Origin of the sequence: Sulfitobacter sp. M05, from assembly GCF_029285175.1 — a bacterium.
Classification (GTDB): domain Bacteria; phylum Pseudomonadota; class Alphaproteobacteria; order Rhodobacterales; family Rhodobacteraceae; genus Sulfitobacter.
In genome coordinates this window covers 1,081,727-1,139,397 of the sequence record NZ_JABEDH010000002.1, presented here as the reverse complement: position 1 = coordinate 1,139,397, position 57,671 = coordinate 1,081,727, and the positions used below count along the sequence as shown (strand labels likewise).

Here is a 57,671-nt window from a genome sequence, read left to right as displayed (position 1 = left end):
CGAGACCTTCAAGGCAGAGTATGGCCGTATTCCGTCGATCTATGCCCAGCAGGGTTTTGATACGGCATCCCTGATCGCTTCGGCTGCGGCCAAGGCGGATGTGAAAGACACGGATGCCTTCCGCGCGGCGCTGCGCGAAGCCGATTTTGTCTCTACCCGTGGCAAATTCAGCTTTGGCAACAACCAGCACCCAATTCAGGATTTCTGGGTGCGTAAGGTCGTCAAGGATGGTGACATCTTTACCAACACGGCTGTTGAGGTGGCGATTGCCGATCGGCAGGACGTTTATGCCGCTGACTGTCCTTTGAAGTGGTAAGAAAGTGGTTTTCCGGCGGGGGTGACCCTGCCGGAAAACATCGCGGGGATTTTCCATGAACATGCTGTTACTGATTGAGCAGATCCTGAATGGGCTGCAATTTGGCGTGATGCTGTTTCTGATGGCGGCAGGGCTGACCCTTATTTTCGGTGTGATGGGGTTGATCAACCTCGCGCATGGGTCGCTTTATATGATCGGTGCTTTTGCGGCGGCGGCGGTTGCCGGGTGGACCGGCAACTTCCTTCTGGCACTAATTGCCAGCATGGCAGCCGCGGCGATGATTGGTGCCCTGATCGAGCTGAGCGTGATCCGCCGTTTGTATGATCGTGATCACCTTGAACAGGTGTTGGCGACTTTTGCGATGATCCTGATTTTCTCGGAAGGGACCCGTTGGGTTTTCGGGTCGTTTCCACTTTTTCTGAATATTCCCGACTACCTCAAGGGGACGGTAACCTTGCCCGGTGGCATTGAATATTCGTTGTACCGTCTGACGATCATCGGCATCGGCTTGGCCGTTGCTGTGGGGTTGTTCCTGTTGATTTCGAAAACCCGTGTCGGGATGCGCATTCGGGCCGGTGAAAATGACCGCGAGATGATTGGTGCCCTGGGCGTGGATATTTCGGTGCTTTATACATTGGTCTTTGCTCTGGGGGCGGCGCTGGCCGGCCTGTCCGGTGCGTTGGTCGGGGCGATCCAGTCTGTTGAGGTTGGCATGGGGGAACCGGTGCTGATCCTTGCCTTTGTGGTGATTGTGATCGGCGGCATCGGGTCGATCAAAGGGGCGCTTGCCGGCGCTGTATTGGTCGGGCTGACCGATACTCTGGGCCGGACAATGTTGCCGGTTGTTTTCGGCAGTTTCATGGACCCGTCAAGTGCAACGACGGTGGGCTCGGCGTTGGCGTCGATGTTGATCTATATTCTGATGGCGGGGGTGTTGATTTTCAAACCGACCGGCCTTTTCGGGGGTTCCTGAGATGTTTCAAGAACGCACGCTGGATATATTTGTCCTGCTGATCCTTGTGATTGTTCCGGCCTCTGCGGTGGTAACGGACGAGCCGTTTACCATCACACTGGCCACCCGCGCGGTGATTTTTGCGTTGGCCGGTGTCGGGCTGAACCTGGCGCTGGGGCAGGGGGGGCTGGTCAGCTTTGGTCATGCCGCGTTTTTCGGGGTGGGGGGCTATGCCATGGGCATTCTGGCCAGTCATGCACAGAATTATACGCCAATAATGGAAACCCCGTTTTTGATCGAAGGGACCAATTCAATGCCGGTAATCTGGCTGGTCGCGATCGTATCAAGCGGGCTTGTCGCGCTGTTGGTGGGGGCCTTGTCGCTGCGCACCAGCGGCGTTTACTTTATCATGGTTACGCTCGCCTTTGGGCAGATGTTTTATTATTTTACAATATCTTGGCCGGCCTACGGGGGCGAAGACGGGCTGTCGATATACGTGCGTAACCAGTTTCCGGGGCTGAACACGCTGGACCCGATCCAGTTCTTCGGCATCTGTTTTGCGCTGCTTTGTATTGTGTTGTTTCTGGTCGACCGGTTGAACAAATCGCCGTTTGGTCTGGCGCTGAACGGGGCGCATCAGAATGAGGAACGTGCGTTAACCGTTGGCATTAATGTCTATCGGTTGCGGTTGGTGGCTTTTGTCATCTCGGGGGCGATCACCGGTCTGGCCGGGGCGTTGTTTGCCGATCTGAACCGCTTTGTCAGCCCGACAATGTTCAGCTGGCAGATTTCAGGTGAGATCATGATCTTTATCATACTGGGTGGCGTTGCGCGGTTGTTCGGTCCTGTGGTTGGCGCAGCCCTGTTTATCCTACTGGAACATGTGCTTGGCGGTTTGTCGGATTATTGGTTCATCTATCTGGGTGTGATCCTGCTGGCTGTCGTGCTGTTTGCCAAAGGCGGCATTATTGGCAAGCTGGCGAAACGGGAGGCCGGCCATGGGCAATAGTATTCTGAACGTCCGTGACATTCGCAAAAGTTTTGGAGCATTGGCCGCGAGTGACGGCATATCGCTGGACCTGCATGTGGGCGAAATTCATGCGCTGATTGGGCCGAACGGAGCGGGAAAATCGACGCTGATCAAACAGATTGCCGGCGGGTTGAAACCGGACAGTGGTACCGTGGAGTTTCTGGGACGCAATGTTACCGGCATGACAACCGCGGCGCGGGCCCGGATGGGGCTGGGGCGGACGTTCCAGATTTCGGCGCTGGCGATGGATTATACCGTGTTGGAAAACGCGGTATTGGGGGCGGTCGGCCAGAGCGGCGCCGTCTTTCGGTTTTTCAAGCCGGCGATGAAGGACGCGGCGCTGTTGGCACGGGCGCGGGCGGCTTTGACACGGGTCGGGCTTGAGGCGCAGGAAAACACCATCACGGCGGAATTGTCGCACGGTCAGCGCCGCCAGCTGGAGGTTGCCGTGGCGCTGACTTTGGCCCCCAAGGCCTTTCTGATGGATGAACCAATGGCGGGCATGGGTGCGGAGGGGTCAAAGCGGCTGACCGGATTTCTGCAAGAGTTAAAGCAGGAGGCTCCGATCCTGCTTGTGGAACATGACATGGATGCGGTGTTTGCCTGCGCAGACCGGATTTCGGTACTGGTTTATGGCAAGATTATCGCAACCGGCACTGTCGAAGAAATTCGCACAAACCCTGATGTGCGCGTCGCCTATCTGGGCGAGGAGGGTGCGGCATGAACCTTTTGGAAATGAAAGAAATTTCAGCGTCTTACGGTGCATCACAGGCGTTGTTCGGTGTTGATTTAAACATCGAAGACGGACAGGTTGTGGCACTGATGGGGCGCAATGGGATGGGGAAATCAACCACAATCAAGGTGATTTGCCGCTTGTTGAAACACAGTCAGGGTCAGGTGCAGTTTGCCGGTCATGACATTGCCGGTCTTGCCCCGCATAAGGCGGCGCAGCTTGGGTTAGGTCTGGTGCCTGAGGGGCGGCGGTGTTTCACCAACCTTAGCGTGTATGAAAACCTCTATGCGTCAGCCCGCGCTGGAGCGTGGGATTTTGCGGCGGTGCATGATCTTTTCCCACGTCTGGCAGAGCGGCGCGACCAACTTGCCGGTTCGCTGTCTGGGGGTGAACAGCAGATGTTGGCAATTGGCCGGGCGTTGATGACGAATCCGCGGTTGTTAATTCTGGACGAGGCCACCGAAGGACTGGCACCGGTGGTCCGGCAGGAAATCTGGGCGGCGATTGCGCGGCTGAAACAGACCGGCGATCTGGCCATTCTGGTGGTGGATAAGACCCTAAGAGAATTGCGGCAAGTCGCTGATAAGGTTGTGATTTTGGAACGCGGCGTGTCGGTATGGCATGGCGATATGGACACACTGACACCCGAGATACGCGACCAGTATCTGGGTGTTTGAACGAATATTCTAAAGGAGAATGACAATGGCACATGACGTAATCCAACCCGAAGGATGGGCAAAGGCCAAAGGCTATGCAAATGGCATGAAAACCGCCGATAATCAGCTGTTTATTGGCGGCCAAATCGGATGGAATGGGGATCAGGTTTTTGAGAGCCAGGATTTCATCGGGCAAATGGAACAGGCCCTGAATAATATCGTTGCCGTTTTGGACGCGGCAGGTGGCAAGATCGAAGATCTGGTCCGGTTGACCTGGTACGTCGTTGACAAGAAAGAGTACCTTGCACGGCAGGCCGAAGTTGGTGCCGTTTATCGCAAGGTTTTGGGGCGGCATTTTCCGGCGATGACGATGGTTGTGGTGGCTGGTCTGGTCGAGGATGAAGCGCTGTTGGAAATCGAAGCGACAGCGGTTCTTTGATCAAGGGCAGGCCTTGATCGCCTTCAAGGTCGCCTGCACCAGTTCCGCCTGCGGATCAGCAAGGGTGCCGGTGATGTCGAAATGGTTGTAATCGGCCATTTCGACCTGAACCACCGAATGCCCTTTTGCCGTCCAGGCGGCATTGAAACTCTCGGTTTCGCGCAGAAATCCAGCGCGTTCCTGCCCCCCGACAGACAGGATCAGCTGGGTCTGTGACTGTTCGGGGATGTGCCGGATCGGCGACAGGGCCGCAACGGTGCCCATGTCCATATCCATCCACGCATTCACCTGCGTCGACAGCAGGGGTTCCAGATCGTAAATACCGCTGAGCGCCAGCGCGGCACCGATGACTGTGTCGGGCAGACTGTAGTCGGCATGCCATCCCTCTGCGATGACCGCACCCGTCAGATGCCCGCCGGCTGAGGATCCTCCCACATGGATTTTGGGGGTATTAAGCCCCATCGCCGGCCCCTCGCGGTGCAGCCAAGCCACGGCGCTGCGTACTTCATGCACAATTTGTTCAAGGCTGGCAGCGGGGGCCAGTGAATAATCCATCACCGCGACGGCGACGCCGTTTGCCACCAGTCCGGGGGCGGCAAAAGCGTTGCCTTTCTTATCGCCAATCCGCCAATACCCGCCATGAATCCACAGGAAAACAGGGCGGCCCTTTTCAACGCCATAAAGATCGAGGGCGGCACCGCTTTCGGGATCAAAGACCAGATCGGCCCGCCGCGGCAGGGTAGCCATGGCGTGATCACTGAGCGTGATCAGCTTGCCATACTCATCGTCAAAAGACGCGACACTTTCGCGGGCGTTGAAGTCGTGATCAATCTGTGGGTCGAGCGGGAACTTCATTTGAATTTCGTCGCGTTAATCACCGGATGGCGGATTGTGCCGATGCCCTCGACATAGGCCTCGATTACGTCACCGGGCCACAGCCATTCCTGCGGATCACGTCCCGCGCCGACCCCTTCGGGGGTGCCGGATGCGATGATGTCACCGGGTTCCAAGGTGATGCCGCGCGACAGATCGGAAATCAATTCGTCTACTTTAAACAGCATCTTGGAGGTGTTCGAACTTTGTTTTTCCACGCCGTTCACTGTCAGCCAGAGGTCCAGCTGTTGCGGGTCGGGAATTTCATCAGCGGTGACGATGCAGGGGCCGAAGGGGGCATAGCTGTCCATCCCTTTGGAGAAAATCCACTGACCGGCGCGGCGGTTGTCGCGGGCAGAAATGTCGATCATCACCGAATAGCCGAACACATGTTTTAATGCGTTTTCGCGGGTGGCATGGCTGGCGGCGGTGCCGATGATCACGGCCAGTTCGACCTCCCAATCCAGCTGTTGGGTCATGTCCGCATCATGGCGTACCGGATCGTTGGGGCCGACAACCGAGGTGGGCGGTTTTGAGAACACAACCGGTTCTTTCGGCAAGGCATCATCGGTATCCAGCGCCTTGGCGCTTTCGGTGACGTGATCGAGATAGTTCAGCCCGATGCCAAAGACATTCTTGCGCGGGCGCGGGATCGGGGCCAGCAGGGTCACAGTTTCGACGGGCAGGGCAAGCGCGTTGCCCCAATCGCCATCCGCAATGTGCAGAGCCTCGCGCAGCTGGCGCACGGCAACCGGCCCAAGGTCGATGAAATCGAGCATACGGGAGGGCAGATCAAGGCCGGATGCCTCGCCAAAGCCTGCGACATCCACAACGATACCGTCTTCGATCACGCCAAGGCGTGCGGCGGCTTCGACATCGGTTTTATAGGTAACAAGTTTCATAATGGTCCTGACTTATGTGGGCTGGTGGCCGCCGTTCTCACCCAGTGCTTCTTCGCGGTAGAGGCCAAGGGCACGGATGACGGGCAGATCGTTAAGGCAAAAAAGAACAGCGTCGTCGCTGGTCGAGGCATTGGCATGTTCGTGCCAAGCCCATGAGGGCACACAGAAAATATCCCGTTCGGTCCAGTCGAACCGTTGGCCATTGATCACCGAATGACCGGACCCTTTTGCAACCTGATATAGATAGCTGCCGGTGTGGCGGTGGGCCTTGGTGCGCTCAGCAGGGGCGAGGCGTTGCATACTTGCCCCCAGTGTTTTCATCACCGGTCCGTTGGTGGTGGGGTTCACATATTCCATCAATGTGCCGTCAAACGGCGAGGGGTCGGAGACGCTGGCGTAGGCGTTGAGCGCCTCATAGGTGCGGTCCCATTCGTATTTGAACATCGGCGAATAGCCGTTGTTCCAGCTGCCACCACCCGGCGTCAGCCCCGCATGACCCCATGTTCTGGTCATGTCGTCCACAGGATAGGCCACGGGTTCGCTCAGGTCTGGATGCACCTCGAAAAAATTCGCCTCCATGGCGTTGACGAAAGGAATGTCTAGCCCGTCCTGCCAGATACAGGGGGTGCCGGTTTCCTCGACTGCGTGTTCGTGCCAGGTGCCGTTGGGCGTCAGGACAAAATCGTTCTGGCCCAATGTCATCTTGTGACCATCGACAACGGTATAGGCGCCGCTGCCTTCCATGATAAAGCGGATGGCGGAGGCGGAATGGCGGTGTGCGGTGGCTTTCTCGCCCGGGTGCATCACTTGCAGCCCGGCATAGATCCAGCCGACAGCGGCAGAGACATCGGTGCGGCCCGGATTGTTGAAATAGATCACCCGACGGCCAGCTTTTTCCGGCGTTACCAGATCGACCGAACGCAGCACTTTTTCGCGCAGATCGGCGTAGCGCCATAACACTGGCACCGAAGCTGATTTCGGCTCCCATGGTTCGATCTTGTTGGCAACCGTCCAAAGGGCACCGGCGTGATGCCCGCCCAGTTCGTCGTAATAGGCCAGCAACTCGGGCGTGTCTTCGACATTGGCGCGGCCGGCCACATCCTCGCGGTGGTTTTCACCTGTCTGTGTCATACGATCCCCCTATCTGTTTTAAGCTTAAAGGATATCGTAGCTATTGCGGCGCACAAGGCAACCCGTCGCGGCGGGTGTTGGCGCTTATTCGATCAAAACGTCCGGTTCAAACCCACCATTGCGCCATGTTTCAAGGGCCGCGGCAAAATTCGGGCCGCTGCGCCCGTCGATGGTGCTGGTGTAAAACCCGGCCGCTTTCAGGCGTTCCTGCACGGCTTTGACGGTGTCTCGCGACCAATCACCGGTATTCTCGGTCAGTTGCCGGATACTTTCACCGGTATCTTCGGCGGCACCGCGCAGCAACATATTGGCGGCGGCCTCCGGGTTGCGTGGGGCGATGCGGCCTTCGTCAAGGATGATGGCGCTGGCAATATACCCGCGCGGTTCGCCTGATGTGATTGCCCGTTTGAAATACCCCAGCGCCTCGGCAGGATCACCGGCAACGCCGTCGCGCGCCAGTACGCCAAGGTTAAAGGTGGCAATGGCAGAGCCAAGATCGGCGGCCTCTTTCAGCAATTCGACCGCGCGGGGCTCGTCCTTTTCCAACCCTTGCCCTTCGAACAGGGCAACCGCGAGATTAATCTTGGCGTCGGGACTGCCCAGACTGGCAGCCCGTTGGTAAAGGCGCAGCGCCTCGACCGGGCTGGCGGGCACCCCGCGACCGGTTTCGGTGAGCAAGGCAAGGCTGACCATGGCACGCAAGTCGCCGCGTGTGGCGGCCTCTTGATAGAGGCGGATCGCCTGATCCATATCGCCGGCGGCAACCGTGGCTCGTGCAAGCAAGGCGGTATAATGGGGCAGTTCGGGATTTTCTTGCGCGGCGGCCTGACAGGCCTGCATCGCCGAAAGTGCGTTTTCCTTCAGTCTGCTGAACGGCACACCGGTGGTTTTTGCCGTGCTGTCGCGTGGATGGGTGGCAAGGCGTTCACACAAGCGGCCAGAACCGGCGTTGCCCTCGGCGGGCAGGGTGGCAATCAGCCGGCTGGCGTCCCCGATGTATGTGCCATCGGGATACTTTGCGATGTAGAATTCCACCAAGGGCCGCATCCGGCTGCGCCGCGCCAGTTGCCACAGGCGCTCTTCTTGTGCGTTACGCTCTTGCGGGGAGTAGTCGCGTGACAGGGGGGCACCGGGATTTGCCGGATCAAGAAAGGCCAGCACCTCGGCGACATGGGCCCCTTGGGGATAGCGTTCTGCGTATAGCTCCATCAGCTGGGGGTCACCCGCGTTTGCAGCAACCTGCCAAAGCAGGGTTTCGGCAGACCCGGCATCGGGGCGCGGATCAAACCGGAATTGGCGTGTCAGCGAAGAGTTTTCCCAAGGGATCTGCCGCCCGCCGGTTGCGGCCAGCACGTCCTTGCGTACGTTGATCATCATGTCCGAAATATCGAGGCCGGGCGTATAAATATGGCTGAGCAGGGCAGAGGTGAAAAAGCTGTTCCGCCCTGACCCGTCATAGGCAACGTTATCGGGTTGGGTGGCAAATGAGATCATGAAGTCACGGGCATTGCCGATCCGCGCCAGACCTTCGGATACCGCCGTGATCGCTCCTTCAAAGGGATCATTGCGACAGGCATCAAGGAAGACAAATTTGATACCCGGTGCCTGTTCCATTTTGCCAAGGATATCCGTCAGGCGGACGGTTTGGTCCTGCACATCCTGCGGCGTCTGGATTTCGGCATCCACCGGCACAAGATAGTTTTGCCCACCGACCTGAAACCCGTGGCCGGCATAATAAAACAGCGCAACATCAGCGGTTTCGATGGCCTTGACGAATTTGTCAGCAAGGCCGGACATCTCTGTGCCGGTCATGTCCAGCCCAAGCAGCACATCAAAGCCGAGCCCTTCAAGGGCGACATGCAGGTCCGTGGCATCGTTGCCCGGATTGTCCAGCGGCGTGACCCGTTGATAATCGGAATTTCCGATGATCAGGGCAACACGGCGTTCTTGCGCCTGCACGTGCAGCGGCAGGACCAGAGCAAGCGTCAGGACGGCAATTGTGCGGATCAGAAACCTGCGCATCTTGCCTCCGTTGTCAGAGTTCAACGGCGCGGACCATGGAAGTCTCTACCGTATCAAAGGCCTGAACAATCCGCGCGCCAGTGCGGCGCTGCACGGCGGTTACTTCGGGATCTTCCGCGCGGATCAGTGAGATTGCCTTGCGAATTTCCGACTTGGCCGTGCTGATGGCCCCAATTGCTTCGGTTACGGCCTGACGGCGGATTGCACGACGCTGGGCATCTGTGGTGGCACCGGCAAGGCGACGCTGGGCGCGGGCGGCAGAAGCCCTGATTTCATCAGCCGCAGTGCGGATTGTGGCAGAGACCGTTTCAAGGCCCTTGGGCAGATCATTCACGATCTCATCCAGAGCGTTGGAATAGGTATCCAGCGAGTCACTGAGGCAGGTCATATACCGGTCAAAGTCCTGATCGGCGGAGCCACAGGATTGAATTTGCAGTTCCAGTTCCGTTGAAACCGTGTCGACAAATTCGGCGACTTCTTCGGCCTTTTGCAAGGTTTGAGCGGGACGTCCACCGCGGCCTGCTGATTGGATATCGCCCGTCGGATCGCGCCCGGGCAGTGCGATGGTGATGATGTCGCGCGGGTTGAAAATGGTTCTGCTGCCGCCGGTCGGGGGTGTCACAGTGGGCGGTGCAATCAGGTTCTGAACCACAAAGCTGCCGTTTGCCGTGCTGACGGTATAGTTGTCCAATCCGGTCCCGGTCACATTACTCAATTCGATGGTATAGGGGCTGCCCTCGACCGTTGCTTCGGGGCTGGCCCCGTCGCTGGTCAGGGTGACACTGGTAATAGCATCGTCGTTGAAAAGACCGGTTGTGGTGAATTCCGTACCGGTGAAGGTAAAAGGCTGGTCGGGTTGTTTGAACTGATCCAGCGCGGTGACCGTCAGCGGTGCCGGCGTTACGGCAAAGCTGCCATCGGCAAAGACCAGCGTATATTGGTCCAGACCGGTGCCAACCGCGTTGCTGGCGGTGATGGTGAACGGCCCGTCACCGACCTGTGCGCTGCCGTCGGCACCGGCACTTGTCAGGGTGACACTGTCCACGCTGTCCCCTTCGGCCAGACCGGTTACGCTGAACTCGGTACCGTTGAAGGTGAAGGTGCTGCCGTAAACCTTGGTCTGGTCCAGCGCGGTGATGACCAGATTACCGGGGGCCACGACAAACACGCCATTCACAAGGGTGATCTCATAGTTCGCCAGACCGGTGCCTTGCGGATCAGTGATAAAGATCGCGGCGGCAGGGCCTTCGCCGGTAATAGGTGCATCCGCCGCCGCGGCGTCACTGGTCAAGGTGGCACTGGTCACGGTGTCGTCGTTCACCAACCCCTCCACGGTGAATTCCGTGCCGGTAAAGGTAAAGACAGTGCCGGGTGATTTACTTTGATCATCAGCTGTCAGGGTCAGCGGGGCAGGGGTGACTTCCAGAGTGCCGGGGGTGATTGTCAGCGTGTAGTTCGACAGGCCCGTGCCGGTGAGGTTCTCGATGTTCAACGCATAGGTCGCCGCATCCGCCGTTGCTGGTGCCCCGTCACTGATGATGTCCGCGCCGGTTATCGTATCGGTACCGTGAAGGGTATCTGCGGTGAAATCGATCCCTTCAAGGCTTAACTCTTCGCCATAGACTTTGGTCGTCGGGTTGATGGTGATGCTCAGCGGTGCAGCGACAACTGTTGCGTCCTTGGGGAAGGACCGCACGTCAAAAACCTGGCCCAGATCGCTGGTATAGCTGGTGGGGAAGGTGAATGTGACATCGCCGACATTGGCGTCAGACAGGATGATCTGGTCCACCATCACGGAAAGATCGCCGGTGTCGCCCAAAGGCCCAAAGACATAATCGGTTGGCCCACCGGAGAAGGTAGAGCTGGCATCGGCAGAGAAGCCTGTGGTGCTGCCGTTGTATTCAAACTCGGGGATCGGCAACGACGGATCAGTCGCGGTGATCACCGGATCAACAGAATAGAGTCGTGCCATATCGACGCCATCCTGTGGAATGGCCCAAGCCGTTGTAAAACTCCAGCCGCCCGACAGGGCCGCCTGAGTGAACAGTTCGGCATCGCGCAGGCTGGCGGTGGTTTCACCAAATGCGCCTTCGAACTGACCAGAGCCGGTTGCCGTTCCGGTGGTTTCGCCGGACTGGCCACTGAGGGTTTGCCCTGTCGTTTCGATGTTCCAGAAGGACGACAGGATGCTTTCGTTTGATGTGGCATCCTCGCCAACAAGGCCCCCTGCGAGGCCAAATCCGCCGCAACAATCGGGGGACAATGTGACCGCACCGGTGGCAATGGCATTCTCGATCGTTCCGTCAAAACGGTTTTCTCCGACAAGGCCGCCGATGGTTGCCTCTGCAAAGGGCGCGGTATTGGCCGCGGTAACGGACGCTTCGGAATAGATATTGCGCAGGATGTCTTCATTTTGGCCGACAAGGCCCCCGGCGAAACCTTCTTCGGCGACGCTGAGTGTGACGCTGCCGTTGCTGCGCGCGTTCAGGATGTCACCATCGTTGATCCCGACAAGGCCGCCCAGACTGGTGACGCCTGCCGCATTGCTGTTTATATCGGCAGGGTCGACCGCGTCGCGTACTGTGACGTCCGCTGAACTGTTTGTCAGAACGCCAAAAGGCATGACGCCACTAATGCCGCCGCCGGCCTCTCCGTAAGAAACAACCGTGCCGGTCACATGCACGCCACTTGTGAAACTGCCGTTGCTGCCGGCAAGGATACCAACGCGCCCACCGGCCACATCTGCGTCCAGAATGCTGAGGTTTGTAATGGATGGGTTATCGCCCAATGTCCCGAACAGGCCGGTATCACCGCCACCCGCCGCTGGATACTGGCGGATAAACATGCCGGTGATGGCGTTGCGGTTGCCTTCGAAATTACCGGTAAAGGACAGAGGCACAAAGCCTGAGTTGCGCAATCCGTTTGTCAGCGGATCAAGGGATTCCCAGCCGGTTGTGGCAGAGGCGTCAATATCGTTGGCCAGGGCAAAGTTGAACGAACCGTGAATGCCCTGCAAACCGTAAACATCGGTCAACAGGAAGGGGTTCGCCGCGCCGTCGCCACTGATGGCGCGCAGAAAATTGGCCTCTTCGAGAACAAAGTTGTCAGCAGCAAAAGACGGCAGGCCGGCACCGGGGAAATCCGTGCCAAGCTGGAGCCAGTCACCTTCGACGATATGGAACAATCCGACATCAATGTCGCCATTCGCGCCAGTCTCGATCACCTGCGGGGCCGGGCCGGAGGCACCAGGCGCTTCGGTGGCGGTCAGACGCAATGTGCCGTTGGGTGCAGTAATCGGCGCGTTGATTTCAATTGCATTGCTGACGATCGCGCCAACACCGGTTTCGGCGTTCAGCGAAAGGACAGAGCCGCTTGACCAGCTCAACGGCGCATTGATTTCGATCCTGCCATCGTCAGGGCCAGCACCGGCAGTGGACAGGGAGACATTCCCGCCCGCCAGATTGCTTTCAACCGTTGAGGCAAGGATATCACCGTCATCGCCAGTGAGGGCGGCAACGACAAAGATGTCGTTGGGGTCAAGCAGCAAACTGCCCCATGCCCCATTTTCTGCCCGGGTGTCGGTGAAACCGCTATAGCGCAGGACCGCTTTGCCGGAGACTTCGACAAAACCGCCATCCCCGCTTAGGGTACCGCCCTGCGCCGAGATATTGCCGGCAAACTCGGTCCGCTGATCAGACCATAAAACGATGCGTCCGCCGTTGCCCTGTGCTTGGGCATCTGCGCGAATTACAGTGTCTGCATCAACGGACAGCTGCGCCGCCGTCATCATCCCGGAGGCACCGCGGGCGTTGCCGCCAATGCGGATGTTGCCACCGCCACCTGTGCCGCTGGCGTCAATGCTAGCCCCTTCAAGGGTGATGTCGCGCCCTGTGATAGTGATGTCGCCGCCGCGTTCGGGGCGCAGGGCAGGGCGTGCGGATTGGGTGACCTGAATGGCAGGACGGCGGGTTTTGGTGCGAATGTTGCCGGTGACTTTGACACGTCCGCCGCCACCACCGCCCAAGGTCACACGCCCGTTGCGCCCTGAAACGGTGCGCGCTTCGATGACGCCGCTCATGTTAATGGCCTGTCGCGCCGCATTGCGGGCTGTTGCTGCCGAGATCTGGACCGTGCCGCCATTGGCCTGAATGGTACCGGAGTTTTCGATCAAGGCTTCCAGCCCGTCGTCATCCGAGTTGGTCGGGATCGCAACCTGCAAGAAACCGTCGCCGGCCAGATCAAGCGTGATCCGTTCCCCGGACCCCAAGCCGACAAACCCCAAAGGCGCCTGAATGATGCCTGAGTTCCGGACCTTGCCGCCGATCAGCGCGGCATAGCCGCCGGTTACCACCTGAATGTTGCCTTCGTTGACAACGGTGGCTGATGCCCCGTCGCCTTCAAAAACTGTCTGGCCGGTCACAAAGTCATCTGTGCGGATGCCCAGGGTCGAGGCGACAAAACTACCGGTGTTGATCGCGCCGGTGGTCCCGATGAAAATGCCGTTGGGATTGACCACAAAGACGCGGCCATTGGCGTTAATCTGGCCATGAATCTGGCTGGTGGTGTCGCCGGTTACCCGGTTGAGGATGGCAGAATTTTCGTTCGGCTGATTGATATCCACGCGGTTGCCGGCACCAACGGAAAACCCGTCCCAGTTCACCACCGCGCGGTCGCTGCCCTGGTTGATCACCATGGTATTTGGCCCCGGCGTGGCGATGGTGGCGGTGCCATGCACCACGGTCCCGCCGGTTGGCAGGTCTTGTGCGGAAGCCCAAACCGGTGTCAACGCTGTGGCAAAGGCCAAAGCATGGCGGGTAAACCGGCGGCGCGCCTTAGAAGCGGAAGGATCCTTGGATGCTAAAGCGGTTGTTGTCCGGCTGGTCATCATCACGGGTTCCCCTTGCGTATTCGATCCGCACGGTTGCGGACGAGAAATTGGATTTGCTTAAAGTATTCAGCTCGACGCCGATGCCGATCGAGGTGGCCGAGACATCAGCGGCTTCTTGCGCTGTGGGCGCTTCCAGCGAGACGTCGCCGTAGGCCCCAAAAATATATGGGCTGATTAAAAGTGGTGTGTCGCCATAGCTTACCTGCTTTGGCATGGAAATTTCGGCACGCGCGACAAATCCGCTGTCGCCTTTGATTGCGCCTGCATCAAAGGCTGACAATTCCTGACTGCCGGCAATGCCGAACTGTTCAGCGGTCAGCATCGGATCGCCAAACGAAGTTTGCATCCGGCCCGCCAGCGAGAAGTTGAACGTGTCATTGATTGGACGGCGCATGCGCCCTGACAGGATGAGTTTGGTAAATTCTGCATCCGCGCCCTGCCGGGACAGGGGAGTGCCCCCACCAACATCGGCCAGACTGCGCGCGCCAAGGGCATTGATGCCACGTGAAAGCGAGGCCCCCGCTTCGATTGCGGTGCCGCCTTCGGTCAGCCAGAAACCGTCAAGGGCGGCGCGCAGAACCGTGGTTTTGTCCTGGTAGACCGGTGTGCGGATATCACCGGCACCGACAAGGAACTGTTCATCGGTCTGACGGTCCAACGTGAGCTGACCCGAGATATTGCGGTTACGGGTGCGGATGAACGGATAGAACAGGCGCACGGATGTACGGTCAAAACGGCTGGTTGTAGGCAAGGGCAAGGGATCAGGCGCGGTGCGGCTGTCGGTGGCTTCGACATTTAGGGTCAGGCCGCTGTAGCCCAAAGGCACAACGCCGCCGATCGATAGGGTACGCACCCGCGGGTCACTGCCAAGGAAAGCCCCCAAGCCGTTGTCATTGTTGCTGGCCGGCGATCCGGACAGGCGGGCATAGAATGTTTCACCCAGATTGAACGGCGAGTTGAATTCAACCCCCGCGCTTAGGTTGACCGGACCAAGCGAACTGGCGTTGGCATTGTCAAAAGCAAAGAAGCCGGTGATGGGCCGGAACTCGGGCTGGAGGATCAAAGAGGTCCCGCCAGGTGTGGCCCCAGCCGCAAGGGCGGACCCCAGCGCCACCCCATAGGTGTCCCCAGCCAGCAGCAACTGGCGTTCGATTTCAGGCAAACGTAAACTGCGCTTGCCGACAAGCGGGCCGGTGATCCGGCTGATCCGGTCGCGCACGGGGGCGGGCACATTTGCGGTGTCTACCTCTTCGACAAAGCCGTCGATCACCACAATTCTGAGCCGCCCGCCATCGCGTAATTCCTGCGCTGGCAGGACGACACGCGCCAGAACAAAACCGGCCTGCGTATAGGCGGTTTCAAGGTCGGATGCGGCATTGAAAATTTCCGCCACGGTGATGGTTTTGCCCGACAGGCGCGCTTTGGTTGCGGCGTTGATTTCGGCCATTTGCGGCAGGGCGTCGCTTAGGGTGACACCGGATAGGTTGATCAGCAGCTTTTCCGCCCCTGCCGGCGGTTTTGTCCCGCGGGCCCCGGAAAACACCACCGCCCCTTTCAGGCGCTGTGCGTCAGGGGCAAATGAGGACGGGGTGATATCACTGGCGGTCTGTGTATGGCCTGTGTCGGGCAGGACAGAAAAGCCCAAAGTACCGCCAAGCAAGGCGGCAAATGCCAGCGCGCGGCGTTTCGACGTTTGAGTAATCACAGATGTGTTCCGCGTTAAAAAAATGGGTTCCGACACAACAGAACTCCCGGATATGATAGAGTTAAAATAACAGTTTCGAAAAATTGCCGTTAAGTCACCTTAGCACCCAAGAAGGCAGGCTGCAATCAGAGGTATGAAGCCAAAGCCCTGTAACACGGGGTTCTTTTCGGGGCCTGACAGATTGTCGGAAAAAACTTGCATTGAAACGGTTGCTGGTTTTGACTTGGCACGAGACTGCCATCTTATTTTTTATATCTGACATTTTTTCCCGGCAGGATTGAGTCGTTCTTTTGGAGGACCGTGCAATGGCAATCGAAGGATTGACCCAGCAGCAGAGCAATTTTATCGAGCGCTTTTTGAAAGTGCCCAAGGTATTCAACCGTAAGGTCAAAAAGCAGGCCCGACGGGATGCAAAGGAGCAGTTCCGGCGTTTTAATGCGGAACATGATCTGCTGCGTGAAGAGATCGGGGGGATCGAAGACCCCGAATTGCGGTCGGTGTTTCTGGGCCAGTTGCGCGCAGCCGAAGCGATCATCGAAAAAGATCCTAAGGCGTTGGATTTTGCCGGCGGGCATCAACAGATCGACGATGTGCGCAATGCCATGCAGCTACACGTCAAAAAGAACGACGCGGCGAATGCACATGCGCAGCTTGAGAAAGCAATGGCGCGGATGGACACGGAAAACCCCGCTGTTGCCAAGGATGGTGCCTTTGACGGGCAAAGCGACATTGCCCTGACATGGGCGTTCGTTCAGGAGAAATTTGCCAGCGGGACAGCAACCAATGACCCTAAGGACCTTGATGCGGCGCTGAAGGCGATGGGGCGTCTTGAAGTGATGATGCGTGATGCGGAAACGGCGGGGCAGAACCCCTTTGAGCAGCGCGCAGAAGCATTGGCGGGGGTGAAGGCCGCGGCGCAAAAGGGATTGTCGCTGGAGGTGCTGGCGGCCCGCAGTCGGTTAAGTGATGCCCATACCCAGCTTGAGGCCCTGCGCCAGAAACTTGCCGCGCAGTTTGGTGCAGAGAATGTCCCGCTGGCCCTGCGGATGGGATGCCAGTCTGTTCAGAGCAAGCTGGATGAAGCGGCCAAGGCCGATGTTGGTGATCTGGCGGATCTGGCTGATGATGCCGAGGCGGCCTATCAGGTTGTAAACCGGGATGCGCAGAAACTGATTGCGCAGGCGCAGGAATGGGTGCGGGACAAGGCGGCATTTCAGGTGCGGTATCAGGTGATGTTGGCGCACCCCTACGGCAAGAATACCCATGTGAAACCCAAGTTTGACGAGATCACAACCGCCTATACGGCATCCGCGGCCAAGGCCAAGACACATGAATACACACAGGCCAGCCAACAGCTGGCGGTGGTGCGCAATGATTTGAAAGACACGCTTGATTTCGCGGATGATTTTGCCAATTACGCCACTGTTTTTAATGCCCGCAAGGCGCTGTTGACGAGCCTGCCGGCACCAACAAGTTATCCCGTGGCATCGTTGCGGGCGGATCATACGGCGGCACTTCAGCTGTTGCCCCGTGCCGAAGCGGCGCGCAAGGCCGGCCAGATGAGTGGCGCGCTGACCCTTCTCAACAGCATACCCAAAGCGGTTGATGACCTGCTGGAGGTGAAACGGTTTGCTGATAACTATCTGGAGATGAAGAAGAACTGGGAGGATTGGCACGCCCATGTTCTGGCCAATGTGCCCGCGACGGCGCAAACCTTGCTGGCCACTGATATGGCCTATGCCGTCAAAACAGCCACGCAAGCCAATGATGATGCCGCCGCTGGCAATTACAGAAAAGCCTCTGCCGCGCTGGGTGCGCTTTGCGCTTTTGCCAAGCAGAGCCTATTCGACAAGGGCATGTTGATTGCCCAGTACCAAACCGAGAAAAGCGAATTCAAGGCGCGTGCCCGCACCGTGCGGGCCACAAAAGGGCCCGGTGGACGCATCGCGATCGAAGGGTATTATCAGGGGCTTGTCGGTGATGACATTAAGCGCAAGGCGGCAGAAGCCAGCGGTGATTTCAAGCTGGCCCTTGCGATGTGCCTGCGCGGTAAGGATGACCATGACGCAATGATCCGGCTGGCGGAACAGGCCAAGGATTACATCGCCGAAGATGCCAAATTTCAGGCGGCGCTGGCCAAGTTGAATTCCGCAACATCACCGGATGCGATGGAAGCCAAGCAAAATGCGGCAGACATGAAAAGCAACGCTTTTGCCGCGACAGAGCGGGGGAACTGGCCGGCTGGTACAAACCTGTTGGAGAATGCCAACCTTGAATTGAAACGTGCGCTGGATGATTTTGAAACCGCCAATCTGATTGATGGCGCGCAGGGTGGCGGGGGCAAGATGACATTGACCTCTGACACTGAATTCGGGCCGGTCTATGCCGCGTTTTCCAAAGTTCTGTCTCATGTGCAATCTCTTGATAAACATAATGTTTTCGAAGATGATTTGAAGGCCGCAGATGCCTCTGCCAAATCTGTCGAGGCATTGATGGCCAAGGATTTGACACGTGCGGAAAATACTCTGAACGATGCAGTTGAAACCTGTCAGCGGATTACAAAAATTTGCACGGCATCCATTGGTTTCGCGGCACAGAAAGTTACCGCAGAGGCGGTGATTGCGCGGGCCAAGGGCGAAAACGCGGAAAACATTATCGACGCGGATATAAAAGAAGCCGAAGACAATTTTGCCGCGGCGGAAAAAACGGCCGGCGCACCGAGCTATGATTTTGCCGGGGCGATTAAGGTGTTGGGTACAGCGCAGGCTGTTGCACGCCGGGGGTTGGCCACGATGCAGCTTTATACCGGTACGGTGAAAGAGGCGCGCGTGAAAATGACCGCCGCCATCACCGCCTATACCGCCGTGGATGTGACGCCGCACCTTGACGGACACGCGGCGCGGATCAAAACCATATTGGACGGGATGAACGCGGATTTCGATCAACGGAAACTGTCCGATGCTCAGGCCAAGGCGGCGAAAGGGGTCGCGCTTGCCGGATTTCATGCGACCACCTGCACTGCCTGCAAGACCGCATTGGGGGTGATGTTGAACTTTACGCCGGCCCGTTTGGGGGTCGAGGTTGGCCATGCGGTCACCACGCAGGAAGAAGCGATGAAGGCCAACCTGCTGGCATCGGCTCAGGAGGCGATAAACAAGGGCAGTTTTGAGGCGGCATTCAAAATCGCCTCTCAGGCCTATTGGGTGATGATGGGCGCGCGCAAAAAGGCCGAGAGCTTTGACCGGTATCTGCCAGTAAAAATTGATTACGAACAGAAACTGGATGACCTTGAAATCCGCTCTGACCCTGCGGCGGGACCTGGGAATGATGCAGTGCTTGCCTTACGGGCGCGGTTTGAGGCGGCTGTGGTTCAGGACAAGCTGGAGAATTTCGGCGGGGCGCTTAAACGTCTGGACGGGTTTGACAAAGAGGTCATTGCGGCCTCGGCCTTGCTGGATACCTATGACCGCTATGTTCTGCGCAAGGCGCAGGCGGCAGAGGCGCTGGCACGTGTCCAAAGCATGAATTCACCGGCGATTGAAACCTTGCTCAGCCGGCTGGAAGGCAAAGAGCGGAATGCCGAACGCAAGGGGCAAGGTTTTGATTTTGAAATAGCAATCGCGCTTTTGGAAGAGTTGAAACTTGAGTGCGATGCAGCCAAAGGCACGGCGGATGCGGTCGATAATCTGACGGCAATGACTGCGGACATTAAGGATTTGCCTACCGAAGATGCCGATGGGCTGTTGACCGCAATTGCGAAAACCCGTCAGACGCTGGACGGTTTCAAAAAGCAGATGTCAGCGATGTATGCCCATGGCGAGATTATGGAGAATGAAGCGCGGTTGCAGGCCGCCGAGACCCTTGCAGAATCCGATTTTGACGCCGCGCGACGTGAGCTGGAAGAGGTGGTTGATGCCTGTATTGGCATCGCGGTTTTGCTGGCGCAATATGATCAGTTGAACGATGCTGCGGCGGTTGCACGCGGGGTGGCGGCGACATTGTTGAAACGTGGTACCGAGGCGGATTTTGCCCGTGACGAGATAAAGGACAGGATCGCGGCGCTTGATCTGGCGATGTCTGCGGCACGCTTGTCGAAATCCAACCGCGCCCAGACCCAGATTGACGTGGAAGAGGCCATCGCGGCGCTGCGCGACCTGCGCAAGGTCATTGATGCACAGGCTGCCTATCTGCAAAATCGTGAACCCATCGAATTTGCGATGACCACATTGGAGAAAAGCAAACAGCGCCATTTGATCCGCGAGGATATGACCGAGGTGCGCAAATTGCTCGACACGGCGGCGACACGGGCGGCGGACCGCAAACATAGTTCAGCCGAAGCGGAGCTGAAGAAAGCTGTGATCCGCGTTGATATGGCAAAGCTGCGGGCGAAACTGGCGACCAACCGCAAGCCAAAACCCGAAGATCTTGCCGCGATATTGGATGCCCCCGGCGGGATCGAAAACCTTGATAGCATTGTGCAAAACCTTGAGGAGTCAGTGCAACGGCGTGTGATGGCAGTGGCCTTCGAGGCGCGGTTCGGATGCAAACTGGACCTGAAAGAGGCTGATGCCAGCGGGACAATCACAGATGTCGATCGCGAGGGGCAGAAGCTGCCAGCCGCCAATATTCGCAGGTTCTATGACGTGATGTCGAAGCTGCCTGAAAGCAATACGTTGGACAACGATAGTATGCTGACCTTTGAACAGGTCGGCGGCAAGGGGTTGGGGTCGGCCTATAATACGCAGGAGAAAAAGGTGCTGATGCGGGACGGTGACGAAGCCAACTCTCGCATTTATGGCATTTCGATCGAACACGAGATTGGCGAGATTGACGAAGATGCCCTGCCCAAACCGGGACAGGCGCGGACCGGATTTTCGTGGAACACCCTACACGAGGTTGGCCACGCTGTGGATGACAAGCTGGGCTATATGAAAAAGCACGGTGAACGGTTGGCGGGGTGGAAAGTATACGGTGCCAACGTCAAGGAACCGGCGACAGCCATTGCGAACGAGTTCAAGTTTGATGCTGATTATGTCGCGGAATACATGATGGGGGCGGCGGGGCGAAAAATGCCTGTGCCTGATCCTGTGGGCTGTGACGGGGAGGAATGGCGCCGCCGGATGGAGGAATGCCGCAACTTTGTTGATCGTGCCCGTGCGGGGAACAAGCCATGGCAATCCGCCAGCGTTGCGGCGGCCTGTGCGATTGGCAACCATACCTATGTCGAAAGCTACGAGGGGGATTGGTCCAGATACAGCACAGACCAGCGTAAATATGCGGTTTCGGGGTATCAGTTCCGCGCACCGGGAGAATGGTTTTCAGAAATCTATGCCGCTGTTGCGTCGGACCGGTTGAATGACAACCACCCGCACCGCGACGAGATTGCCAAACTTTGCCTGAAGGAAGACGCCTGATGTCCCTGTTCGAAACAACTTCTATTCAGTGCCCGGCCTGTGACACGGTTACCGATTTTCAAGCCGCCGGTAGTGTCAACGCAGATCGCCGCCCCGATCTGCGCGAAGCGATTTTGGACAATACGTTCCAGAATGTGATCTGCCCCTCATGCAACGAGGCACTGCGGCTGGAACCCGTGGTGAACTATCTGGATGTAGAGCTGGGGCTGTGGTTGGCGGCCTATCCGCCACGCCAGATCGGCGATTATCTGACGCTTGAGAATGAGGTGCAGGCGCTGTTTGACGAAAGCTATGGCACCGCGTCATCAGCCAGTGCGCAGGACGTCGGGGCAGCGCTAGTGCCGCGTCTGACCTTTGGCTGGCCTGCAATGCGCGAAAAGCTGTTTTTGCGCCAACAGGGGCTGGATGATGTGGTGATCGAGATGCTCAAGCTGGACCTGCTGCGCCGTCTGCCCGAAGCGCCGCTGCGTGCAGGGGTGGAACTGCGGGTGACGGATGTGACCGACGCGGCATTGCGTTTTGTCTGGATCGAGACCGCAAGCGAGGACATCTTGCAGGCGTTTGAGTGTAACAAGGCGTTGCTGGTAGAGATCACCGATAATCAGGACGCATGGGCCGAGGTGCGGCGCGGTCTGACGCAGGGATTGTTTGTCGACATGCAGAAAATGTATCTGGGGGCGGGGCGAAACGCCGCCTAAGTCGGTGCTGTCGTAACAAAGAAATAGACCCATTCCCCTTTGAAATCAGCATGTTCTGCGCGCGCCCGTGCCACCCGTTGTCGCAGCCAGTCCAGATAAGGGGCGGCCGGTTCGACCAAGGGGCGGTTGCCGTTATAAAGTGGCACCGAAGCCGCGAATGCAGCGGCAATTTCCTGTCCGTAGGGCGGACCAATGGTGACGAATAGCCCCGGAGCATCAGCGCTGTTTGCCCCGATGTTCAGGACCGATTCCGCGGCCACCGCTTGCAGCGGCGTTTGGTCATTGGGCGACAGATGGATTACGTTCCCATCCGCATCAAAATAATCAACATAAACATAGGCGGGATAATCCGGCGCGGTCAGTGACATCACCAAAGGATCACCGGCCAGATATCGAAAGCTGCGCGCGTGGGTGTCGGCCCCGACGATCAGGCTGTTGGTGATCTGATCCGTGGATTGCGCCAGCCCGACATCGGCAATGCCGCTCAGTGCGCCACATTGCGGCGCAGGAAGGACCAAGAGGTTTCCGGCAACGGTTATGTCGTTGCCCATCTGCGCCTGTAAGGCGGCCAGAACCGGCGCGCGTTGGCTGGCCTCGGGCACATGACCGCTGAGCGTTAGCGTTGTTGTGTCGGGATCAAATGTTACCTGCATCCTTGAACAGGGCAGAGACAAGGCGCGTTGCAGATCGTCGCGCAGTGCGGCGCCGGTGGCGGCGCCCGGCTGGGTAAAGCTTTGAAAGGCGGCGAGGGACACCGGATCCACCGGACCACTGGCGGGAAAGGCAAGCATGGCGGTGCCGGTTGTGACCTTTGGGGCCCGCTGCGGTGCTGAATTTATGGTCGGTGCCTGTGGCACCACAGAGGGGGTGTCAGGCGGTTGAGGCAAGCCGGCCAGAACCACAGGGGTGCCTGGCGTCAGCTTTGCTGGCTTGGGATGTGTGGAGTGTGTTTTGGAAACAACGGGTTGCATTGTGGCGGCCGCTTGTGTGGCCAAAGCTGTGGTGCCGGTCTTGCGGACAAGGGGTTGCATGGCTGTCAGGTTTGGCGCGCGGGCAGGCAAACGCGCCACAGCGGTGGGTTGAGGCACTTGTGTTCGCACTGGTTTGGATGGCGTGGCTTCGGGGCTGGCCATAGAATGCGCAATTGCGCCGCCATTCAACCGGGTTGCGTCTGTCGTGGTTTCTTGCGCCTCCTTGCTGTCAGGGGGCCTTTGACGTGCATCGCTGCGGGTGACCTCCTGTGCTGTGACGTTCAGGCGGCTTGCGGCGGCAGGTTGGTCGACGACCGGCTGTGGCTGCATCGCCGCCAATAATCCCGCTGCCGCGCCAAGGTTTAATACGACAGAGGCCGCGCCGCCCAAGACCCATATGGCGGCTGAATTCCTCATTGGCTTGCAGGGGTCACCACAAGCGCCACATCCTGCGCGCCTGCAGCTTCAAGCGCCGCAATCAGCGGCAGGATATGACGCAGTTCAGCGGCATGATGGGCGTTGATCCGCACCAGCGTTTCGGGCGTTTTCGTAATGCGGTCAAGCATCTGCTCAAGTGGTGCATCGGTTGCGGTGCCGTCCACCGCCATTTCGCCAGATGCGCTGACGGACAGGGTGATGCCACCTGCGGGCATGTCCGATCCGGTGGCGGCGATGGGGGGGGTGACCGTAAAGGGGGCGGTGGCATCCATCCGGCCAATCAGCATGAAAAACACCAACAAAAAGAACACCACGTCGATCAGCGGAATGATCGTTTCGGGCGCGGATCGCGGGGCAGGGCGCGTCAACCTCATGGCCGCGCTTCCAGCCGGATCACCCGAACCTGCCGTGCGCCTGCTTTGGTGGCGGCATCCATCACCGAAACCAGTGCCTGGGTCTGTGCCACGCCGGTGGGCAGGATCATCACCGGCAAGGTCGGCTCTGCACTTAGCCGGGCCTGCACAAGCGCGCCAAACTGCTCAAAGGACACTGTTTGCCCCCGGATAACCGGCGCGCCATCGGCCCCGATCCGTACAAGCAGCGGCTGCGCCTTGTTCTGCGGTGTTGCCTGTCCCTGTTCGCTGTCCCGTGACAGGACCGGGATCATATCAAGATCCAGATAGGTTGAGGTGACCATGAAAAATACCAATAAAATCAACAACACATCAATCATTGCAACCAATGAGATCAGCGCACGCGGCGGGGGCGGGCGCTTTAATATCAAGGCTGGGCTCTCGGTCATCATCCTGCTCCGCTCTGGTTCAGACGGCGTTCGGGTTTTCCTCGACCAGCATCAAACGGCCCACCGAATTTTCAATCATCTGGGCGGCGCTTTCAGCACGCGCCGACAAGAGCGTGGCCCCCACCGCTGCGGGAATAGCAACCAGCAAACCCACGGCAGTGGTCAAAAGCGCCTGCCAGATGCCGCCGGCAAGGATCGACGCATTTGCGGCCCCTTGGGCCATCTCAAGCGCTTGAAACGACTGGATCATGCCCAACACTGTGCCGAGCAAACCCAAAAGCGGGCTGATCATCGCAATCAATTCCAGCACGCGGATCAGGCTGTTCATTTTGGCGAATTCCTCATTCCCGCGGCGCAGCAATTCGGCGTTTAACAATGGTCCGGTGAACCCGCTGGTCAGCGACGTCATGGCATAGATCATTACCCGATCCGCCGGGCTTTTCCCATTGTTCACAGTCTCTTGCGCCTGTGCTTTATCGCCTGAGGCCCAAAGGGAAATCGCGGTTTCCCGCCGCGCCGCACCCGTGCGTGCAGGCAGCAGTTCTAGGATCTTAACAAGGATAATCGTGAGCGACAGGGCCGATAACAGACCCAGAACCACGATGATGATGCCGCCAGCACCCAGTGATCCGGGATCAAACGACATCGCTATTTCACCAAAGCCGCAGGGGCGCGGCTGTGCAGGGTCAGAAGGGGGAAGCAGTCAATTTCATCACCGTTTTGCGGGCGGCAGGACGTCAGATCATGGAGCAGGATTTCAGAGATATTTTCACAGGAGATTTCCGGTATCTCGAACAGTTTTAACGTGGTGCGGTTGACCGGCAGAGGAGCGGCATCAATTGACAGCAACCGATCAATCACACCGCTTGTGTCCAGAATTGCCAGCGACATCTCAAAGCCTTCAAAGCTGTTTTCCGTCTCATTGCGAAACAGGAAAAACGCACTGCATCCACCTGAATCGGCGGGCTCGACCTTGTTCAGCTCAACCGTCAGCCCGTTGGTTTGCGCCGCAAGGGTCATCGGCGAGAGCAACGCGAGACACAGACACAGGCCTTTGATAATCCTTGGAAATCTCATGGAACCTCCTCTGGTACTTAGGCCGCAAGAGCGGTTTCAACGCCAAAAAGCGCGGTCAAAGCAGTGGTGCGAATGGTGGTATTGGTGAAGCCATTGTCATCCACCGATTTAAAGAAATCATTGTCCAATGTGGCGCGGTAGGTTGCGACGATCTTGATCGCCTCGTCCTTTAATTTCTCGCGTGCTGGCCCGTCGGGGGTGGCAAGCAGGGCGTCGAGCGTCGCCTCAAGTGAGGCATCAATTTCATCAAGGTAGTCGAACAAAACCTCTGTGTTGCTGGCAACTTCTTCCAACCCTTCGATCCCGTTAGTCTGGGCCTCGATCGCGATTTTGAGCTTGGTCAATTCGGCTTGCAGGCCGGTGCGGGTCTTGCTCCAGTCGATGCGAGATTTGCGATAGGCGATGACGTTGTCCGGTACACCTTCTTCGGCTTCTTGCGTGCGGGCATTCGCGGGCGCGGTGGCCGCTGTTTTCAACAGTTTAACGGTATTGGTCGCGGCTGCGATTGCGCTTTGATATTCCCCTGCATCGGCCTGTGATTTCGCAAAGTTGAAGGCGCGGTTAATGCTGTCCAGGTCTCCGCGATTGGCCTGCATCGCGGTATCCACACCGGTCTGGATTTGCCCCGACATGGCCTCCCATTTCTGCTTTGCCCGGGCTGCGGCCTTGCCGTCATCCGGCGCGGTGTCTTGCGCCGCCTCTGCTTGTTGCACGCGCTCATCCGCGGTGTTTTCCACCTCTGCAGCTGGGGTGGCTTCGGCGGCTTGTCGATCCGTCTGGCTGGCGTCATTGGTTGCGGATTTGCGCGCCTGTGCTTTCGCCAGACCCGCTTCTATTTTGGTTAGGGTCGCATCGGCAGTATCAAGGGAACCGGCCTTGATTTGGGCGACGACAGCCCCTGCCGCCTTGCCCAATGGAACCCCGGATTTACCCAGATCGGCGATGGGGGCCTGCAAGCCGCGCAACCGGGTGCCCAACGCGGCGCGGCGGGCGGCGATTTCGGGGTCTTCGGTGGTGGTTTCCGTCGCGACGGTGGTGTCCGGTTCGGGATCGGGCATGTTTGCTTCGGGCTGTTTGCCGTCCTGAACTTGGGTCAACCGGCCGTCGTCTTCGGGCGCGGCCTTTTCTACGGTTTTCTGTGGGGTTTCCGGTGTTGGTGTGTTGGCTTCTTGCGCCTGCCGTTCCTCGTCGGTCAAATCCGCCTCAAGTACCGCGCCTTCCAGATCAAGCACTTCGATACTGAAAGAAAAATCCAGCTTCTTGAGATATTTGCGCAGCTTTTTGGCCAGACCGGGCAATTCCTTGGCTACTTTTATTGAAAACTTCTTGCCTTCCAACTCAAATGTACCGGCGGCCACCTTGGTGCCTTTGCCCTCTTTTTTCGCGATCCGACCAAGGACATCCGGCTGTTTGATCCGGTCAATGATCATCAGATCTTCTTCTTTGGGGCCGGGGTTATAGGCAAAATTCATTGGGCGCTTTTTGCCCATCATCACCATTTTTTTAAGCTCGTCGGTCTTCATCGGGACATAGGCCAATTTAGATTCCTCGCGTTTTTCGGTGGAAAGCCATTGACATAGAATTGACGATAAGGCTGACTATAGGTCAAGCTTGCATTTGCCTTCACGCAATTTCGATGGGGGTATAAGTGTTTTTTTATTTATTGTTTTCAACAGTTTGAAATTTTTTGACCTAAGAATTCGAACTGTTCCACTGCTGCCGATGACGTAAAATCCAGCTTTTGGGGGGCTACAAATGGACGTTGCTAAACTGCTTGAGCCCCATGGGGATGATGAGCCGAGCGGTGAGAACCTCGAATATGATCCGGGTTTTGTCGACATGGAGCTGGCCGCTCAGCCCGGCGAGGAACGGCAGGAAGGCGACAAGATTCTTGAAGCCGAGGATCCTGATTTTGGCGACGTTGTTAAAAAGGCCGTCGCGGTCATGGAGCGCAGCCACGACATTCGTGCTGCTGTGTTTTTTGCTGAAGCGGTGTTGCATACCAAGGGCCTGACCGGCTTTGCCCAAGCGACGGCATTTGTGCGCGGTTGTCTGGAGACATATTGGGACAGTTGCCACCCCGAGCTGGACGAAGATGATGACAATGACCCCACCATGCGGATCAACGCGGTTCAGGGGTTCAATGGCACCGACACTGTAATCCGCGCCCTGCGCAAGGCCCCGCTGACCGAAAGCCGGATGTTCGGCAGTTTGGGTTTGCGGATGATCGAGATTGCAGAAGGGGTGTCAGCGGCACCAGCCAGCATGACGGAAGTGCCCGACAGTGCGGCAATCAGCGCGGCATTTCAGGACACCGATTCGCAGGTTTTGTCGGATTTTCTGGCCGCTGCGCTCAGTGCGCAGGCTGATTTCAAAGCAATCGACGCTATTTTTGTCGAGAAAACGCCGGGGCAGGGTCCTGATCTGGAAGACGTGCAAAAGGTGCTGAACCAGGTTGTGCGCCGGCTATCCGAAGCGGTTGGCGGAGACGCGGTTGTGCCCGAAGAGGGTGGCGAGGGCGCCGCGGGTGAGGCACCGGCCGAGGGCGCAGCACCGGTTGCGGCCAGCGCGCCGGCGGGCATTCAATCCCCCTCTGATGTGTCAAACGCATTGGACCGGATCATCAGCTATTACGAACGTCAGGAACCCTCCAGCCCGATGCCGATCCTGTTGGAGCGGGCAAAGAAACTGGTCGGTGCGGATTTCCTGACAATCATGAAAGAAATTGCGCCGCAGGGATTAGAGCAGGCGAAGAATGTCGGAGGGATCAAGGGTGACTGACCCGTCCGCCGACCCAGAGTTTATTTTCACCGCAGGCTTGTTCCTGCATTCATTTATTCAAGACCAAGGAGCCCTTCATGGCCGGTAGTTCCCAGAAATTCATTGCTCGCAATAGGGCCCCCCGCGTCCAGATCGAATACGATGTCGAACTGTATGGCGCAGAGAAAAAAGTGCAGCTGCCGTTCGTCATGGGTGTGATGAGTGACCTTGCCGGAAAATCCGAGGTAGAACAGCCCGCCGTCGCGGATCGCAAGTTCCTTGAGATTGATGTCGACAATTTTGATGACCGGATGAAATCGATCGCCCCGCGCGCCGCCTTTACCGTGCCCAATACGCTGACAGGTGAGGGCAATATGGCCGTCGATATCACATTCAACAGCATGGATGATTTTTCACCTGCCGCCATCGCGGCCAAGGTCGAACCGTTGGCCGAGCTGCTGGATGCGCGCACCCAGCTTAGCAATCTGATGACCTATATGGATGGTAAATCCGGTGCCGAGGATCTGATCAGCAAGATCATGCAGGATCCGGCGCTGCTTAAGACATTGGCAGCACAGCCAAAGCCTGACGCGAAAGAGGAGGAATAACCCATGGCCGAAGAAGACGTCCAAGTAGAAGCAGCTGGCGGTGAAACGGCTTTTGGCTCCTCTGAGTTCGAAAGCCTGCTGCAAAAGGAATTCCGCCCAAAGTCCGATCAGGCCAAGACGGCGGTTGAATCTGCGGTCAAAGCACTGGCGGAACAAGCGCTGAGCAATACCGCACTGATTTCTGACGATGCCCTGCGGTCTATCGAAGGCATCGTCGCCGAGATTGACAAAAAGTTGACAGAGCAGGTGAACCTGATCCTGCACCACGAAGAGTTCCAGCAAATGGAAAGCGCGTGGCGCGGGATGCATTATCTGGTCAACAACACTGAATCAGATGAGAACCTGAAAATCCGGTTCATGAGCATTTCCAAGAAAGAGATGCACAAGACCCTGCGCAAATTCAAAGGTACCGCATGGGATCAATCGCCGATCTTTAAGAAGCTTTATACGGAAGAGTTCTCGCAACTGGGCGGCGAACCTTACGGTTCTCTGGTGGCGGATTACCATTTTGACCACAGCCCGCAGGATGTTGAGCTGTTGGGCGAGATGGCCAAGATTGCCGCGGCTGGCCATGCGCCATTGATCACAGGGGCCAAGCCCGAATTGTTCCAGATGGACAGCTGGTCAGAGCTGAGCAACCCGCGCGATTTGACCAAGATTTTCCAGACACCGGAATATGCGTCGTGGAAATCCCTGCGTGAAAGCGAGGATTCCAAATATGTCGGCCTTGCGATGCCGCGCTTTCTGGGGCGTTTGCCTTATGGTGCGAAAACCGAGCCTGTCGAGGCCTTTGCATTTGAAGAAGACACTGATGGCTCGGATCACAGCAAGTACGGCTGGATCAACGCGGCCTACGGCATGGCGGTTAATATTAACCGTTCATTCAAGGAATACGGCTGGTGTTCGCGCATTCGTGGCGTTGAATCCGGCGGTACGTTGGAAAACCTGCCTTCGCATACTTTTCCAACAACAGACGGTGGCGTGGATCAGAAATGTCCCACAGAAATTGCCATCGACGACCGGCGCGAAGCGGAGCTTGCCAAGAATGGCATGATGCCGCTGATCCACCGGAAAAACACGGACGTCGCCACCTTTATGGGCGCTCAATCCCTGCATAAGCCGGCAGAGTATGATGACCCGGACGCGACGGCCAACGCAAATCTTGCAGCTCGCCTGCCTTACCTGTTCGCCACATGCCGTTTTGCACATTACCTGAAATGCATGGTGCGCGATAAAGTCGGTTCGTTCAAAAGCCGTCAGGACATGGAACGGTGGCTGCAAGAGTGGATCAACAATTACGTTGATTTCAATGCCGACATTTCGTCGGAAAATGAGAAGGCGCGGAAGCCGCTCGCAGCAGCAGAAGTTGTTGTCGAAGAGGTGGAAGGCAATCCCGGATATTATACGTCGAAGTTCTTCCTGCGCCCACATTACCAGTTGGAAGGTCTTTCGGTTTCATTGCGGCTTGTGTCCAAGCTCCCTTCTGAAAAAGGCGCCTGATCCCTCGAATTAGCTTGGGGTCCGCCACTACCGTCTAACTTAATCTTAACTGACTTTTTGAAAGGAATAGCACAATGGCTGCTAACATGTTCATGGAAATCGACAAAATCCCCGGTGACGGCACCGAAGGGAACCACAAAAACTGGATCGTTTTGGAATCTGCTTCTTTTGAACTGGAGCGCGCGGTGGACATGACCGATCTGGGCTCGAACCAGCGTTCGCACGCAAACACGAACTTCCAGAAAATTGAACTGACATCCCAGGTCGGCAAAGCGTCGAACCTGTTGGCGCTGGCCGTGGCCAACGGCACGGTAAAGGATTCCGTGACGATGCACTGGTGTCGTGCGGGTGACGGCGATGGCGAAGGGCTAAAGCCTTTTGCCATCTGGACCTTCAAGAACGTGATTGTCGATAAATACAGCATTTCGGCAAGTGCGGATGGCATTCCAGAAGAAACATGGGCGCTGGCCTATGTGGGTGTGAAAATGGAATACCACCACACCGATCAGGCGACAGGCGCTCTTGCCAAAGAGAACGAGTTCCTTTGGAACCTGCGTTCCGGCAAAATGGAAACCTATTCCGGCGATTGATAACGGTGTCGCGCGCGGGGTACCGCGCGCGACCTCCTCTAATTTTAACTGCGCGCTTTTTCCTCGTATCCTAACCCGAGCGGAGGCTGTCTTATGACGCCCGAAGAACATCTTAAATCCGGCGATCTGGCTGCCACTCTTACCGCCTTGCAGGACCGGGTGCGTGCCGAACCTGCGGATGCCAAGCTGCGGATTTTCCTGTTTCAACTCTTGTGTGTGCTGGGGGATTGGAAACGGGCGATCAACCAGTTGAAGCTGAGCGGTGAAATGGACCCGCTAGCTTTGATGATGGCCCAGACCTATCGCGAGGGGATCATTTGCGAGGTCTACCGCGAAAAGGTGTTTAAAGGCGAAAAAGAGCCGATGGTTTTTGGCGAGCCAGAGCCATGGCTTGCCCTGTTGATTGAGGCCCAAAAGATGCTGGCACAGGGCAAACCAGACGAGGCTGCAGCGCTGCGCACACAGGCATTTGATCAGGCACCGGCCAGTTCAGGAACGGTGAATGGTGCGGCGTTCGAATGGATTGCGGATGCGGACATGCGCATGGGGCCGGTCTTGGAAATTGTGATCAACGGGCGCTATTTCTGGCTGCCGTTTGCACAGGTTTCAAAGCTGGCGATCGAGGAACCCGCCGATTTGCGCGACGCGGTCTGGACCGCCGCAACAGTGACCCTGCGCAATGGTGGCGAAGTGGTTGCCCTGATCCCGACCCGTTATGCAGGAACGCCGGAAAACGGTGGCGATGCTGAGAAACTTTCCCGTTCAACCAATTGGATGGATGCCGGTGGCGAGACGTTTGTCGGAGTTGGCCAGCGGTTGTTTGCAACTGATCAGGATGACGTCGCCCTGCTTGATGTGCGCGAACTGGTCTTTGATCATGGCCCGGACGAGCCGGAAGAGGCTGCACAGAATGGCTGATAAGATGCTTGCTGAACGGTTGCAGCCGTCCCTTCTGGACCGGCTAACCGACGAGGAACCAACCCAAAAGCAAGAAAGCCGTGCCCATCGCGCCATCGACATCACGCGCCTGCGCGAGATCATCAAACGGGATCTTTCATGGCTGTTGAACACCCATAGCCTTGGCGGCAGGCTGGACCCTGAGAAATACCCGAGTGTTTCGAAATCGGTCTTAAATTATGGCGTGCGCGAGGTGGCGGGGGAATATTCGACATCCGTGCGCGCAGAGCTGATCCGCAAGTCCATTCTGAACGCCATTTCGGTACATGAACCGCGGATCATCGCGGGGTCGACAGCCGTCGAACTGCGCACCGAACAGGCCAAGGGAGAGACACAGATTGCATTTGATATCCATGCAGACATGTGGGCTCAGCCGGTGCCGCTTGAACTGTATCTGCGCAGCAAGGTCGACGTAACCACGGGTGAGATTTCGCTCGACAGGGTGGGGTAGGCGCGATGGATACCCGACTGCTCAGACATTACGAAAACGAACTGTCCTATATGCGGGATATGGGGGCGGAATTTGCCGATGCCTATCCCAAGATTGCCGCCCGTCTGGGGATGGAAGGCGTCGAGGTCATGGACCCCTATGTCGAGCGCCTGTTGGAAGGGGTCGCGTTTCTGTCTGCCCGAGTCCAGCTGGAGCTGGAAATGCAGTTTCCGGTTTTCACCTCGCATCTGCTGGAGATCATCTATCCGCATTATCTGGCACCGACGCCGTCGATGATGATTGCACAGTTTACACCCGATCTTGCCAATGCCGGGATGAAGACCGGTTATGTCCTGCCGCGCCATACAACCGTACGCAGCCGTTTGTTGGAGGGTGAACAGACCGCCTGTGAATTTCGTACCGCGCATCCGATCACCATGTGGCCAATCGAGATTTCCGAAGCGGAGTATATCGACAGCCGTGGCGGTCTGGTTGCCGCAGGTGTCGCCACCAGCAGCAAGGCCCGCGCTGGCATCCGGTTGCGGTTAAAGCGGCTGGACGGGGATCCGATTTCAGAACTCAGCATGGATGATCTGACCCTGTATCTGGATCGCCAGTCCGGGCGCAGCTGGCAGCTGCACGAATTGCTTTGCACGCAAACCGTAGGGGTCGCCGGACGTTCGGCTGACCGGCGGGCCGACTGGACGTTGGGATTGCCGCAGGGGGCCTTGAAACAGGTCGGGCTGACGCCGGAAGAGGCGTTACTGCCAACACCACGACGCACATTCGACGGCTACCGCCTGTTGCAGGAATATTTCGCAATGCCCGAGCGGTTCATGTTTGTGAACCTCGGCGGCTTGCAACCGGCCTTGCGCAAGGCCAAGGGCGGCGAGGTCGACATTTACATCCTGCTGGGGGATGGCAACAAGGATCTGGCACCTGCCATCACACCGGACGCTTTTGGGCTGAATGCTGTACCTGCGGTCAATCTTTTTCGCAAACGCTGTGACCGGTTGCACGTCACAGCGCGGGACACAGAACAACATGTTGTGCCAAACCGCACGGCGGGGCTGGACTTCGAGATTTACAATATAGAATCCGTGACTGGCATCAGTGGCGACGGGGCTGATGATGTGGATTTCCGTCCGTTCTATTCCGCCACTGATTTCACCGCCGCCGGTGACATGCACGCAACCTACTATACGCAAAGCCGCAAAATGCGCCAACGCAGCGAGAAAGAACGGCTGCGCGGTGTGCGCACCTCCTATCTTGGTTCCGAAGTGTATCTGTCGTTGGTGGATCGAAAACAGGCGCCCTATTCGGCCAAGCTGGATCAACTGGCGGTCACCGCTCTTTGTACCAACCGTGATTTGCCGATGCTTTTGTCGGTCGGAGATGACAATGTTTTCCACCTGCCCGATGGCGGGCCGGTCAAAACAGTGCGCACTCCGATTTCGCCGACACGCCCACATCCAACGCTGGCGCAGGGCGATACCGCTTGGCGGCTGATCAGCCATTTGTCGCTGAATTACCTGTCGATTGCGCAGACCACTGATGGCAGTTCCGCTGAGGCGCTGCGCGAGTTGATCGGGATCTATGCGCCGCTTGGCAACCGCGTGACCGAAAAGCAGTTGGAAGGCATCACCAATGTATCCAGCCGGCCTATTGTGCGCCGGATGAGTGACGAGGTGCTGTCCACCGCGGTGCGCGGATTAGAGATTACAATCGAATTTGACGAAACCTTTTTTGAAGGCACCAGCGTTTATGTGCTGGGCGCCGTAATGGAGCGGTTTTTCCGCAAATACACAACCATCAACAGTTTTACTGAGACGGTCTTGAAGACCGAACGACGGGGGGAAATCGCCAGATGGCGACCGACAAGCGGCCTGGGCCAGACACTCTAGGACATTTCGCCAAGCTGGTGGAAAACCCTGAAGAACATCATGTTTTTCAGGCAATGCGCGTAATTGATGCGGCCTATCCGGATGCGCCGCGTCTGGGTGAATCGCGCCGACCCCGCGAAGACCGCGTACGTCTGGGCCAAGAGGCTGAACTGTCCTTTCCGCCCTCTACCATCCGCAGTTTCAAACCCGGCACTGACAAGGTGCCCGGTACCATGATCAGTCGGTTTTTCGGGTTGTTCGGGCCGCAAGGGCCGCTGCCGTTGCACCTGACGGAATATGCCCGCAACCGGCAGCGCAACCACCGCGATAACACGATTGTGGCCTTCGCGAATATGCTGACCCACCGAATGATGAGCCTGCTTTATCGCGCATGGCGCAGCGGCAGTCCGGCCCCCAGCTATGACCGGGGCGACGATGTTTTTGAACGCCGTGTTGCGGCAATTGCGGGATATCGCGGGGACGGGTTTCAGGAACGTGACGCGATGCCCGATGTCGCGCGTCGCCATTTTGCCGCCTATATGTCGCAGGGGACCAAAAACCCGGATGGGCTGATTTCATTGATCAGCCATTTCTTTGATGTGCCCGCAGAGATCGACCAGTTTGTCGGCGCATGGCTGCATCTTGAACCGGATGATTGCTGGGAACTGGGCAGCACCGTGGGTCTGGGCCAAACCACAAGTGTGGGCAGCAAAGTCTGGAGCCGGGCATCGAAATTCCGCATCCGTATTGGCCCGCTCAGCCGCGAACGTTACGAGCGGTTTATGCCGGGGACGGACGGGTTTGACCGGCTGGAGTCCATTGTGCGCACCTATGTGGGCGACAGCCTTGATTGGGATGTGCAGCTGATCCTCAAGGGTGACGAGGTGCCACGGTCGGTGCTGGGCGGAACCACCCGTCTGGGTCAGACATCCTGGATCGATTTAAAGCGCGAGGATGACACACCGCGCCCTGATGCCGAGGATTTGTTTCTGACGCCTCGGGGGCGGGCCGCGTAAAATGTATAATGAGGGGATATTAAAGTGAGCGAGATTAGCAGAGTCGCATTGTTCGGTAAGCTGAACAGTCTTGGATATAAAGCCGTAGAAGGTGCCACCGTCTTTTGCAAAATGCGTGGCAACCCCTATGTTGAAGTCGTGCATTGGATGCACCAGATTTTGCAGGGACAAGACAGTGATCTGCACCGGATTGTCGATCACTATGATCTGGATGTGGGCAAGATTGCCGCTGAAATGACCCGCAATCTGGATGGGCTGCCGCGCGGTGCCTCTGCGATTTCCGATCTGTCAGACCATCTGATGGATGCAATGGAGCGCGGCTGGGTTTTCGGATCGCTGCTGTTCAGCTCTTCCAATGTGCGCACGGGACATTTGCTGCTGGGCATGTTGAAAACGCCGGCCCTGCGCAACATCCTGACCGGCATTTCGCCCGAGCTTGCCAAGATCAAACATGATGATCTGGCCGAGAATTTCCATGAGGCGACTGATGGCTCTCCGGAAGAGCGCATGGGCGCGCAGGACGGATCAACCACGGGTGGCGGCGCGGTCCCCGGCGAGGCATCAGATGCCATGTCACCGGCCCAAATGGGCAAGGGTGAGGCGCTTGAGCAATATTGTACTGACCTGACAGAACAAGCCCGCAATGGCGAGATTGACCCGATTGTTGGCCGAGACGAGGAAATTCGCCAGATTGTCGACGTGCTGATGCGTCGTCGTCAGAACAATCCGATCCTGACAGGTGAGGCGGGTGTCGGCAAAACCGCAGTGGTCGAAGGGTTTGCCCTGCGCATTTCGCGCGGTGATGTGCCGCCCGCCTTGCAGGATGTGCGCCTGCTGGTGCTGGATGTGGGGCTGTTGCAGGCAGGTGCCAGTATGAAGGGCGAGTTTGAAAACCGCCTGCGCTCGGTCATTGACGAGGTGCAATCAAGCCCGACACCGATCATCATGTTTGTGGATGAAACGCACACGCTTGTCGGGGCAGGCGGTGCCGCGGGCACGGGTGATGCGGCGAACCTGCTGAAACCGGCGCTGGCGCGGGGCACGCTGCGCACGATCGGCGCGACCACATGGGCCGAATATAAGAAATACATTGAAAAAGACCCTGCGCTGACCCGCCGCTTTCAGGTGGTGCAGGTCGATGAACCGGATGTGCCCAAGGCCGTCATGATGATGCGCGGCATCGCGTCGATGCTGGAAAACCACCACAAGGTGCAGGTGCTGGACGAGGGGATCGAGGCAGCCGTTGCGCTTTCGGCCCGTTACATTCCGGCCCGGCAACTGCCCGATAAATCTGTGAGCGTTCTGGATACGGCCTGCGCGCGCGTAGCGGTCAGTCAACATGCGGTGCCTGCACAAGTGGATGATGCGCAACGCAGGATCGAAGCGCTGGAAACAGAGCTTGAGATCATTGGGCGGGACGAAACCGCCGGATATGATGTCAGCGAGCGCCGCGCCAAAGTAGAGGCCGAGAAAGCCGAAGTGGCGGAACGTCTGACCGGACTGCAAGCGGCATGGGATGTGGAAAAAGAGATCGTTGCCGAAATTCTGGACCTCCGGTCGCAACTGCGCGCAGGTGGCGCACCAGTGGAAGAGGGGGCCGAAATTGCCCCCGAAGGCGGCGATGACGCGCTGGACGATGCGGCCCGCGCCGAGGTGATGGAAAAGCTTAAAGCGGCAAATGCCAAACTGCATGAGGCACAGGGCGAAAGCCCGCTGATCCTGCCGATTGTCGATGAACAGGCGGTCGCCAGCGTGGTCGGCGATTGGACAGGCATTCCTGTCGGGCGCATGGTGTCGGACGAGCTGGCCACGGTCCTTAGCCTTGAGGAACATCTGGGCAAACGGGTCATCGGGCAGGATCATGCAATGGCGATGATCGCCAAACGTATCCAGACCAGCCGTGCCGGCCTTGATAACCCTAACAAACCGATCGGTGTTTTCATGCTGGCCGGGACTTCTGGTGTTGGTAAGACGGAAACCGCATTGGCGCTGGCTGAGGTGCTTTATGGCGGCGAACAGAACGTCATCACCATCAACATGTCCGAATATCAGGAAGCGCATAGCGTCAGCTCCCTGAAAGGGGCGCCTCCCGGCTATGTCGGGTATGGCGAGGGCGGCGTGCTGACCGAAGCGGTGCGGCGCAAACCATACTCTGTCGTATTGTTGGACGAGGTGGAAAAAGCCCACCCTGATGTCCACGAGATTTTCTTTCAGGTGTTTGACAAGGGCGTGATGGAAGACGGCGAGGGCCGCACAATTGATTTCAAGAACACGCTGATCCTGCTGACGTCGAATGCCGGGTCCGATCTGATCATGGACCTGTGCAGTGACCCCGATCTGTTGCCCGAACCCGAGGGCATTGCCAAAGCCCTGCGTGACCCTTTGCTGAAGATCTTTCCCGCCGCCCTTTTGGGCCGTTTGGTGACGATCCCTTATTATCCGCTTAGCCCACATATGATTGCAGAGATTACCAAGCTGCAATTGGGCCGGATCAAGAAACGCGTCGAAAGCACACATGATGTGCCGTTCGAATACTCAGATGCGGTTGTCGACCTGATTGTGGACCGGTGTCAGGAACTGGAAAGCGGCGGGCGCATGATCGACGCGATTGTGACCAACACCATGTTGCCGGATATCTCGGCAGAGTTCCTGCGCCGCATGATGGAGGGTAAGTCCATCGACAAGGTTTCAATCGACGTGACCGATAGCAACTTTACCTATTCGTTCAACTGACGGTGTCGCCACAGGGGCGGCATCAGCCCTGCACATAATCATCAGGGGCATTTCCACGCGGTGCCCCTGACATATCCGCAACCGATCCAACGGAGAAAACCTTGGCAGAACTGGACAAACCAAAGATGAGCGCAGCCCGTGCGCGGGTCTATGATCTGGTTGAAGGTGACCGGTTCAAAAACACCATTCTGGGCATTATCATCTTCAATGCGATCACCCTTGGCATGTCGACATCGGGCTATCTGATGGATCGGATCGGCGGCATTTTATCTGTTGTCGACAATCTTGTACTGGTCATCTTTGTCGCTGAATTGCTGCTCAAGTTCTTCGCCTACCGCATGGCGTTCTTCAAAAACGCATGGAATATTTTTGACCTCATGGTCGTTGGCCTTGGCCTGTTGCCAAGTCAGGAAGGCCTTTCAGCGCTGCGCGGCTTGCGGGTGATCCGTGCCATGCGCCTGCTGTCGGTTGTGCCCCAGATGCGGGCCGTCGTTCAGGCACTGCTGGATGCCTTGCCGGGCATGGGCGCGGTTATCGTAATGATTTCTATCGTGTTCTACGTCTTTGGCGTCATGGCGACCTTGATGTATGGCACGGCCTTCCCCGATTGGTTCGGCACCTTGGGTCGCTCACTGTATTCCCTGTTCCAGATTATGACATTGGAAAGCTGGTCAATGGGGATCGTGCGCCCGGTGATGGAGGAATTCCCCTCGGCATGGGCATTCTTTGTGCCCTTTATCATCATCACCGCGTTTTCGGTTCTGAACCTGTTCATCGGTCTGCTGGTCAACACGATGCAAGACGCGGTGGAGGAAGAAACCGAGGCCGAGTTCGACAACCTGCGCCAATTGGTGCGTGACGAGACCGACACCGTGGACCGCAATGTCATGGCGTTGATGGAAGAGGTCAAAGCCCTGCGTGCCGAGATCAATGCGGCCAACGGCAAGAAGGGGGGCTAGGATTTTCGATGGCGGGCAAGGCGCAGAAATTCATCCACAGCAATGCGGCACCCCGTGCGCATACAGCCTACGAATTGGCGCTTTACGAACCTGTCAAACCGGCACAGCTGCCCTTCGTTCTGGGGGTTCTCAGCGACCTTTGCGATCCTGCACAGATTGATGCCCGTTCTATTGAGGACCGCGGGTTCTTCGAAATCGATGTGGAAGGGTTTAGCGATCTGACCGACCTTGATCCCAATGCAAAGGCCGCGCGCGCTGACACCCTGCGGCAGCTACTGGTGGACCGTCCCGAATTCGCCGACCTGCTCGCCTATATGGACGGTGCCACATCTGACTCTGTGCCTGAAATTGATGAGCAGGCAAATGCGCTGGATGCGCTGCGGGCGATCAAACTGCCTGAGCCGGAAGAGGACACCAGCGGTTCTGTTCTGGATGGTCTGCGCACGATGGCTGTTCCCGACAGTCCAACCGCCGACGACAGCGCTGCAGCTTTGGATGCCCTCCGTACGGTGGAAATCGGCGCAGAGGGGGGCACCCTTGCCGATGATGCGACAGAGGCCCTCGATGCGCTGCGTATGGCAGAGCAGCCTGAGGCCGATACGGGCCCGAAGGCCGATGACATCCTCTCCAACATCGAAGCCATCGAAGTCGAAGAGATTGAGGACACCTCCGACAGCATCCTAGCTGAGCTTGAACGCGTCGAGGATACGCCGGAAACGGACGATATCGAAGCGACCCTTGCCGGTTTGGAAGCACCCGAGCAGGTCGAGGAAGCCGACGATCTGGATGCCATCCTGTCTGACCTTGACGCACCTGGCGCGGTGGAGACCACGCCGGACGCAACTGATGTGCTGGCCACAATTGAGGCGGTAGAAGAAGACGCCGCCGAGGACACCTCAGACACCATCCTCGCCGATCTCGAACGCGTCGAAGATGCGCCGGAAACGGACGATATCGAAGCGACCCTTGCCGGTTTGGAAGCGCCCGAGCAGATCGAGGAAGCCGACGATCTGGATGCCATCCTGTCTGACCTTGACGCACCTGAAGCGGTGGAGACCATGCCGGACGATCTGGAGGCATTGTTGGATGATCTGGGCGGTGACGATACTGCGCAGGCCGCTGATGAGGATGTCGGGGATCTGTTGGCGGATGTCGAACCATCGGCCCCCGACGCGGACCCTGATACACCAGCGCTGGTCGACCCTGTTTCTGAGGCACCGAAGGTTGAAGCGGCCCCTCCTGCGCTGACAGAGGGAACGGAGCCTGACGCAGCGGAGGCCCTTGCCGCCGAAGAGGAAGCGCAGGCCGCTCTGGAGATGGAAGCGATCCTCGCGGATTTGCAGCCTGACGTGCCAGACGAGGAAGACGATGATCTTGACGCCCTATTGGGGGCACTTGAGGAGCCGCAGGAAGAGGAGCCAGCGCCCCCTGCAGTTGATGATCTGGATGCGCTGCTTGCTGGCTTGCAAGACGACATGATCGAGGCAGAAGAAGATGACACGCCGGAACAGAGTGACGCAGCCACGACAGAGCCTGCACCCATAGTGCCACAGCCCGACCGGGTTGAAAGCGAACCCTCCGGCGACGTGACACCCGAAACTCTGCATGAGGAGCCTGCGGCGCAGGGAGACGATCTGGACGCCCTGCTTGATGGTTTGGACACTGAAGTCTCTGAGGACAAAGATGCCGAGGCGGCGACAGCAGAAGAGGGAAAGAGCGATATGCCAGCTGAAACAGAGGTCAAGACGGCCAAGGCGACCCTCAGCGCAGAGCCCGAACTGGCCTTTGGCACCATGAGTGGTGAACGCCCTGATGCGCAGAAACTGGAACGCAAACGCTTTCGTATCGCCTTGCTTGGGGATTTTACCGGACGTGCGGCGCATGGGCTGATCGAGGTCGGTGACACACTTGCGGCACGCAAGCCGATTATCTTGGATACAGATACAGTTGAGGATGTCATCGAAGGGTTTGCCACCACACTTGTTCTGCCCATTGGCAAGGATGGCGCCGGGGTCGAGGTCAAGCTGGGTGGCTTGGACGATCTGCATCCGGACGAGCTTTATGAAAATGTTGAACTGTTTGCGGCGCTGAAGGGGCTCAAGGCGCAATTGGGCGCGGGCGGCACAGCGGAAAACGCGGCCAAATCGCTGGTCGCTTGGGGCGAACAGCACGGGCGCGCGGTTGCACCGGCGCGGGCGACATCTGGCGGCAACACGGTACGCGCTGATCTCAAGTTAAGTGATTTTCAACAGCTGATTGGCGATACGCAAAAGACCTTGGCACAGCCTTCGCCAGTGGATGAACTGATGGCCCGTGTTGTGGGGCCGCATATTCGCAAACTGCCTGATCCAGATGCGACCGCAATGGCGGGCGCGGTCGATGATGCCCTGTCGGGGGCGATGCGCATGGTCCTGCATCACCCCGAGTTCCAGTCGGTCGAAGCGCAGTGGCGCGCGCTTGATCTGATCGCCCGCAGTGTGGAGACCGATGATACGCTTGAGGTGGTGCTGTACGATATTTCAGCCGAGGAAATCGCGGCAGACCTGACGCAATCGGATGACCTGTCAAACAGCGGTCTTGCTCGGCTGTTGACCGAAGGGCCAATGGACGAGGAGTTCGGGCGTGGAGCCTATTCTGCCTTAATCGGCATGTACACCTTTGAGGAAACACCACCCCATGCGCAGCTTTTGGGCCGTATCGCACGGGTTGCGGCACATATCGATGCGCCGTTCTTTGCCGCCATCACGCCGGGTTTTATCGAAACGGCGAAACCGGACCGTCATCCGCTGGTGGCTGCCGAATGGGACAGGTTGCGGGCGATGCCTGAGGCGCGGCATCTGGCGTTGGCCACACCGCGCTTCTTGATGCGCCGGCCATATGGTGCCAAAACAGAACCTATATACGAGTTTGATTTTGAAGAATTCACCCAAAGTGCCGGATTGTCTGGTATGCTATGGGGGAACCCGGTTGTTCTGGTTGCCATTTTGCTGGCGCGCTCCTTCAAGGAGAATGGCCCGTCGATGGCGTTAGGGAAAATCATGTCGCTTGGCGATATGCCCTACCATTTTGTGTTGGACCGTTTTGGCGATCAGGTGGCATTGCCCTGTACCGAACGCAACCTGACACTGGACAAGGTCGAGACCGTTTTAGGGCGGGGTTACCTGCCTGTGGTGTCGATCAAGGGGCGTGACGAAATCCGGCTGGCTTCTTTCCAGTCGTTGGGAGGGGGCGATATTTTGGGCCCCTGGAGTGGCGAGCAACCGCCGCCGCCCTCTGCACCACAACCGCCCAAAGCCACATCCGGTGGTGCGGACGGACACGACAACGATGCCGCTGGGGATGACGATGATCTGGACGATTTGCTGTCAGGTTTTGATCTCGATGCGGATGATACTGACGAAGATATTATTGATGATGAACACATGGATGCCGAACTGGCTGCGCTGCTGGCCGATCTTTGAGCAAGGGAAATTACGCCCTGCAACGGCCGCGCCATTTTTGAGGAACATTTAATGACGATTAGCAAACCAAGAGACGACGCTTCGACATGGATGTCGGGGACGTACACAACCAAAAAGCTTCGGCTGAAACAGGCCGTGGTCAAAGAGAAACTTTCAACCCTTACGGAGACCACAATCGAATTTCTGGCCCGCAAGACAAATGTGAAACTAGCCGATTTTGTCGGCCAACTGATGACCGTTCATGTGCAACAGGACAGTGCGGGCGAAAACGGACGGATGTTTACGGGCACCTGCATTTCGGTTGAAGGCATGGGAATGCGCGACGGCGACGACCACTATGTTGCGCAGATCCGGCCCTGGTTCTGGATGTTGACCATCGAACGCAACACACGGGTGTTTCAGGAAATGTCGGTCAAGGAAATCATTGAGGACGTGCTGGGCAAACACGGGTTCTCGGATTTCCAGATCAAGACATCGGAAACCTATGAAAAGCGTGACTATTGCGTGCAGTACCGTGAAACCGATTTCGCTTTTCTGTCGCGGCTGATGGAAGAAGAGGGGATGTATTACTTTTTTGACCATTCCGACGCGCATATGAAAAACGAAAAACTGATCATTTGCGACGGTGTCTCTGCTCATAAGGTGATCGATGATGAAGCGGAGCTGAAGTTCAAGCCGCGCGATGGCAGTGACACAAAAACTCAGATGACCATCAGCGAATGGGCGGCGGCAAACAGTGTGACACGCGGCAAGGTCAGTCTGGCGGATTATGACTTTGAGAAGCCCTCTGTGCGCCAGATGGAAACCACCAGTATGCCCAAGGGCAACCATCAGTACAAAGAAAAGGAATACTACGATCTGCCGGGGCACTATCGCGGAGAAAAACGTCTGGGCGACACACGTACCCGCGTGCGGGTAGAGGCCGATGCGATCCAGCACCTTTTGTATAGGGGCGCAGGTGACGTGCGCCACTTTGGCACCGGTTTCCTGTTCAAGCTTTCCGAGCATCCCGAAGACGCAAATAACACCGATTATCTGATCACCGAGGCGGAACACACGATCCTTGATTCCGACGAGATGAAGAAACAGGAAAATGAGGTCTGGCTGGCGCTGCGTCCCCAGAACATCAACATCGATGAGGAAATCAAAAACGATTATTCCTTTACCTTTGGCGCGGTGGCCAAGGTCAAACAATTCCGCGCGCCTTTTACGACGCCTTGGCCGGAAATCCCAGGCATCCAGATCGGCGAGGTCGTCGGACCGGCAGGCAAGGAAATACATACGGATGAGTATGGCCGGATCAAGGTCCGGTTCCGATGGGACAGGATCAATCCGCCAGACGACACGGCCTCTTGCTGGATCAGGGTTGTGACCCAATGGTCCGGCAACAATTGGGGTCTCTTGTCGATCCCGCGCATTGGTCAGGAAGTTGTGGTACAATTCGAAGACGGCGATCCCGACCGCCCGATTGTCACCGGAATGATGTATAACAAGGACAAGATGCCGCCCTATGTCGATCCGCAGAAACCGACCCGCACCGGCCTGATGACCCGGACGTCGCCGAGTGGCGGTGAAACCGATTACAATGCGCTGGTGTTCGAAGATGATGCCGGCAAGGAGTACACGCATTTTCAGTCACAAAAAGACTACCAAATGGTTGTTAAGGATAGCGCACAAATCACCATCGGTGATGATGGCGTGAACGTTGCCCCTGATGCCCATTCAGTCGCAGCCGGCAGTCTGTTGCAAACTGTTAAGCAGGACGTGACCGAGATGGTTCAGGAAGGCAACAAACTGGAAACGGTGGACACCGGCACGCTGGACCTGATTGTCGAGGGCAACATGACCGAAACGGTACGGACCGGAAATTATTCAGAGGTTGTCGATACCGGCAACAAATCCGTTCAGGTCAAAAGCGGGAACATCAGTGTTGATGCCGATGCGGGCAAGATCAACGTCAAAGCGGCCACGACGATTACGATGGAGGCGATGCAGAAGATCACGCTTAAGGTGGGGGGAAGTTCGATTGAAATCACCCAGGCCGGCGTCGCTATCAAGGGGACGGGGACCGCAAAAATGGAAGCGCCTTTGGTCACCGCACAAGCTTCGGGGTTGTTGACCCTGAAGGGCTCACTGACGAAGATTAACTAGGGCGGAATGATGGGAAATCGATTCACAAATATGGTGAAAGTGCCAAAAGAGCCGGCGGCAAAGTTGCTGTCCATGGCGAACACCCGGCTCGATACACCTATTACCGCACCCGTCGCTGCCCTACCTGATGTGGTGCTGGAAGAACTGGATGAGAAAGGCGCGATGATTGATCTGATCCGCCTGCTGTCCATCCTTTTGCCACCGCGCGAACGGGTTTGGTGGGCCTGTATGGCCGCGCGGGACTATGTCGGGCCAAAGTCAAAGAACGACCCCAAGTCGCTGACCGCATCCGAGGATTGGGTGTTCAAACCCACTGAGGAGAACCGCGAACGTGCCCGCCTGTCGATGGACGAGGCCTATATTGACGATGACACCGTGAATATCGCCCTGTCGGTCGTCTATTCCGATGGCACCCTCGGGCCGGCAGATCTGGCAGAGTATCCGGCACCGGCTGGGGCCGCGGAAACCAGTGCTTTTGCCATGAATATCGTAGCGTTGGACAAAAACTCTGATAGGTTTGAGGAGTATGGCCAGATGTTGATTGACCGTGCCGTCGACATCGCCCGCGGCGGAAACGGGCGGATGGAAAACAAGGACAAGATGGAGGAGGCGACACCATGACATTACCCGCCGCCCGGATGACGGATATGCATCTGTGCCTGATGCCTGCCCCCCCTCCTGCGCCGCCGGTGCCGCCGCCCGGGGTGCCGATGCCAATCCTGACGCCCTGCTGTCCGACGGTCCTGATCAACTTTCTGCCTGCCGCCCGGATGACGGATATGTCGCCCCTTGGCGTGCCGCATCCGATTGTGAAAGGCTCTGCTACCGTGTTGGTCAATTTCCTGCCTGCGGCGCGGGTTACCGATAATGTCGCTTGCGGGGGCATGATGATACCGCCCTGTTGCCCCACTGTTCTGATCGGAGGTTAGCGTCAGGTATGCCGGTTAAACTTTCTTTCCAGTCTTCGGGCACAATGCCCGGTGATGTTGGTCCGATGCAGATGCCTATGGGCGGATCCCTCAGTATCGGACGGGGGCCAGCCAATGACATCGTCTTGCCCGATCCCGAACGCCAGCTGTCCAAAAGTCACTGTGTGATCGAAGACCACAACGGCAATGTCGTGCTGGTTGATTTTTCCACCAACGGCACCTTTTTGAACTATTCCAAAACCCCATTGGGCCGCATTCCTACGCCGATTAACAACGGTGATATCCTGTCTGTTGGCAGCTACGAATTACTGGTCGAGATTACCGAGGCACTGGCCGCCCCGATCCCTGACCCGGTAGGCCATAACCAAGTGTCGCACGGGCAGGCGGATAATGCGCCTGATCCGCTGGATCTGATGGATGATGTCGGGCCGGGCGGTGATTTCCTTGATGATCTGCTGGGGTCACCCGAAGGACCAAAAGGGCCAAGCCAGATTAACACGGCAGACCCCATCGACGACCTTCTGCCACCTTTGGGCGAAGAGGAAGACCCGTTTTTTGCCAAACCCTCCGACGGGTTGAACGATGATCTGGGGCCCAGTCAGGCGATGCACAACACCAGCGGCAGTGACAGTTTCCGCCCGGCGCATTCCAGCGGGCCTGCGGTGATCCCGGATGATTGGGACGATGATCTGCTGTCCCCTTCCAAGCCCGAGCCGGTGGCAAAACCGGAACCTGTGACCACCCAGAAACCGGTTCCCGCCCCGCCTGAGGCGGCACCGTCTGCTGTGGCACAACCGGACACCGACCCGACAAAGCCACCCACCGCTGGCAAAGACGACAGCACGGCCCCACCGGCCACGACAGACCGGACTGCGCAACAGGTGATTGCAACAGGTGATCAGGCCGCCGCACGCGCGTTCTTCGATGCGCTTGACGTCGAAGGGTTGGAAATTCCGGACGAAGATTTACACACCTCTATGGGCCGTATGGGGCGGGTCATGCGCACCATGATCACCGGCCTGCGTGAAATCCTGATGACGCGCACTTCGATCAAATCCGAGTTTCGCATTGAACAGACGATGATCAGTTCGGGTGGCAACAATCCGTTGAAATTCTCGATCAGTCCGGATCAGGCAATCGAGGCGTTGATCAAACCGAAATCGCGCGGCTATCTTGGGTCGGAAACCGCAACCGAACAAGCGCTGAACGATATCAAAGCACATGAGGTCGCCATGGTGACCGGCATGGAAGCCGCATTAAAAGGTATTCTGGCCAAGCTTGATCCCGAGGTGTTGGGCGCGCAGATTGAAACCGGCGGCAGCTTTAGTGATCTATTAAAAGGCAAAAAAGCCCGCTATTGGGAAGTATACGAAAAAATGTATGGCCAGATCGCAGATCAGGCCGAGAATGATTTTCACGAACTGTTCAGCCGCGAATTTGCGCGGGCATATAAAGACCAGCTCGAAAAGTTAAAATAGTACGGCCTCGATGCGGGGCTGACGACACAGGGAGAATTATGTGTCCTGGGACAGTAAAGTGCTTTGGACGGAGGGGTTGTTTTTGCAGCCCCACCATTTCCAGCAGGCGGATCGTCATAAAGAGGCGTTGATTGCAGGGCTGGCGCGCCGCATCCGGCCCTACGGCTGGGGCGTTAATGCATTAGAGATTGACGAAGAGGTGCTGAAGGTCGGGCAATTCGCGCTGAAAGGCTGTTCGGGTCTGACCCATGACGGCATGGTGTTTCGCGTGCCGCAAACCGAAGATCATCCGCCGGCATTGGAAGTGCCCGAAACCATCAAGGATTGCGTGGTCTACCTGACCGTGCCGCAACGCCGCCAAGGCGCAGTTGAAGTTGACCTGAGCGGCGCGGAACAATCGGTCAGCCGGCTGCGCCCTGCGGAACTTGAAATCACCGACACCATGGGCCGCGACCAGAAACCGGTGACCATCGGGGTTGGCAAAATGCGTTTGCAATTCGCCCTCGCGGTAGACGAGTTGGCCGATATGCTGGCAATTCCGATTGCGCGGATCATCGAGGTGCGTCCCGACAAAGAGATCATTCTGGACCGCAGCTTTATTCCCAGCTGTATCGACCTGCGTGCCGCCCCCCCACTTGAGGGGTTCATTCGCGAAGTCGAGGGATTGCTGTCGCACCGCATGACCGCCCTTGCTGGCCGCCTGTCAGAAGGGGGTGCCGCAAAAGCGGTGGCCGAAGTTTCGGATTTCCTGTTGCTGACAGTGATCAACCGGATGATCCCGGTGTTCCGCCATCTGACCACGCTGGAAAATCTGCACCCAGAAGACGCCTATCGCCATTGTGTGGCGCTGGCCGGGGAATTGTCGGTCTTTATGACCACCAACAAACAGCCACCGGAATTCCCGCCCTATCAACATGATAACCTGTCGACTAGCTTTGCGCCGGTGATCCGCACCCTGCGGCAATACCTCAGCTCGGTTCTGGAACAGACGGCGATTTCGATCCCGCTGGAGGCCCGCAAATACGGCGTCAGCGTTGGCGTCATTTCAGACCGCAAGCTGATCAGCACCGCGGGTTTTGTCCTTGCCGTGCAGGCGGAAATTCCAGCCGAAGATGTACGCCGCCATTTCGCAGGACAGGCCAAGATCGGTCCAGTTGAGGAAATCCGCCAATTGGTCAATTCCGCCTTGCCGGGGATCACACTGCGTCCGATGCCAGTCGCGCCGCGCCAGATCCCCTATCACGCAGGTGTCGTTTATTTCGAACTCGCCGCTGACAGCCCATATTGGGGCAAAATGACAACGTCAGGCGGTATCGCTGTGCATGTTTCAGGTCAATATCCCGGCCTGAACATGGAACTTTGGGCGATCCGTAACTCGTAGAATTAGGAAAAGGGGCAAGCAATGTCATCTGACGACCCGTTTGCAGAACCCGAGGATACAGACAAAACGGTAATCCGCCCCAATCCGGGCGGACGGCGCACCGCCGCGACGCCACCGGCGAGCGCTGCGGTGATGGCCGAACCGATGGCCGCCCCCGCGCAACAACCAACGGGTGCTATGGGCATTCCGGCTGCGGCCGCCGCCCCACAAGCCACCAAACGCGACGGTGCCCAAGAGACCGAAATGGTCCACACCGGCATGAACCAGTTAACTGCCTGCGCGGCACCGCTGTTCTCCCTGATCAGCCGTATCCGCAACCGCGCACAACATATGGACCCTGACAAGCTGCGCTCTTCTGTTGTGGCCGAGGTGCGGGCCTTTGAAAACCGCGCCTTGCAGGCTGGCGTACCAGCGCAAACCGTTAAAATTGCACGGTATTCCCTTTGTGCAACATTGGATGATGTGGTGTTGAATACGCCATGGGGTGGGCAATCCAGCTGGGGTTTGCAATCCATGGTTGGTACATTCCACCGCGAAACCGTGGGTGGTGATCGGTTTTACGACCTGCTGGCGCGGCTTGAAAAAGAGCCGGGCAATAACCTTGATGTGCTTGAGTTTATTTACATGTGCCTGTCGCTGGGGTTCGAGGGGCGGTTGCGTGTTGAACAAGGTGGATCGGATAAGCACCTGCAAATCCGGCAAGGTCTGGCGCGGATCATTCGGGGCCAGCGTGGCGATGTCGAACGTGATCTTTCGCCCCATTGGGAAGGCGAAAACAAACCCTTCAAAGCGCTGTCGGCATGGCGGCTGGTCTGGATCGCCCTTGGCGTAACAGCCGCACTTCTGGCACTGCAATTCACCGGGTTTTCCTATCTGCTGGGCACGCAGACAGAACGGTTGATCGGGCAGCTTTCGGTCATCGACAGCGGTCCAGTGGCCGAGTTGCAACGCCGCGCACCGCCGCCGCCGCCAACACCGCCCGCCTCTTCCGAAGAAGTCAGGCTGAAAAAGGTCGTCGCCTTCCTTCAAAAAGAGATCGACGAGGGCATCGTGAATGTCTTTCAAAAGGGCAACACTTTGGTGATCCGGATCGCGGGGTCCAATATGTTTGGCTCCGGATCGGATACGCTGACGGCAAAATTTGCTGATCCGATTGCGCGGGTGGCCGTGGCACTGAATGACGAACCCGGCCCCGTGATCATCACCGGCCATTCCGACAATGTACCGATCAAATCGTCGCGCTTTCCCTCAAACATGCACCTTAGTCTGGCACGGGCAAAATCGGTGATGGCGTCGATGGCAAAAACCATCAAAGACACCGACCGCCTGAGTGCGGAAGGACGCGCCGAAAAAGAACCCATTGCCGACAACGGCACACGTGACGGGCGGGCCAAAAACCGCCGTATCGAAGTGTTGCTTGTGCAGGAGACCCAATAATGTACGTCCGCCGCTTCTTTATCATGATGTTCCGGTCGATCTACACGATCCTGATCCTTGTGGCCGCCGCCCTTTCTTTGGCTGTCTGGTTCCTTGCCCCGTTTATCGGCAGCGACACCTGGCACCCCTTTGACAGCATCACCTCGCGAGCCATCTTTATCGGGGGCATATGGTTCTTCTTCTTTGGTTTGGGTCTGTTCATTTTCTTGCGGCGCCGTCGCAAGGAAAAGGCGATGACCGAGGAAATTGCCGAACAGATAGATTCAGCCGGTGATGACGTCACAACCGCCGAACTGGGTGAATTGCGCGACAAATTGAAAACGGCGATGGCGGAATTGCGCAAATCCGGCAGCGGGCGCAAGCACCTGAACGAATTGCCGTGGTATGTCATGATCGGCCCGCCCGGTGCCGGCAAAACCACCGCGATTGTGAACTCTGGCCTGAAATTCCCACTGGCCGAAAGCATGGGCAAAACCGCCATTGGTGGCGTTGGCGGCACGCGCAACTGCGACTGGTGGTTCACCAATGACGCGGTGTTGATTGATACGGCGGGGCGCTACACCACACAGGAAAGCGATCAGGAAACCGACAATGCCGGCTGGATCGGTTTCCTCGGGCTGCTCAAGAAATACCGCAAACGCCAGCCGATCAACGGGGCGATGATTGCGATTTCGCTCAGTGACCTTCTGCAACAGGATGAGGTCACGCAGGCCGGTCACGCCTTGGCCGTGCGCCGCCGGCTGAATGAGCTGCGCGAGAAACTGGGCGTACGTTTCCCGGTCTATGTGCTGTTCACCAAGGCCGATCTGATTGCCGGTTTCTCAGAATTCTATGACAATCTGGGTAAGGAAGACCGGGAACAGGTATGGGGCTTTACCCTGCCACTGGACAGCTCTAAGGGCGAGGTTTCGCCAGTCGCGTCTTTCGATGCGGAGTTTGGCCTGTTGCTGGGGCAGCTTAACGCACAATCTCTGGAACGGATGCAAACCGAGATCGACCCGCAGCGCCGTTCGCTGGTCGCGGGTTTCCCCAGTCAGGTTGCCGCCATGCGCACCGTCGCGCACAACTTTCTGGCCGAAGTGTTTCAGGACAACCGCTATGAACAGCGCCACATGCTGCGCGGTATCTATTTTACCTCTGGCACGCAGGAAGGCACGCCAATTGACCGCCTGATGCTGGGCATGGCGCGGACCTTTGGTATTGGACGTCAGGCCATTGGTACAGGGCAAGGGCAGGGGCGTTCCTATTTCCTGACCCGTCTGTTTGAACAGGTTATCTTTCCTGAGGCGGGTCTTGTCTCGGCCGATGACAAGGTCGAGCGCCGTTATCGCTGGACCAAACGCGCCGCCATTGCCGCCACAGTCCTTGTCGCCCTGTTGACCGGCACCCTGTTCACCCGCAGCTATCTGGGAAATCAGGAACTGATCGAACAGGCATCAACCTATGTCGACAGCTATCAGCAGGTCAGCTCTACCTTGCCCGGCAGCCCCTTGGGCGACACTGATCTGCCGCCTGTGGTTGATGCGCTGAACATCCTGCGCGACATGCCGACCAACCCCGCGCTTGGCGATCCTGACCCTGAGGGGCGGCTGACCTATGGTCTCTATCAAGGCGAGGTCATCGGCACGCAGGCGGCGCAAACCTATCGCTCCGCCCTGAACCAGCGCTTTCTGCCCCGTCTTTTGTTGCGGCTTGAGGAGCAGATTACCGGCAATGTGAACAACCCCGATCTTCTGTACGAAGCGTTGAAAATCTATCTGATGCTGGGTCTTGAGGGACCCATGAACAGCGAGCTGGTGCAGGAATGGATGGATATCGACTGGTCGATCACCTACGCCGGGGCCAACCGCGCCGGGCTGCGTGACGATCTGGCCTTTCACCTTGATACGATGCTGTCCCAGCCAATGGAAAAGATCGCGTTGAATGGTCCGCTGGTCGAGCAGGTGCAAGGTATCCTGTCGGAAATGCCACTGGCGCAGCGGGTCTATAACGGCATCATCAACAGCCCCTCCGCCACCAGCCTGCCCGAATGGCGCATCACCGAAGCGGGCGGGCCTGCGGTCACCCGTGTTCTGGTCCGCTCTTCCGGCAAGGCTCTGAATGAGGGCGTCGAAGGTATCTTTACCTATGAAGGGTTCAACGATGTGTTCCTGGGCGAAGCTTTGGGGGTGGCGAAACGCATTCAGGGAGACAGCTGGGTTCTTGGCCCACGCGGCGAGGCAGAGCAAACCGATGCCGCGTTGACCGCCCTCAGCCGCGATGTGCTTGATCTCTATTACAACGACTATATTGCGCGATATGACGCCATTCTGGGAGACATTGACGTGATCCCGTTGGAGTCGCTTAGCCATGCGGTTGAGGTGACAAATGTGCTGTCCGGCCCCACCTCGCCAATTGTGAATATCCTCACCGAAATCTCCAAGGAAACCAAACTAACCGAGTCGCGCGCGGGCGTTCTTGGGGGGGATGAGGTGGCCGAAGGGGTGGGCCGCATCGCCCAACTTGAGGCGCGTTCCAACCTCAGCATTCAAGGTGAAATTTTGCTGAGCGCGCTGCAAAACTCCGCACAGGCCCAAGCGAACGGTGCCCCCCCCAAACCGCCCGGCTCTTATGTCGAGGACCGGTTTGAGTGGCTGCACACTTTGGTCGAGCGCCCAGAGGGGCAAGACAGCCAGCTGGATCTCTTGGTCGGCACATTGCAGGAAGTGTATCAGGAGCTGAACAAAATGTCGTTCAGCGGCGTTGCAGCCACGGCAGCCGAAGGGGGCACCGCAACCCAGCGGTTCCAGCAGATGGCCAGCCGCATTCCCGGCCCGCTTGAACGTTGGGCCAGCCAGATCACCAGCAGCTCAACCGGCATTACCGCAGATGGCACCCGTTCGTCGATCAATGCCAAATGGCAGTCTAATGTGCTGCCGTTCTGCACACAGGCACTGGAAAACCGTTATCCGTTCAACCGCCGTGCGCGGGCAGATGTTTCGATGTCGGACTTTCAAAAACTGTTTGCCCCCGGTGGCATGATCGACGTGTTCTTTGGCGAGAACTTGTCGAAATTCGTGGATACCGGTGCCCGGCCATGGTCGTGGAAAAAGGTGAATGATGTCGATCTGGGCATTTCGCCGGCGGTATTGCAACAGATGCAATATGCGGCGGAAATCCGTGATGCGTTTTTTGCCGGTGCCCCGAACCCGCAGGTCAATTTCCAGATCACCCCCGAGGCGCTGGACCCCAAGGCGCAGTCCGTTCAACTGACCATCGGATCACAAAACGTTCTGTTTGAAACCAGACGGCCCAACAACACACCCGTTGCCATCACATGGCCGGGCAGTGTCGGGCTGGCCGGTGTAGTATTTCAACCCGCGCTCAGCAACGGAGAAAGCCAACTGGCCAAGGATGGACCTTGGGCATGGTTCCGCCTGTTGGATGCCGCTGAAATCCGGCGCACCAATGTATCAGACCGCAAACGCGTCATCTTTAACGTCGCGGGTCGTATTGCAATTTTCCAACTACAGTCAGGATCCGTTATCAATCCATTTGCACTCCCTGCGCTTACCAAATTCAGCTGCCCCAAGACGTTTTAATGGGGCAGGGTTTCGGTGCCTTCGGAAAGATGCCCGCCTTGGGCGATTTCTTTCACCTGAACACCCCGCAGGGGTTTGTCAGGGTGTGGGATGACTGGTTGCAGGGCGCGATGATGACCGCGGCGCAAGCGGGCGGCGGCGCTTGGGATGACCAATATATGTCTGCCCCGATCTGGCGTTTTACGCTGTCACCCGGGGTTGCGGGGGCCACCAAGGTGTTGGGCATTGTGATGCCCTCGGTTGATCGTGTCGGGCGGCGTTTCCCGCTGGCCTTGATGGCCGCGCTGGATCACGAAGGGCCGGCAGCATTTGACCATCTGACACAGGATACAACCTTTGAACGGCTTGAGGACCTTGCGCTTTCCTGTCTCGATGACGGGATGGACCGGGATCGACTGGCCGCGGCACTGACGGAAATTCGCCCTCCCGCGCCGCCACCCTATACACCCGTGCGCAGGGTAGGAAACGCATTGGTGCTTAGCCCTGCCGACTTTCAGGGCACCGCGCCCGCGCTTGCCGCAGGGCTGGTGGGCACTGGCATGGCGGCCCCCTGTTTGTGGACCACTCTTGTGGATGATACACGGCGCGCTATGGTTTGCGACGGGATGCCTGATGCCCATCAATCGCGCGCCCTTTTTGATCTGAATGCCCCCTTGTGGCGCGAAGCGAGGCCCATCACATGACCCTGCGAACCCGCTATTCCGTGCAGACCCACGTGGGCCTCAAGCGAAAGGTGAACGAGGACGCGGTCCTGGCCTTGCCCGAACTGAACGTCTGGCTGGTTTCTGATGGCATGGGCGGTCATGCCGCCGGTGATTACGCCAGCCGGCTGATTGCCGATATGGCGGCAGGTATTCCGCTGGATCTGGCCCCTGGCGACCGGTTGCAGGCGCTGCGGGATACATTGCATGAGGCGCATCGGCTGATCCGCGCGGAGGCCGCCGCGCAGGGGTTCGATGTGATCGGGGCCACGGTTGTTGCGCTCTTGCTCGCCGAGGGGCATTTCGCGGCGATCTGGGCCGGCGACAGTAGGTTATACCGGCTGCGCGACGGTGAAATCGAAATGTTGACCACCGATCACTCCGTGGTCGCCGCTCTTGTCGAGGCAGGTCATCTCAGCTGGGATGAAGCCGAACACCACCCGCAGTCAAATGCGATCACCCGCGCTGTGGGCGTCGGCGATGAACTGGAGCTGGAAAAGATCAGAGGTGATATCGCTCCCGGTGACCGTTTCCTGATCTGTTCGGACGGGCTGACGAAATATGCCACTTTCGACATGCTGCGCCAAAGCCTTAGCACGCAACCGATCGAAGTCATCTGTGATCACCTGATCCAAATCGCGCTTGCCGGCGGTGGCGGCGACAACATCACCACTGCTGTGATTGATATCATCTAGCCCTTTTCCGGTTTAACCTCAGACATCACGCATTCCCTTTCGCCCAAAGGGTGAGACTGCGAACACGCAATTCACCGTTAAGGTCGGGTGCAATAACAGGCCGCGCCTATTCGTCCGCGATGGTGAAAATCCACGAATCCAGCGACTGGATCAGTTCATCTGCCGAACGTTCACTTAGCGCTTCGGTGAAACCGACAGCGGATTCCTGACGCGGGCGCATCTGCCGGAACAGCGGCGCATAGGAGTGCAGCACCAAAATCTTGCTCTTGCCCAGCGAAGAGTCGTCAATCTCAAACGCCAGTTCGCCCTCGTTCCGATCCGGTTTGTCCAAGTCGAATGTCACCCGCAGCGGAACCTTACCATTGCGACCCTGACGCAGTGTTTCCACCGAATTATCAGGCCGCCCGTTGTTGGGCAGCAGGTGAAAAACATTGCCCGAGACATCCAGAATAGAGGCCGAAATATAACCGGTGGTCACGCTTTCAGGGATCATCAGGTCAATCACCGGATTTTGCCCAACCAGAAACCGACCATCTGGCACGGTCGCGCCACTGACACCTTCGGTAAATACAATCTCGATTTCGCTTTTCGGGGCCTGCGGCAGATAGTTTTCAACCAGACAAAGCGTCGGGTTCAGCACCTCTGCATCAATGACGACAAAACGGTCTTCGGCAATATCCTCAATCGCTTCCTGCAAGGCCGCGACAGTTGCAGCACCGGCAAGTTTACCGGAAATCAGGACCGCATCTTCGGGCCCATATCCCACAGGGCCCGGGTGGCTGGCCTGCGTCAGCGGGCCACAATCGGCATATTGCGCAAGCAGGTATTCCACCTCTACAGCGTCCAGAAACAGTGAGGTCAGGGCCACATCAATGGTCCCGCCAAGGGCACCGGGCCATTCATCCGGGTATTTCGACGTCAAACGGTCCAGCAGATCGGCGTCAGACGTGCTGCCGGTGATCGCCACCTCGTTCCCCCGAAGCGACAGCTGCCAGGTATCAAGGTCATCGACATCATCCAGAACGGACAAGACATCATCGCCCCAACTTGCCGCGATATCCCCCGACGCCAGCGTCAAACTGGCCTCTCCCCCCAGATCACGCACCCGCGCCGACAGGGTCTCTTGCATCTGGGCACTAGGGACAAAACCACTGGCCGATGCCGCACCATTTTCAGGATCGGCAATGACCAGCGCAAAAGGCGCCGCTTTGGGAAGCACCGGTGCGGCATCACCAAACAGCCCGCCGAACCACGCCGCAGCCCCGCCACCAATCACCACAACCGCAGCAATTGCAGCCAGTATTCCGCCAGAGCCGCCACCGGTTTTTGCCGGCTTTGGTTTGAGCGTATCCGGTTTCGTCGGCTTTGCAGGCGGCGCCGCAGCAGGCGTTTGCGTTACGGGCGGAGCCGGATCAAGTGTCTTGGGCGGTGCCACAACAACGGTTGCATCCGAAAGCACATCCTCCGTTTCATCCCCGGCGATATAACGCAGAACCTCGTCCATGGATTGAAACCGCGCATCCGGTAAGGGTGCGGTCATCCGGTCCAGCAACCCCTTCAGCGGCTCGGGCACACCCGTGGTATCCAACGGCATGGCCTTGTTCTTTACAACCTCCATCGGATTGTTGCCGATCTGAGGTTTTTCACCTCTGAAATTGGCCAGCAACAACGCACCCAGAGAATAGATGTCAGACCGCGCGTCGGTGTTCCCGCTGAGCTGTTCAGGCGCGGCATAGGCATATTTTCCGGCGAATTCATTCCCGACAATGGTTTCCGCACCGGGGTTGGTATCCTTGGCAATACCGAAATCAATGACCACGGCTTTGGCCGGATCGCCATCGCGCAGAATGATGTTGTCGGGGGAAAGATCCCGGTGAACAATCGAGCGGTCATGCGCCACCTTCAACCCCTCGCTGACCCGCTTGCACAGGATCAACAGGTCTTCCGGCGGCATCGGCCCCTGGCGCAGCTTGGCATCAAGGCCCGGCCCGTCGATATAATCCATGACCAGATAAACCAGCCCTTCCGACGTGCGATGGTTTTCGGAATAACGCACAATGGCATCGTGCCGGATCTCGCGGACTTCCTCTTCGCGGGTCATCAGTACAAGGAAATCATCGTTGCCAGAAAATTCGGCCTTCAACACCTTGATTGCAATCAGGCGCCCGGAAATTTCGTTGCGCGCACGATAGACATCGGACGTACCGCCGCGCCCCAAAAGCGCCTCGATCCGGTAGGTATTGTTAAGAACATCACCGATTTGAAACGCATCGCCGGGGCGGGGGTCAGTCATAGGTCAATCCAGTCAGCCCAAATAATGGTGCAGCGCGCGTTTATCCAAGCGCCTGAAATTCAACCCGGCGGTTCGCATCGCTGCGCGGATCATCAGCATCAAAAGGCGCGCTTTCACCCATGCCGATGGCCTGCAATCGGTTTTCGCCAATGCCGCAACTTGCCACCATATGACGTTTGACCTCTTGGGCGCGCAACAGGGACAGGTTTTCATTATAGCTGGCAGAGCCGGAACTATCGGTATGGCCAATGATCTGGAACACCGCCACATCGACGGATTTCATCGCTTCACACAGGCTGGCAAGTTTCGGCTTTTCGTCGTCGCGCAGCGCCGCGCTGTCAAAATCAAAGCTGATCTTGACGTTTACCTGATCGGCTTTTTCAACCGCGACATAGTCTTCTTTCTTGGCCACCTCAGCCTGTGCCTCAGGCTGCTGAGCCGCATCGCCAGCCGGCACGATAACCAGACCACGGGTTTTTTGCTTGTTGAAAGCGTCTTTGATTTCATCCGCGGTCAGCGAGGACTGGGCAACCGCCGATTGACCAATCAAAGCCAGCGTCGCGGCCATAGTTGCCACAGTGAGGGTACGCAGGAAAAACATATCTCCTCCTTTCAAAAAGTAGTTCATTAAATATATTGTTTCCAAGGTATACGACACGGGCACCGGTCACAACGGTTTTGACGCCGACGGCCACCATGGCCTAGACTTTCCCAAGTACAGAACATTTTATTTTCTGAAAGTTTTATTCATGCGGTTAATTCCAGCCATCATACTTGCCGTCGCCATTATTCTGGCCCCTATTTTATGGTTCACTATTCCGATGATCCTCGGGACAGACAATGGCGGCAGGGGGCCCGCCATCGACAGTCAGGCAAGGATTGAAATTGAGGTTTTAAACCAACAGGTTGAAGATATCCGCCTTCGGCTTGAGGACATCCGCGAAGGGATGTCCGCCTTGGGGCAAGAGGTGCGCAACCGCCCTGCATTCCAGCGCCAGATGCCCAGCACTGGCTTAAGCGGCCAGATCGCACCAAACGACGGTGCCGAAGTTTTCGAACGAAATGGCACCAACGATATTAT

At 57.6% G+C, this 57,671-nt stretch carries 43 protein-coding genes (2 of these 43 running past the window's edge); 29 read left to right on the top strand and 14 right to left on the bottom strand.

Annotated elements, in window-relative coordinates:
• The 6 genes in view from HKX44_RS13610 to HKX44_RS13585 are tightly spaced (at most 55 nt apart) and all read left to right on the top strand, a layout consistent with a single transcriptional unit that may run on beyond the window.
• Window positions 1-316, top strand: the end of a protein-coding gene (locus HKX44_RS13610) for an ABC transporter substrate-binding protein (RefSeq protein WP_276151863.1). It extends 863 nt beyond the left edge of the window; only the last 316 of its 1,179 coding nucleotides appear in the window; the start codon falls outside the window, past its left edge; the stop codon is at window positions 314-316.
• A 55-nt stretch (window positions 317-371) separates the two neighbouring features.
• Window positions 372-1,289, top strand: a complete 918-nt coding sequence (locus tag HKX44_RS13605; protein ID WP_276151862.1) for a branched-chain amino acid ABC transporter permease — start codon at window positions 372-374, stop codon at window positions 1,287-1,289.
• Window position 1,290: 1 nt separating this feature from the next.
• Entirely contained in the window at window positions 1,291-2,277 is a 987-nt protein-coding gene (locus HKX44_RS13600; protein ID WP_276151861.1) for a branched-chain amino acid ABC transporter permease, read from the top strand.
• Window positions 2,267-3,022 (top strand): ABC transporter ATP-binding protein, encoded by a 756-nt coding sequence (locus HKX44_RS13595; RefSeq protein WP_276151860.1) that lies wholly within the window; start codon window positions 2,267-2,269, stop codon window positions 3,020-3,022. The genes HKX44_RS13600 and HKX44_RS13595 overlap by 11 nt, the downstream gene beginning before the upstream one ends.
• On the top strand, window positions 3,019-3,708 hold the full coding sequence (locus tag HKX44_RS13590; RefSeq protein WP_276151859.1) for an ABC transporter ATP-binding protein: 690 nt from the start codon (window positions 3,019-3,021) through the stop codon (window positions 3,706-3,708). Before HKX44_RS13595 ends, HKX44_RS13590 begins: the two co-directional genes overlap by 4 nt.
• Before the next feature lie 25 nt (window positions 3,709-3,733).
• A complete protein-coding gene (locus tag HKX44_RS13585) occupies window positions 3,734-4,126 on the top strand; it encodes a RidA family protein (RefSeq protein ID WP_276151858.1) in 393 nt (130 codons plus the stop codon).
• On the opposite strand, the gene HKX44_RS13580 is transcribed toward HKX44_RS13585, so the two are convergent.
• The 6 genes from HKX44_RS13580 to HKX44_RS13555 all read right to left on the bottom strand — a co-directional run bounded on the left by HKX44_RS13580 (window position 4,127) and on the right by HKX44_RS13555 (window position 15,647).
• Window positions 4,127-4,981, bottom strand: coding sequence for an alpha/beta hydrolase (locus HKX44_RS13580; RefSeq protein ID WP_276151857.1), 855 nt, complete (start codon window positions 4,979-4,981; stop codon window positions 4,127-4,129).
• Window positions 4,978-5,901, bottom strand: coding sequence for a fumarylacetoacetate hydrolase family protein (locus HKX44_RS13575; protein WP_276151856.1), 924 nt, complete (start codon window positions 5,899-5,901; stop codon window positions 4,978-4,980). The genes HKX44_RS13580 and HKX44_RS13575 overlap by 4 nt, the downstream gene beginning before the upstream one ends.
• A 12-nt stretch (window positions 5,902-5,913) precedes the next feature.
• On the bottom strand, window positions 5,914-7,032 hold the full coding sequence (locus HKX44_RS13570) for a cupin domain-containing protein (protein ID WP_276151855.1): 1,119 nt from the start codon (window positions 7,030-7,032) through the stop codon (window positions 5,914-5,916).
• An 84-nt stretch (window positions 7,033-7,116) separates the two neighbouring features.
• Window positions 7,117-9,054, bottom strand: a complete 1,938-nt coding sequence (locus HKX44_RS13565; RefSeq protein WP_276151854.1) for a caspase family protein — start codon at window positions 9,052-9,054, stop codon at window positions 7,117-7,119.
• A 13-nt stretch (window positions 9,055-9,067) separates the two neighbouring features.
• Complete coding sequence (locus HKX44_RS13560; protein ID WP_276153166.1) at window positions 9,068-13,942, bottom strand: MBG domain-containing protein; 4,875 nt, start codon at window positions 13,940-13,942, stop codon at window positions 9,068-9,070.
• Complete coding sequence (locus tag HKX44_RS13555; RefSeq protein ID WP_276151852.1) at window positions 13,887-15,647, bottom strand: ShlB/FhaC/HecB family hemolysin secretion/activation protein; 1,761 nt, start codon at window positions 15,645-15,647, stop codon at window positions 13,887-13,889. Before HKX44_RS13555 ends, HKX44_RS13560 begins: the two co-directional genes overlap by 56 nt.
• 305 nt (window positions 15,648-15,952) lie before the next feature.
• Here HKX44_RS13555 and HKX44_RS13550 point away from each other — a divergent pair, with 305 nt between their 5' ends.
• A complete protein-coding gene (locus HKX44_RS13550) occupies window positions 15,953-21,061 on the top strand; it encodes a hypothetical protein (protein WP_276151851.1) in 5,109 nt (1,702 codons plus the stop codon).
• Window positions 21,061-21,759, top strand: coding sequence for a CpXC domain-containing protein (locus HKX44_RS13545; RefSeq protein WP_276151850.1), 699 nt, complete (start codon window positions 21,061-21,063; stop codon window positions 21,757-21,759). Before HKX44_RS13550 ends, HKX44_RS13545 begins: the two co-directional genes overlap by 1 nt.
• On the opposite strand, the gene HKX44_RS13540 is transcribed toward HKX44_RS13545, so the two are convergent.
• Genes HKX44_RS13540 through HKX44_RS13515 form a run of 6 tightly spaced genes read right to left on the bottom strand, consistent with a single transcriptional unit; the run spans window position 21,756 to window position 26,585 of the window.
• Entirely contained in the window at window positions 21,756-23,147 is a 1,392-nt protein-coding gene (locus HKX44_RS13540) for a DUF4384 domain-containing protein (protein WP_276151849.1), read from the bottom strand. The genes HKX44_RS13545 and HKX44_RS13540 overlap by 4 nt on opposite strands.
• Window positions 23,144-23,542 (bottom strand): biopolymer transporter ExbD, encoded by a 399-nt coding sequence (locus HKX44_RS13535; RefSeq protein WP_276151848.1) that lies wholly within the window; start codon window positions 23,540-23,542, stop codon window positions 23,144-23,146. Before HKX44_RS13535 ends, HKX44_RS13540 begins: the two co-directional genes overlap by 4 nt.
• The gene (locus tag HKX44_RS13530) at window positions 23,539-23,970 is read right to left on the bottom strand and encodes a biopolymer transporter ExbD (protein WP_346348194.1); all 432 of its coding nucleotides are present in this window, start codon (window positions 23,968-23,970) and stop codon (window positions 23,539-23,541) included. Before HKX44_RS13530 ends, HKX44_RS13535 begins: the two co-directional genes overlap by 4 nt.
• A gap of 19 nt (window positions 23,971-23,989) precedes the next feature.
• Window positions 23,990-24,616, bottom strand: coding sequence for a MotA/TolQ/ExbB proton channel family protein (locus HKX44_RS13525; protein WP_276151846.1), 627 nt, complete (start codon window positions 24,614-24,616; stop codon window positions 23,990-23,992).
• 2 nt (window positions 24,617-24,618) lie between these two features.
• A complete protein-coding gene (locus tag HKX44_RS13520) occupies window positions 24,619-25,047 on the bottom strand; it encodes a hypothetical protein (protein WP_276151845.1) in 429 nt (142 codons plus the stop codon).
• Between the two features lie 17 nt (window positions 25,048-25,064).
• Complete coding sequence (locus HKX44_RS13515) at window positions 25,065-26,585, bottom strand: hypothetical protein (RefSeq protein WP_276151844.1); 1,521 nt, start codon at window positions 26,583-26,585, stop codon at window positions 25,065-25,067.
• 217 nt (window positions 26,586-26,802) lie between these two features.
• Between HKX44_RS13515 and tssA the strand changes: the two genes are divergently transcribed.
• From tssA to HKX44_RS13415, 20 genes are all read left to right on the top strand, one after another.
• Window positions 26,803-27,828: a type VI secretion system protein TssA gene (tssA, locus tag HKX44_RS13510; protein WP_276151843.1), complete on the top strand. Its 1,026-nt coding sequence runs from the start codon at window positions 26,803-26,805 to the stop codon at window positions 27,826-27,828.
• 77 nt (window positions 27,829-27,905) lie between these two features.
• The gene (tssB, locus tag HKX44_RS13505; RefSeq protein ID WP_276151842.1) at window positions 27,906-28,415 is read left to right on the top strand and encodes a type VI secretion system contractile sheath small subunit; all 510 of its coding nucleotides are present in this window, start codon (window positions 27,906-27,908) and stop codon (window positions 28,413-28,415) included.
• 3 nt (window positions 28,416-28,418) lie between these two features.
• Complete coding sequence (gene tssC, locus HKX44_RS13500) at window positions 28,419-29,915, top strand: type VI secretion system contractile sheath large subunit (protein WP_276151841.1); 1,497 nt, start codon at window positions 28,419-28,421, stop codon at window positions 29,913-29,915.
• Window positions 29,916-29,989: 74 nt separating this feature from the next.
• Window positions 29,990-30,505, top strand: coding sequence for a type VI secretion system tube protein Hcp (locus tag HKX44_RS13495; protein WP_276151840.1), 516 nt, complete (start codon window positions 29,990-29,992; stop codon window positions 30,503-30,505).
• A gap of 93 nt (window positions 30,506-30,598) precedes the next feature.
• Window positions 30,599-31,423: a type VI secretion system accessory protein TagJ gene (locus tag HKX44_RS13490; protein ID WP_276151839.1), complete on the top strand. Its 825-nt coding sequence runs from the start codon at window positions 30,599-30,601 to the stop codon at window positions 31,421-31,423.
• Window positions 31,416-31,913: a type VI secretion system baseplate subunit TssE gene (gene tssE, locus HKX44_RS13485; protein ID WP_276151838.1), complete on the top strand. Its 498-nt coding sequence runs from the start codon at window positions 31,416-31,418 to the stop codon at window positions 31,911-31,913. The genes HKX44_RS13490 and tssE overlap by 8 nt, the downstream gene beginning before the upstream one ends.
• Before the next feature lie 5 nt (window positions 31,914-31,918).
• Complete coding sequence (gene tssF, locus HKX44_RS13480) at window positions 31,919-33,796, top strand: type VI secretion system baseplate subunit TssF (RefSeq protein ID WP_276151837.1); 1,878 nt, start codon at window positions 31,919-31,921, stop codon at window positions 33,794-33,796.
• Window positions 33,760-34,791, top strand: a complete 1,032-nt coding sequence (tssG, locus tag HKX44_RS13475; RefSeq protein ID WP_276151836.1) for a type VI secretion system baseplate subunit TssG — start codon at window positions 33,760-33,762, stop codon at window positions 34,789-34,791. Before tssF ends, tssG begins: the two co-directional genes overlap by 37 nt.
• Window positions 34,792-34,815: 24 nt before the next feature.
• Entirely contained in the window at window positions 34,816-37,524 is a 2,709-nt protein-coding gene (gene tssH / locus HKX44_RS13470) for a type VI secretion system ATPase TssH (RefSeq protein WP_276151835.1), read from the top strand.
• A gap of 125 nt (window positions 37,525-37,649) precedes the next feature.
• Window positions 37,650-38,483 carry an ion transporter gene (locus HKX44_RS13465; RefSeq protein WP_276151918.1) on the top strand — a complete coding sequence of 278 codons (834 nt, stop codon included), beginning with the start codon at window positions 37,650-37,652 and terminating at the stop codon, window positions 38,481-38,483.
• A gap of 8 nt (window positions 38,484-38,491) precedes the next feature.
• The gene (locus HKX44_RS13460; RefSeq protein WP_276155658.1) at window positions 38,492-41,944 is read left to right on the top strand and encodes a type VI secretion system contractile sheath large subunit; all 3,453 of its coding nucleotides are present in this window, start codon (window positions 38,492-38,494) and stop codon (window positions 41,942-41,944) included.
• A gap of 51 nt (window positions 41,945-41,995) precedes the next feature.
• The gene (gene tssI / locus HKX44_RS13455) at window positions 41,996-44,095 is read left to right on the top strand and encodes a type VI secretion system tip protein TssI/VgrG (RefSeq protein WP_276151833.1); all 2,100 of its coding nucleotides are present in this window, start codon (window positions 41,996-41,998) and stop codon (window positions 44,093-44,095) included.
• Between the two features lie 9 nt (window positions 44,096-44,104).
• Window positions 44,105-44,716: a hypothetical protein gene (locus tag HKX44_RS13450; protein ID WP_276151832.1), complete on the top strand. Its 612-nt coding sequence runs from the start codon at window positions 44,105-44,107 to the stop codon at window positions 44,714-44,716.
• Window positions 44,713-45,024 (top strand): PAAR domain-containing protein, encoded by a 312-nt coding sequence (locus HKX44_RS13445; RefSeq protein WP_276151831.1) that lies wholly within the window; start codon window positions 44,713-44,715, stop codon window positions 45,022-45,024. Before HKX44_RS13450 ends, HKX44_RS13445 begins: the two co-directional genes overlap by 4 nt.
• A gap of 8 nt (window positions 45,025-45,032) precedes the next feature.
• Window positions 45,033-46,502, top strand: a complete 1,470-nt coding sequence (gene tagH, locus HKX44_RS13440; protein WP_276151830.1) for a type VI secretion system-associated FHA domain protein TagH — start codon at window positions 45,033-45,035, stop codon at window positions 46,500-46,502.
• A gap of 40 nt (window positions 46,503-46,542) precedes the next feature.
• On the top strand, window positions 46,543-47,883 hold the full coding sequence (tssK, locus tag HKX44_RS13435) for a type VI secretion system baseplate subunit TssK (RefSeq protein WP_276151829.1): 1,341 nt from the start codon (window positions 46,543-46,545) through the stop codon (window positions 47,881-47,883).
• A gap of 21 nt (window positions 47,884-47,904) precedes the next feature.
• Window positions 47,905-49,320, top strand: a complete 1,416-nt coding sequence (icmH, locus tag HKX44_RS13430) for a type IVB secretion system protein IcmH/DotU (protein WP_276151828.1) — start codon at window positions 47,905-47,907, stop codon at window positions 49,318-49,320.
• Window positions 49,320-52,901, top strand: coding sequence for a type VI secretion system membrane subunit TssM (gene tssM, locus HKX44_RS13425; RefSeq protein ID WP_276151827.1), 3,582 nt, complete (start codon window positions 49,320-49,322; stop codon window positions 52,899-52,901). The genes icmH and tssM overlap by 1 nt, the downstream gene beginning before the upstream one ends.
• The gene (tagF, locus tag HKX44_RS13420) at window positions 52,901-53,584 is read left to right on the top strand and encodes a type VI secretion system-associated protein TagF (RefSeq protein ID WP_276151826.1); all 684 of its coding nucleotides are present in this window, start codon (window positions 52,901-52,903) and stop codon (window positions 53,582-53,584) included. The genes tssM and tagF overlap by 1 nt, the downstream gene beginning before the upstream one ends.
• A complete protein-coding gene (locus tag HKX44_RS13415) occupies window positions 53,581-54,297 on the top strand; it encodes a protein phosphatase 2C domain-containing protein (RefSeq protein ID WP_276151825.1) in 717 nt (238 codons plus the stop codon). Before tagF ends, HKX44_RS13415 begins: the two co-directional genes overlap by 4 nt.
• A gap of 106 nt (window positions 54,298-54,403) precedes the next feature.
• Here the strand turns inward: HKX44_RS13415 and HKX44_RS13410 are convergent, their stop codons facing one another.
• Both HKX44_RS13410 and HKX44_RS13405 read right to left on the bottom strand, forming a co-directional pair.
• The gene (locus tag HKX44_RS13410) at window positions 54,404-56,590 is read right to left on the bottom strand and encodes a protein kinase (RefSeq protein ID WP_276151824.1); all 2,187 of its coding nucleotides are present in this window, start codon (window positions 56,588-56,590) and stop codon (window positions 54,404-54,406) included.
• Between the two features lie 40 nt (window positions 56,591-56,630).
• A complete protein-coding gene (locus HKX44_RS13405) occupies window positions 56,631-57,191 on the bottom strand; it encodes an OmpA family protein (RefSeq protein WP_276151823.1) in 561 nt (186 codons plus the stop codon).
• Between the two features lie 148 nt (window positions 57,192-57,339).
• Here HKX44_RS13405 and HKX44_RS13400 point away from each other — a divergent pair, with 148 nt between their 5' ends.
• A protein-coding gene (locus tag HKX44_RS13400; protein WP_276151822.1) for a M15 family metallopeptidase crosses the window boundary here: on the top strand, window positions 57,340-57,671 show its 5' portion. The gene runs 547 nt beyond the window's last position; 332 of the gene's 879 nt are visible here — the first part of the coding sequence; its start codon is at window positions 57,340-57,342; the stop codon falls past the right edge of the window.

What these genes read in the sequence shown, in the direction of transcription:
- HKX44_RS13605 (WP_276151862.1), top strand. Translation starts at nt 372, where the DNA reads ATGAACATGCTGTTACTGATTGAGCAGATCCTGAATGGGCTGCAATTT.
- HKX44_RS13600 (WP_276151861.1), top strand. Translation starts at nt 1,291, where the DNA reads ATGTTTCAAGAACGCACGCTGGATATATTTGTCCTGCTGATCCTTGTG.
- HKX44_RS13595 (WP_276151860.1), top strand. Translation starts at nt 2,267, where the DNA reads ATGGGCAATAGTATTCTGAACGTCCGTGACATTCGCAAAAGTTTTGGA.
- HKX44_RS13590 (WP_276151859.1), top strand. Translation starts at nt 3,019, where the DNA reads ATGAACCTTTTGGAAATGAAAGAAATTTCAGCGTCTTACGGTGCATCA.
- HKX44_RS13585 (WP_276151858.1), top strand. Translation starts at nt 3,734, where the DNA reads ATGGCACATGACGTAATCCAACCCGAAGGATGGGCAAAGGCCAAAGGC.
- HKX44_RS13580 (WP_276151857.1), bottom strand. Translation starts at nt 4,981, where the DNA reads ATGAAGTTCCCGCTCGACCCACAGATTGATCACGACTTCAACGCCCGC.
- HKX44_RS13575 (WP_276151856.1), bottom strand. Translation starts at nt 5,901, where the DNA reads ATGAAACTTGTTACCTATAAAACCGATGTCGAAGCCGCCGCACGCCTT.
- HKX44_RS13570 (WP_276151855.1), bottom strand. Translation starts at nt 7,032, where the DNA reads ATGACACAGACAGGTGAAAACCACCGCGAGGATGTGGCCGGCCGCGCC.
- HKX44_RS13565 (WP_276151854.1), bottom strand. Translation starts at nt 9,054, where the DNA reads ATGCGCAGGTTTCTGATCCGCACAATTGCCGTCCTGACGCTTGCTCTG.
- HKX44_RS13560 (WP_276153166.1), bottom strand. Translation starts at nt 13,942, where the DNA reads ATGATGACCAGCCGGACAACAACCGCTTTAGCATCCAAGGATCCTTCC.
- HKX44_RS13550 (WP_276151851.1), top strand. Translation starts at nt 15,953, where the DNA reads ATGGCAATCGAAGGATTGACCCAGCAGCAGAGCAATTTTATCGAGCGC.
- HKX44_RS13545 (WP_276151850.1), top strand. Translation starts at nt 21,061, where the DNA reads ATGTCCCTGTTCGAAACAACTTCTATTCAGTGCCCGGCCTGTGACACG.
- HKX44_RS13540 (WP_276151849.1), bottom strand. Translation starts at nt 23,147, where the DNA reads ATGAGGAATTCAGCCGCCATATGGGTCTTGGGCGGCGCGGCCTCTGTC.
- HKX44_RS13535 (WP_276151848.1), bottom strand. Translation starts at nt 23,542, where the DNA reads ATGAGGTTGACGCGCCCTGCCCCGCGATCCGCGCCCGAAACGATCATT.
- HKX44_RS13530 (WP_346348194.1), bottom strand. Translation starts at nt 23,970, where the DNA reads ATGACCGAGAGCCCAGCCTTGATATTAAAGCGCCCGCCCCCGCCGCGT.
- HKX44_RS13525 (WP_276151846.1), bottom strand. Translation starts at nt 24,616, where the DNA reads ATGTCGTTTGATCCCGGATCACTGGGTGCTGGCGGCATCATCATCGTG.
- HKX44_RS13520 (WP_276151845.1), bottom strand. Translation starts at nt 25,047, where the DNA reads ATGAGATTTCCAAGGATTATCAAAGGCCTGTGTCTGTGTCTCGCGTTG.
- tssA (WP_276151843.1), top strand. Translation starts at nt 26,803, where the DNA reads ATGGACGTTGCTAAACTGCTTGAGCCCCATGGGGATGATGAGCCGAGC.
- tssB (WP_276151842.1), top strand. Translation starts at nt 27,906, where the DNA reads ATGGCCGGTAGTTCCCAGAAATTCATTGCTCGCAATAGGGCCCCCCGC.
- tssC (WP_276151841.1), top strand. Translation starts at nt 28,419, where the DNA reads ATGGCCGAAGAAGACGTCCAAGTAGAAGCAGCTGGCGGTGAAACGGCT.
- HKX44_RS13495 (WP_276151840.1), top strand. Translation starts at nt 29,990, where the DNA reads ATGGCTGCTAACATGTTCATGGAAATCGACAAAATCCCCGGTGACGGC.
- HKX44_RS13490 (WP_276151839.1), top strand. Translation starts at nt 30,599, where the DNA reads ATGACGCCCGAAGAACATCTTAAATCCGGCGATCTGGCTGCCACTCTT.
- tssE (WP_276151838.1), top strand. Translation starts at nt 31,416, where the DNA reads ATGGCTGATAAGATGCTTGCTGAACGGTTGCAGCCGTCCCTTCTGGAC.
- tssF (WP_276151837.1), top strand. Translation starts at nt 31,919, where the DNA reads ATGGATACCCGACTGCTCAGACATTACGAAAACGAACTGTCCTATATG.
- tssG (WP_276151836.1), top strand. Translation starts at nt 33,760, where the DNA reads ATGGCGACCGACAAGCGGCCTGGGCCAGACACTCTAGGACATTTCGCC.
- HKX44_RS13465 (WP_276151918.1), top strand. Translation starts at nt 37,650, where the DNA reads ATGAGCGCAGCCCGTGCGCGGGTCTATGATCTGGTTGAAGGTGACCGG.
- HKX44_RS13460 (WP_276155658.1), top strand. Translation starts at nt 38,492, where the DNA reads ATGGCGGGCAAGGCGCAGAAATTCATCCACAGCAATGCGGCACCCCGT.
- tssI (WP_276151833.1), top strand. Translation starts at nt 41,996, where the DNA reads ATGACGATTAGCAAACCAAGAGACGACGCTTCGACATGGATGTCGGGG.
- HKX44_RS13450 (WP_276151832.1), top strand. Translation starts at nt 44,105, where the DNA reads ATGGGAAATCGATTCACAAATATGGTGAAAGTGCCAAAAGAGCCGGCG.
- HKX44_RS13445 (WP_276151831.1), top strand. Translation starts at nt 44,713, where the DNA reads ATGACATTACCCGCCGCCCGGATGACGGATATGCATCTGTGCCTGATG.
- tagH (WP_276151830.1), top strand. Translation starts at nt 45,033, where the DNA reads ATGCCGGTTAAACTTTCTTTCCAGTCTTCGGGCACAATGCCCGGTGAT.
- icmH (WP_276151828.1), top strand. Translation starts at nt 47,905, where the DNA reads ATGTCATCTGACGACCCGTTTGCAGAACCCGAGGATACAGACAAAACG.
- tssM (WP_276151827.1), top strand. Translation starts at nt 49,320, where the DNA reads ATGTACGTCCGCCGCTTCTTTATCATGATGTTCCGGTCGATCTACACG.
- tagF (WP_276151826.1), top strand. Translation starts at nt 52,901, where the DNA reads ATGGGGCAGGGTTTCGGTGCCTTCGGAAAGATGCCCGCCTTGGGCGAT.
- HKX44_RS13415 (WP_276151825.1), top strand. Translation starts at nt 53,581, where the DNA reads ATGACCCTGCGAACCCGCTATTCCGTGCAGACCCACGTGGGCCTCAAG.
- HKX44_RS13410 (WP_276151824.1), bottom strand. Translation starts at nt 56,590, where the DNA reads ATGACTGACCCCCGCCCCGGCGATGCGTTTCAAATCGGTGATGTTCTT.
- HKX44_RS13405 (WP_276151823.1), bottom strand. Translation starts at nt 57,191, where the DNA reads ATGTTTTTCCTGCGTACCCTCACTGTGGCAACTATGGCCGCGACGCTG.